Source organism: Rugamonas aquatica (genome assembly GCF_009380215.1).
GTDB classification, from domain to species: Bacteria; Pseudomonadota; Gammaproteobacteria; order Burkholderiales; family Burkholderiaceae_D; genus Rugamonas; species Rugamonas aquatica_B.
In genome coordinates this window covers 113596-169435 of sequence record NZ_WHUG01000007.1, presented here as the reverse complement: position 1 = coordinate 169435, position 55840 = coordinate 113596, and the positions used below count along the sequence as shown (strand labels likewise).

At 62.5% G+C, this 55840-nt stretch carries 54 protein-coding genes and 1 tRNA gene; 34 read left to right on the top strand and 21 right to left on the bottom strand.

Going from position 1 to position 55840, the window contains the following annotated elements; translation table 11 throughout:
* Nucleotides 1-232: 232 nt before the first annotated feature.
* From GEV02_RS18585 to GEV02_RS33820, 5 genes are all read left to right on the top strand, one after another.
* Nucleotides 233-529 carry an RHS domain-containing protein gene (locus tag GEV02_RS18585; RefSeq protein WP_174999170.1) on the top strand — a complete coding sequence of 99 codons (297 nt, stop codon included), beginning with the start codon at nucleotides 233-235 and terminating at the stop codon, nucleotides 527-529.
* A 346-nt stretch (nucleotides 530-875) separates the two neighbouring features.
* Nucleotides 876-1304, top strand: a complete 429-nt coding sequence (locus GEV02_RS33130) for a hypothetical protein (protein ID WP_152839376.1) — start codon at nucleotides 876-878, stop codon at nucleotides 1302-1304.
* Between the two features lie 47 nt (nucleotides 1305-1351).
* Entirely contained in the window at nucleotides 1352-1846 is a 495-nt protein-coding gene (locus GEV02_RS18570) for a DUF4329 domain-containing protein (RefSeq protein ID WP_408014858.1), read from the top strand.
* Nucleotides 1843-2097, top strand: a complete 255-nt coding sequence (locus GEV02_RS18565; RefSeq protein ID WP_152839374.1) for a hypothetical protein — start codon at nucleotides 1843-1845, stop codon at nucleotides 2095-2097. The genes GEV02_RS18570 and GEV02_RS18565 overlap by 4 nt, the downstream gene beginning before the upstream one ends.
* 29 nt (nucleotides 2098-2126) lie before the next feature.
* Entirely contained in the window at nucleotides 2127-2207 is an 81-nt protein-coding gene (locus GEV02_RS33820) for a hypothetical protein (RefSeq protein WP_408014857.1), read from the top strand.
* A gap of 86 nt (nucleotides 2208-2293) precedes the next feature.
* Here GEV02_RS33820 and GEV02_RS18555 read toward each other — a convergent pair whose 3' ends face one another.
* Nucleotides 2294-3598, bottom strand: coding sequence for a M20/M25/M40 family metallo-hydrolase (locus GEV02_RS18555; protein WP_152839373.1), 1305 nt, complete (start codon nucleotides 3596-3598; stop codon nucleotides 2294-2296).
* A 19-nt stretch (nucleotides 3599-3617) separates the two neighbouring features.
* Nucleotides 3618-4040 carry a PACE efflux transporter gene (locus GEV02_RS18550; RefSeq protein ID WP_152839372.1) on the bottom strand — a complete coding sequence of 141 codons (423 nt, stop codon included), beginning with the start codon at nucleotides 4038-4040 and terminating at the stop codon, nucleotides 3618-3620.
* A gap of 93 nt (nucleotides 4041-4133) precedes the next feature.
* Between GEV02_RS18550 and GEV02_RS18545 the strand changes: the two genes are divergently transcribed.
* From GEV02_RS18545 to GEV02_RS18535, 3 genes are all read left to right on the top strand, one after another.
* On the top strand, nucleotides 4134-5045 hold the full coding sequence (locus GEV02_RS18545; RefSeq protein ID WP_008451557.1) for a LysR family transcriptional regulator: 912 nt from the start codon (nucleotides 4134-4136) through the stop codon (nucleotides 5043-5045).
* 77 nt (nucleotides 5046-5122) lie between these two features.
* Nucleotides 5123-5779: a thiol:disulfide interchange protein DsbA/DsbL gene (locus tag GEV02_RS18540; RefSeq protein ID WP_152839371.1), complete on the top strand. Its 657-nt coding sequence runs from the start codon at nucleotides 5123-5125 to the stop codon at nucleotides 5777-5779.
* 31 nt (nucleotides 5780-5810) lie between these two features.
* Nucleotides 5811-6107: a TfoX/Sxy family protein gene (locus GEV02_RS18535; RefSeq protein WP_235922830.1), complete on the top strand. Its 297-nt coding sequence runs from the start codon at nucleotides 5811-5813 to the stop codon at nucleotides 6105-6107.
* A gap of 16 nt (nucleotides 6108-6123) precedes the next feature.
* Here the strand turns inward: GEV02_RS18535 and GEV02_RS18530 are convergent, their stop codons facing one another.
* Together GEV02_RS18530 and GEV02_RS18525 are read right to left on the bottom strand one after the other, a co-directional pair.
* Nucleotides 6124-6306: a hypothetical protein gene (locus tag GEV02_RS18530; RefSeq protein WP_152839369.1), complete on the bottom strand. Its 183-nt coding sequence runs from the start codon at nucleotides 6304-6306 to the stop codon at nucleotides 6124-6126.
* 55 nt (nucleotides 6307-6361) lie between these two features.
* A complete protein-coding gene (locus tag GEV02_RS18525) occupies nucleotides 6362-7072 on the bottom strand; it encodes a TetR/AcrR family transcriptional regulator (RefSeq protein ID WP_152839368.1) in 711 nt (236 codons plus the stop codon).
* 131 nt (nucleotides 7073-7203) lie between these two features.
* Between GEV02_RS18525 and GEV02_RS18520 the strand changes: the two genes are divergently transcribed.
* From GEV02_RS18520 to GEV02_RS18510, 3 genes are all read left to right on the top strand, one after another.
* Complete coding sequence (locus GEV02_RS18520; protein WP_152839367.1) at nucleotides 7204-8352, top strand: HlyD family secretion protein; 1149 nt, start codon at nucleotides 7204-7206, stop codon at nucleotides 8350-8352.
* Between the two features lie 11 nt (nucleotides 8353-8363).
* Nucleotides 8364-9986: a DHA2 family efflux MFS transporter permease subunit gene (locus GEV02_RS18515; protein ID WP_152839366.1), complete on the top strand. Its 1623-nt coding sequence runs from the start codon at nucleotides 8364-8366 to the stop codon at nucleotides 9984-9986.
* A gap of 119 nt (nucleotides 9987-10105) precedes the next feature.
* Nucleotides 10106-11590, top strand: a complete 1485-nt coding sequence (locus tag GEV02_RS18510) for an efflux transporter outer membrane subunit (RefSeq protein WP_152839365.1) — start codon at nucleotides 10106-10108, stop codon at nucleotides 11588-11590.
* A gap of 11 nt (nucleotides 11591-11601) precedes the next feature.
* Here the strand turns inward: GEV02_RS18510 and GEV02_RS18505 are convergent, their stop codons facing one another.
* Nucleotides 11602-12531, bottom strand: coding sequence for a LysR family transcriptional regulator (locus GEV02_RS18505; RefSeq protein ID WP_152839364.1), 930 nt, complete (start codon nucleotides 12529-12531; stop codon nucleotides 11602-11604).
* A 101-nt stretch (nucleotides 12532-12632) separates the two neighbouring features.
* Between GEV02_RS18505 and GEV02_RS18500 the strand changes: the two genes are divergently transcribed.
* From GEV02_RS18500 to GEV02_RS18475, 6 genes are all read left to right on the top strand, one after another.
* Entirely contained in the window at nucleotides 12633-13244 is a 612-nt protein-coding gene (locus tag GEV02_RS18500) for a short chain dehydrogenase (protein ID WP_152839363.1), read from the top strand.
* Nucleotides 13241-13840, top strand: coding sequence for a short chain dehydrogenase (locus GEV02_RS18495; protein ID WP_152839362.1), 600 nt, complete (start codon nucleotides 13241-13243; stop codon nucleotides 13838-13840). The genes GEV02_RS18500 and GEV02_RS18495 overlap by 4 nt, the downstream gene beginning before the upstream one ends.
* A gap of 64 nt (nucleotides 13841-13904) precedes the next feature.
* Complete coding sequence (locus GEV02_RS18490) at nucleotides 13905-15605, top strand: dipeptidyl-peptidase 3 family protein (RefSeq protein ID WP_152839361.1); 1701 nt, start codon at nucleotides 13905-13907, stop codon at nucleotides 15603-15605.
* 205 nt (nucleotides 15606-15810) lie between these two features.
* Entirely contained in the window at nucleotides 15811-16500 is a 690-nt protein-coding gene (locus GEV02_RS18485) for a hypothetical protein (RefSeq protein WP_174999168.1), read from the top strand.
* A 99-nt stretch (nucleotides 16501-16599) separates the two neighbouring features.
* Nucleotides 16600-17313, top strand: coding sequence for a BON domain-containing protein (locus GEV02_RS18480; RefSeq protein ID WP_152839359.1), 714 nt, complete (start codon nucleotides 16600-16602; stop codon nucleotides 17311-17313).
* Between the two features lie 133 nt (nucleotides 17314-17446).
* Nucleotides 17447-18751, top strand: coding sequence for an MFS transporter (locus tag GEV02_RS18475; RefSeq protein WP_152839358.1), 1305 nt, complete (start codon nucleotides 17447-17449; stop codon nucleotides 18749-18751).
* A 10-nt stretch (nucleotides 18752-18761) separates the two neighbouring features.
* Here GEV02_RS18475 and GEV02_RS18470 read toward each other — a convergent pair whose 3' ends face one another.
* Entirely contained in the window at nucleotides 18762-19154 is a 393-nt protein-coding gene (locus GEV02_RS18470) for an MAPEG family protein (RefSeq protein ID WP_152839357.1), read from the bottom strand.
* 348 nt (nucleotides 19155-19502) lie between these two features.
* On the opposite strand from GEV02_RS18470, the gene GEV02_RS18465 reads away from it, so the two are divergent.
* The gene (locus GEV02_RS18465; protein WP_152839356.1) at nucleotides 19503-20615 is read left to right on the top strand and encodes a trypsin-like serine protease; all 1113 of its coding nucleotides are present in this window, start codon (nucleotides 19503-19505) and stop codon (nucleotides 20613-20615) included.
* A 75-nt stretch (nucleotides 20616-20690) separates the two neighbouring features.
* Here GEV02_RS18465 and GEV02_RS18460 read toward each other — a convergent pair whose 3' ends face one another.
* Nucleotides 20691-22802 carry an alpha/beta hydrolase family protein gene (locus GEV02_RS18460; protein WP_152839355.1) on the bottom strand — a complete coding sequence of 704 codons (2112 nt, stop codon included), beginning with the start codon at nucleotides 22800-22802 and terminating at the stop codon, nucleotides 20691-20693.
* Between the two features lie 96 nt (nucleotides 22803-22898).
* On the opposite strand from GEV02_RS18460, the gene GEV02_RS18455 reads away from it, so the two are divergent.
* On the top strand, nucleotides 22899-23744 hold the full coding sequence (locus tag GEV02_RS18455; protein WP_152839354.1) for a PhzF family phenazine biosynthesis protein: 846 nt from the start codon (nucleotides 22899-22901) through the stop codon (nucleotides 23742-23744).
* Between the two features lie 5 nt (nucleotides 23745-23749).
* Here the strand turns inward: GEV02_RS18455 and GEV02_RS18450 are convergent, their stop codons facing one another.
* Together GEV02_RS18450 and GEV02_RS18445 are read right to left on the bottom strand one after the other, a co-directional pair.
* The gene (locus tag GEV02_RS18450; RefSeq protein ID WP_152839353.1) at nucleotides 23750-24517 is read right to left on the bottom strand and encodes a substrate-binding periplasmic protein; all 768 of its coding nucleotides are present in this window, start codon (nucleotides 24515-24517) and stop codon (nucleotides 23750-23752) included.
* On the bottom strand, nucleotides 24508-25272 hold the full coding sequence (locus tag GEV02_RS18445) for a substrate-binding periplasmic protein (RefSeq protein WP_152839352.1): 765 nt from the start codon (nucleotides 25270-25272) through the stop codon (nucleotides 24508-24510). The genes GEV02_RS18450 and GEV02_RS18445 overlap by 10 nt, the downstream gene beginning before the upstream one ends.
* A 235-nt stretch (nucleotides 25273-25507) precedes the next feature.
* Between GEV02_RS18445 and GEV02_RS18440 the strand changes: the two genes are divergently transcribed.
* The gene (locus GEV02_RS18440; protein ID WP_152839351.1) at nucleotides 25508-28201 is read left to right on the top strand and encodes a hypothetical protein; all 2694 of its coding nucleotides are present in this window, start codon (nucleotides 25508-25510) and stop codon (nucleotides 28199-28201) included.
* A gap of 15 nt (nucleotides 28202-28216) precedes the next feature.
* Nucleotides 28217-28807 carry a PEP-CTERM sorting domain-containing protein gene (locus GEV02_RS18435; RefSeq protein WP_152839350.1) on the top strand — a complete coding sequence of 197 codons (591 nt, stop codon included), beginning with the start codon at nucleotides 28217-28219 and terminating at the stop codon, nucleotides 28805-28807.
* Here GEV02_RS18435 and GEV02_RS18430 read toward each other — a convergent pair.
* The 4 genes from GEV02_RS18430 to GEV02_RS18415 are packed head-to-tail and all read right to left on the bottom strand — an operon-like array spanning nucleotide 28745 to nucleotide 31844.
* Nucleotides 28745-29299 (bottom strand): hypothetical protein, encoded by a 555-nt coding sequence (locus tag GEV02_RS18430; protein ID WP_152839349.1) that lies wholly within the window; start codon nucleotides 29297-29299, stop codon nucleotides 28745-28747. The genes GEV02_RS18435 and GEV02_RS18430 overlap by 63 nt on opposite strands.
* Nucleotide 29300: 1 nt before the next feature.
* Nucleotides 29301-30080: a substrate-binding periplasmic protein gene (locus GEV02_RS18425; RefSeq protein ID WP_152839348.1), complete on the bottom strand. Its 780-nt coding sequence runs from the start codon at nucleotides 30078-30080 to the stop codon at nucleotides 29301-29303.
* Nucleotides 30081-30132: 52 nt separating this feature from the next.
* Nucleotides 30133-30651, bottom strand: coding sequence for a GNAT family N-acetyltransferase (locus GEV02_RS18420; RefSeq protein ID WP_152839347.1), 519 nt, complete (start codon nucleotides 30649-30651; stop codon nucleotides 30133-30135).
* The gene (locus tag GEV02_RS18415; protein ID WP_152839346.1) at nucleotides 30648-31844 is read right to left on the bottom strand and encodes an MFS transporter; all 1197 of its coding nucleotides are present in this window, start codon (nucleotides 31842-31844) and stop codon (nucleotides 30648-30650) included. Before GEV02_RS18415 ends, GEV02_RS18420 begins: the two co-directional genes overlap by 4 nt.
* Nucleotides 31845-31914: 70 nt before the next feature.
* Between GEV02_RS18415 and GEV02_RS18410 the strand changes: the two genes are divergently transcribed.
* The 3 genes from GEV02_RS18410 to GEV02_RS18400 all read left to right on the top strand — a co-directional run bounded on the left by GEV02_RS18410 (nucleotide 31915) and on the right by GEV02_RS18400 (nucleotide 38115).
* The gene (locus GEV02_RS18410) at nucleotides 31915-33108 is read left to right on the top strand and encodes a citrate synthase family protein (protein ID WP_152839345.1); all 1194 of its coding nucleotides are present in this window, start codon (nucleotides 31915-31917) and stop codon (nucleotides 33106-33108) included.
* Nucleotides 33109-33370: 262 nt separating this feature from the next.
* On the top strand, nucleotides 33371-36493 hold the full coding sequence (locus GEV02_RS18405; protein ID WP_152839344.1) for a TonB-dependent receptor: 3123 nt from the start codon (nucleotides 33371-33373) through the stop codon (nucleotides 36491-36493).
* Nucleotides 36494-36597: 104 nt separating this feature from the next.
* Nucleotides 36598-38115 (top strand): tryptophan halogenase family protein, encoded by a 1518-nt coding sequence (locus GEV02_RS18400; protein ID WP_152839343.1) that lies wholly within the window; start codon nucleotides 36598-36600, stop codon nucleotides 38113-38115.
* A 40-nt stretch (nucleotides 38116-38155) separates the two neighbouring features.
* Here GEV02_RS18400 and GEV02_RS18395 read toward each other — a convergent pair whose 3' ends face one another.
* Nucleotides 38156-38431: a type II toxin-antitoxin system RelE/ParE family toxin gene (locus GEV02_RS18395; RefSeq protein WP_152839484.1), complete on the bottom strand. Its 276-nt coding sequence runs from the start codon at nucleotides 38429-38431 to the stop codon at nucleotides 38156-38158.
* Nucleotides 38406-38609, bottom strand: coding sequence for a type II toxin-antitoxin system RelB family antitoxin (gene relB, locus GEV02_RS18390; RefSeq protein ID WP_152839342.1), 204 nt, complete (start codon nucleotides 38607-38609; stop codon nucleotides 38406-38408). Before relB ends, GEV02_RS18395 begins: the two co-directional genes overlap by 26 nt.
* Before the next feature lie 179 nt (nucleotides 38610-38788).
* On the opposite strand from relB, the gene GEV02_RS18385 reads away from it, so the two are divergent.
* From GEV02_RS18385 to GEV02_RS18375, 3 genes are all read left to right on the top strand, one after another.
* Complete coding sequence (locus tag GEV02_RS18385; protein ID WP_152839341.1) at nucleotides 38789-39766, top strand: alpha/beta hydrolase; 978 nt, start codon at nucleotides 38789-38791, stop codon at nucleotides 39764-39766.
* Nucleotides 39763-41508: a CocE/NonD family hydrolase gene (locus tag GEV02_RS18380; protein WP_152839340.1), complete on the top strand. Its 1746-nt coding sequence runs from the start codon at nucleotides 39763-39765 to the stop codon at nucleotides 41506-41508. The genes GEV02_RS18385 and GEV02_RS18380 overlap by 4 nt, the downstream gene beginning before the upstream one ends.
* Before the next feature lie 170 nt (nucleotides 41509-41678).
* On the top strand, nucleotides 41679-42917 hold the full coding sequence (locus GEV02_RS18375; protein ID WP_152839339.1) for a DUF5615 family PIN-like protein: 1239 nt from the start codon (nucleotides 41679-41681) through the stop codon (nucleotides 42915-42917).
* 44 nt (nucleotides 42918-42961) lie between these two features.
* Here the strand turns inward: GEV02_RS18375 and GEV02_RS18370 are convergent, their stop codons facing one another.
* From GEV02_RS18370 to GEV02_RS18345, 6 genes are all read right to left on the bottom strand, one after another.
* Nucleotides 42962-43702, bottom strand: coding sequence for a PaeR7I family type II restriction endonuclease (locus tag GEV02_RS18370; protein ID WP_152839338.1), 741 nt, complete (start codon nucleotides 43700-43702; stop codon nucleotides 42962-42964).
* A 6-nt stretch (nucleotides 43703-43708) separates the two neighbouring features.
* Nucleotides 43709-45427 carry an Eco57I restriction-modification methylase domain-containing protein gene (locus tag GEV02_RS18365; protein ID WP_235922829.1) on the bottom strand — a complete coding sequence of 573 codons (1719 nt, stop codon included), beginning with the start codon at nucleotides 45425-45427 and terminating at the stop codon, nucleotides 43709-43711.
* Nucleotides 45428-45575: 148 nt separating this feature from the next.
* Nucleotides 45576-45651: transfer RNA gene (locus GEV02_RS18360), tRNA-Lys, on the bottom strand.
* 72 nt (nucleotides 45652-45723) lie between these two features.
* A complete protein-coding gene (locus GEV02_RS18355) occupies nucleotides 45724-47538 on the bottom strand; it encodes a GspE/PulE family protein (protein ID WP_152839337.1) in 1815 nt (604 codons plus the stop codon).
* Between the two features lie 63 nt (nucleotides 47539-47601).
* Nucleotides 47602-48396, bottom strand: a complete 795-nt coding sequence (locus tag GEV02_RS18350; protein ID WP_152839336.1) for a spermine/spermidine synthase domain-containing protein — start codon at nucleotides 48394-48396, stop codon at nucleotides 47602-47604.
* 118 nt (nucleotides 48397-48514) lie between these two features.
* Nucleotides 48515-49033, bottom strand: a complete 519-nt coding sequence (locus GEV02_RS18345) for a glycine zipper 2TM domain-containing protein (protein WP_152839335.1) — start codon at nucleotides 49031-49033, stop codon at nucleotides 48515-48517.
* Between the two features lie 436 nt (nucleotides 49034-49469).
* Between GEV02_RS18345 and GEV02_RS18340 the strand changes: the two genes are divergently transcribed.
* The 7 genes from GEV02_RS18340 (at nucleotide 49470) to GEV02_RS18310 (ending at nucleotide 55629) form a co-directional block, all read left to right on the top strand.
* The gene (locus tag GEV02_RS18340; RefSeq protein WP_008451499.1) at nucleotides 49470-49868 is read left to right on the top strand and encodes a barstar family protein; all 399 of its coding nucleotides are present in this window, start codon (nucleotides 49470-49472) and stop codon (nucleotides 49866-49868) included.
* 124 nt (nucleotides 49869-49992) lie between these two features.
* Nucleotides 49993-50604 carry a phosphoribosylglycinamide formyltransferase gene (gene purN, locus GEV02_RS18335; RefSeq protein WP_152839334.1) on the top strand — a complete coding sequence of 204 codons (612 nt, stop codon included), beginning with the start codon at nucleotides 49993-49995 and terminating at the stop codon, nucleotides 50602-50604.
* Between the two features lie 18 nt (nucleotides 50605-50622).
* Entirely contained in the window at nucleotides 50623-51927 is a 1305-nt protein-coding gene (locus tag GEV02_RS18330) for an RsmB/NOP family class I SAM-dependent RNA methyltransferase (protein ID WP_152839333.1), read from the top strand.
* A gap of 99 nt (nucleotides 51928-52026) precedes the next feature.
* On the top strand, nucleotides 52027-53406 hold the full coding sequence (locus GEV02_RS18325) for a mechanosensitive ion channel family protein (protein WP_152839332.1): 1380 nt from the start codon (nucleotides 52027-52029) through the stop codon (nucleotides 53404-53406).
* A gap of 111 nt (nucleotides 53407-53517) precedes the next feature.
* The gene (locus tag GEV02_RS18320; protein ID WP_152839331.1) at nucleotides 53518-54720 is read left to right on the top strand and encodes a DesA family fatty acid desaturase; all 1203 of its coding nucleotides are present in this window, start codon (nucleotides 53518-53520) and stop codon (nucleotides 54718-54720) included.
* A gap of 80 nt (nucleotides 54721-54800) precedes the next feature.
* Nucleotides 54801-55292, top strand: coding sequence for a hypothetical protein (locus GEV02_RS18315; RefSeq protein ID WP_235922828.1), 492 nt, complete (start codon nucleotides 54801-54803; stop codon nucleotides 55290-55292).
* Nucleotides 55293-55386: 94 nt separating this feature from the next.
* Nucleotides 55387-55629: a type II toxin-antitoxin system Phd/YefM family antitoxin gene (locus tag GEV02_RS18310; RefSeq protein ID WP_152839329.1), complete on the top strand. Its 243-nt coding sequence runs from the start codon at nucleotides 55387-55389 to the stop codon at nucleotides 55627-55629.
* Nucleotides 55630-55840: the final 211 nt, after the last annotated feature.

The window sequence follows — 55840 nt, the reverse complement described above, 5'->3', positions numbered from 1 at the left end:
GGAATCCATTGAGTAAGATCGACCCATCAGGTTTGGCCAGCGTTATCATTTTTTCTGGTGGTATAACAAGCAATCCTTTTGGCCATATCGCTTTGGCTACATCGGGCTCAGGCGTACAGTTTTGGGACGGTTCATCCGTACGGTAATAGCATGGATAAATACCTCGCTTCCCAAGTGGCAAAGCGGATGGTGCAAATCGTGCTGCTTAATACAACACCGGCTGAACGGCGCCGTGGTCGGCGACTACCGCAACAATGCATTCAATCAGCGCGCCTACAAAATTGCCGGGGGCGCGACAGCCAGTATCTATGGCCCGTCCGGTGAACTGCTGGCCGAGTCCGGTGCCAGTAATACCAGCTATGTCTGGGTCGGTGGTGAACTGCTCGGTATCGTGCGGGGCGGGATCTTCTATGCGAGCCATAATGATCATCTGGGGCGGCCAGAAGTGCTGACGAATGCCACGGGAGGCATAGTATGGCGCGCTGCCAATGCGGCGTTTGAACTTGGAGAGAAGTTGGACGGACTTTAAGGCTTTACGGGACAAACTCTGCCAATGCAAAAAATAATGTCGCTTTTATGTGGGCCTTCAATCGTTCGGGCGATAATGGCGCGTATATGTGTTGCCGAATGCTGAGTTCGCATCCTTGCCAACGTGGAGGAGTAGGCAATGCCTAAATAGTGGCGGGGTTTGCGCATGGCCTAGTTTAACAAGCAAAAGATTTCCGTTTTGGTAACTTATCCCGTAGGCTGAACGCTCGAAAATCGACTTCGGCTGACAGCAGACATATACTTGCTAACCTGACGGGACAATTGGAAACCTGCGACTCGCTCAGTAGCAGATTTACTGAAGAGTTGAAGCTAAAAAATAGAAGTAAATGAATACTGACAATGAACGCCGCTTTCGAAGTTCTCTAACCACCTTTGGCTCCGTGAGCTTGACAGTGCTCGCTGCGGTCATGCTTGTTCTTATCTTTGTCCGGCCTCATGCTCGAATGGAACCCGAAACTTCGATGGTAAGGGTGTCAAATGACACTGGCGTGCCAATAAATAATATTATTCTAAATAACGTACCATTTGGCTATTTGTCGAATAATCAAATAAGCGAATATAAGCCTCTAACTAACGCTTATCCATACGCGCGCTTGCGATTGGAGGTAGTTAACAAAACGTTCGAGTGGATGCCAGATGACCATTATGGAGAAAAACCATTAGAAAAAGGAAATTATACATATTCAATTCGGAGGGTGGAAACTCCGGTTGGTCCCCAGTTTGAAGCACATATTCGCGATGACTTCGAGCACTAAAGTTATACAACTACTACCGGGATTATGATCCGCAGACGGGGCGGTATATCCAAAGCGATCCGATTGGGATCAATGGCGGAATCAATACCTACGGCTACGCGCTAGGTAATCCACTGGCATACTTTGACTGGTTGGGATTGGCGCCTGGTTATAAATATAAGACCATGGATGCCGCAAGTATCCAGACAGTTCGCGATATCAATGAGAGGTCCATCGCTCTGGACAGGGAATTTATTGGGTGCATTTATTGCAATGCTGATCGTTTATTTTCATATACTGCACCGCAAATGGGCACTGATCGATCGGCGCCTCCAGAAGCTGGTGCCTGCCCTAAGGGGAAAGAGCAAGCAGCTTGGTATCACACGCGCGGTGCTTACCGTAAAAGTTTCCAAAACAACGTATTTTCCACCCCGGATCAATGGTGGAGTGATAATTACTTTGGTCCTGGCTACTTGGGGACGACAGATAGCAGAATCCTCAAATACCCCCCCAATGGCAGGGCATACTACGGGGTAGCAACTCAGATTGGAGTAACAAGATGATGAGAAGACGCTTTGCTAGCTGTACTTTTCTCGTAGTTGCATTTTTTTCTTTGGCGATAACTTCTGCCAGTGGCGCGCAATTCAAACAAGAACGGATATCGAAATCCGGGCATGTGCCGAACGATGGAGTTAAGCCAAAGGAAGGATTCGTTCCCAATGAAGCCACTGCCATTTCTATTGCCTCCGCCGTGCTTGGGCCGATTTATGGTCTAGACGAAATTGACAAACAAAAGCCATTTCAGCTGAACTAAAAAGTGGTGTTTGGGTTGTGCAAGGTTCGATGGAAAGCAGGACTGGTGTCGCTGAAGTGAGTATTGCGAAGCGCACGGGAACTATACTTCGGGTAGTGCACGGAAAGTAGTCAGCTTGAATCGCCCCGGAATTGAGGGCGGCTCCAACATTTGAGAATGTGGCCCTTTTTAAAATCCCGGGCGATTCAGTATAGCCTTAGCGCGTGAGGCGATAGATCAGGATCGCGGTGCGGATGGTCGCGCGTTCGATGGAGGCGATTTCCAGGTCTTCGTCAGGCGAGTGGGAGCCGCTGCCGGTGGCGCCCAGGCCGTCCAGGCTGTCGATCAGCGGGGCGACGAACTGCACGTCGCCGGCGCCGCGCTGGCCGGGCGGCAGGGAGGGGATCTCGCCCAGGCCTGCATCGGCGCTGGCTTGCGAGTAGGTCTTCAGCACTGCCAGGTTACCTGCCGTCGGCGACATCGGCGGATACGATTCGTGGAAGCTGATGCTGGCACTGGTGCCCGGCAGGTTCTGCGCGACGATGGCTTTCATCTTCGCGTGCGCGCGGTCGCGCTGCTCGTAGCTCAGGTAGCGCAGGTCGCCGTGGACCGTTGCGGTACGCGCGATCACGTTGCCCTTGCCTGCGGCCTGGCCTTTCGATCCGGTGGCGTCGACGCTGGCGTCGGTGCCGCCCAGGATCAATCCCGGGCTGAAGGTCAGGTCCGGCTCGATCACCTGCTGGCGGAAGGCGTCGACGATGCGCGCCGCTTCGTACACGGCGCCATAGCCTGCGCTCTCGGTGAAGATGCCGCTGGAGTGGCCTTGCTTGCCTTTCACTTCCAGATCCCACGACGACGAGGCGCGGCGGCCGATGGTGCCGGTGTCCTTGCCATGCTTGTCGCGCACCGTGGCTTCGAAGGCCAGCGCGATGTCGCTGCGTTTGGCGGCTGCGACCATGTCGGCGCGTGAGATAGCGACTGGGTCGCCGGCGTTCTCCTCATCGCCGCTGAAGATCACGGTGATGGTGGTGTTATCCAGCGCACCTACGCGCTGCAAGGCGCGCAGCGCTTCGACGATGATGACGTCGCCGCCCTTCATGTCATTGACGCCCTGGCCGCGCACGCGGGCGCCATCGCGCTTCCACAGCTGCACCGGGCTGTCTTTTTCAAACACGGTATCCAGATGGCCGATCAGCAGCAGGCGCTTGCCTTGCTTGCCCTCACGCGTGGCGAGCAGGTGGCCGGCGCGCTTGACGGCGGGCGGCATGTCGATCCAGCGGGTGGTGAAACCCAGCTGGTCGAACTGCTCGCGAAACAGCTTGCCGACTTCGCGCACGCCTTCGTGGTTCATGGTGCCGCTGTTGATGTTCACCGAGCGCTCCAGCAGCTGCAAGCCTTGTTCCGAATGGGCCTTGACCTCGTCGACGATCTTCTGCTCTACCGGCGACAGCGCTGCTGCGCCAGCGCCTGCGCTACTCATTGCCATCACCAGTGCTGCGAACGCGAACGGTTTCAATGCCATGTGGACTCCGTGTGATTCCTCAAGCTTGCGCCGATGCCGGCAATCCGAAGATGCGGTCGAAGGCGAGGCTGAACAGGAAGGTGTAAAACATAAAGAATAACACCAGGCCCAAGTCCAGCACAAAAGCGTCCCACAGCGAGATGTTGAGCCACCAGGCGAACAGCGGCACCAGGATCACCACCAGGCCTCCTTCGAAGCCCAAGGCGTGCGCGGCGCGACGCGCCCAGCTGCGGCCACGCTTGGCCTGACGTGCTTCCCACGCTTCGAACATGCCGTTGTAGGCGAAGTTCCATACCACCGCGACCAGCGACGAGGCGACGGCCGCCACGCTGGCATGGCCTGCGTCATGGCCCATCAGCAGCACCAGCACGCTGCTAGTGAGGCCCACGGCGATCAATTCAAATAACGATACGTAGACGACTTTGCGTTTTAATCCTTGCATGTTGTTTCCTCCTTAATACGATGTGACCATGGTAATAGCAATTTTCTGATTGAAAAATTCGACAGCTATCAGTTTTTCTGACAGTATGGAGCCATGGCCTTCTCCAGCGATAACATCGCCATCTTTCTCGCCGTGCTGGATCACGGTTCTTTTTCCGCAGCGGCGCGGGCGCTGGGGCGGGTGCCGTCGGCCGTCAGCATGGCGATCGCCAACCTGGAGGCGGAACTCGATCTACAACTGTTCGACCGCAGCTCACGCGAGGTGCGGCCCACCGAATCGGCGCGCGCGCTGGAGGCGGAGGCGCGGCAGATGGCCGGCCAGTTGCGCCGCCTGCAGGCGCACGCGCTGTCGCTGCATCAGGGCCTGGAGCGGCGCCTGACGCTGGCCATCGCGCCCGAGCTGCTGTCTGCGCCGTGGAGCGATCCGCTGGCGCGGCTGGCGGAGGAGTTCCCGTCGCTGGAGGTGGATGTGGTGTCGGCGCCGCAGAACGATGCGCTGCGCATGCTGCATGACGGCGCGGCGCAGCTGGCGCTGATCTACGAACGGCCGCAGATCGATCAGCGCGAGAGCTTCCAGGAGCTGGGCAGCGAGGTGCTGGTGGCGGTGATCTCGCCGCAGCATCCGCAGGCGCGTGAGCGCAACGGCCAGTTCCGGCTGGAGGATCTGGTCGACATGCGGCAGGTCGCCATCGTCAGCCGCGATGCGCGGATCGAGGACGAACGGGTGCTCATCTCGCGCAAGCTGTGGCGCACCGACACCCATCTGGCCACACTGAGCCTGGTGCGCGCCGGCGTCGGCTGGGCCTATCTGCCGCGCCGGCTGGCGGCGCCGCTGCTCGATTCCGGCGAGCTGCTGGGCATAGGCTTCGCGCACATGAGCAACCAGGTGCGCCTGTGGGTGGACGTGGTCTGGCTCAACGACAGGCCGCTGGGCCTGGGCGCGCAGCGCCTGATCGCGCTGATGAAGGACATCGCCGGCCTGGAGGCGCGGCCGGTCGAGACTTAGCACGGGCTTAATGTCTCCGCCGCAGCGCGTGGGAAGCTGGTATATTCGCTGTGCAGATTTTTTCATAAAGGATAACCATGCTTCGCCTGAAACTCGCTGTCGCTGCTGCCGCCTTGCTGGCCGGCGCCGCCTTCGCCTCGCCCACCGCGCCGAAAAACGGCGCCGAGTACACCACCCTGAAGACGCCGCAACCGGTGCAGGCCGACGGCAAGAAGGTCGAGGTGATCGAGTTCTTCATGTACCACTGCCCGGCGTGCTACGCACTGGAGCCGGCCATGCTGGCGTGGGTGAAGAAGCAGGGCGACAAGATCGTGTTCCGCCGCATCCACCTGCCGCTGACGGGCGACAACGATCCGGAAGCGCATATGTTCCTGACGCTGGAAGCGATGAAGCTGGAAGATTCGCTGCACGCCAAGCTGCTGACCACCTGGCACGTCGAGCGCCGCCGCCTGAAGAGCGATGCGGACAACCTCGATTGGGCCGTCAAGAATGGCGTCGACAAGGATAAATACCTGGCCGCGTACAACTCGTTCTCGGTCGTCACCAAGCTGAAAAGCGCCGGCCGCGTGGCGGGCACGTATGAAGTCAACAGCACGCCGACGCTGATCGTCAACGGCCGCTACCTGACCAATCCTTCGATGGTGGACGCCAGCAATCCTGGCATCCCGCGCCCGCAGCTGGATCAGGCGACCTTGCAGGTGCTGGACGCGCTGGTGGCGATGTCGCACAAATAAGATGGGAGCCAGCGCCGAGTTTGTGAGCTGGATGCGCGAGCAATTCGCGCCGCTCGGCGCGGCAGTGTCGGATTCGACGTTCTTCGGTGGCCGTGCTTTCAAATATCACGGCCAGCAGTTCGCGTGGGTGATCGGCAGCACGCTGTACCTGCGTGTCGGCGACGCCACCCGTGCCGAGTTCGAGGCCGAAGGCGCGGCGCCGTTTTCCTACGAAACCAAGAAGGGCACGGTGCTGGTCCGCAAATTCTATACGGCGCCCGAGTTCCTGCTGGACGATCCCGAACAGATGCTGGTCTGGGCGCGCAAGGCGATCGCCGCAGCGGAATAGCCGTCGGCCACGTTGCTCAGTTGACGGTGAAGAGAGTCGGGATTTCGATGCCGCCGGTACGCGCGGCTTCGGCGTAGGCTTGCATTTCCTGGATGACGGCGTCGAGTTGCTCTTGGCCCGGGTTGGCCTGGAAGTTCTTGATACGCTCGTTCATGAGCGTTACCTGCCTGCTCCAGTCCAGTCGATTCGTTTTGCTCATGTGTGCTCCGTGGGTAAAAATCCAGTATAGAGCAAATGACAAAAATGCACAGCTTCTAACGCAGCACGGCGCGGAAGAACAGGTCCAGCCCCAAGGTGGCGCGGGCGCGCAGCTCTTCGATCGAAGGCGGCTTATCGGACGGGAACAGCATGCGCACCATGGTGTCGCCCATGATGCAGGTAATCATGTGCACGGCCAGCGTCTCCAGCGGAATCTCCGGACGCAGCTGGGCGCGGATGTCGGGACGGGCGAAAAAGCGCATCAGTTCCTCGCGCGTGCGCAGCGGGCCGGCCTTGTAAAAGGTTTCGGCCAGCTCCGGCGTGGTGCGCGCTTCGGCCACCACCATGCGGTGCAGGCTGGCGAAGGAGGGCGCCGTCACCAGCTCCAGGAAGCGCAGCGCGAAATCTTCCATCACTTCCCGGAACGGCCGCGGGTCGGCTTCCATATCGATCATGCCGGCGAAGAAGTGCGCGCGGCCGGTGCTGATCACTGCATTCAGCAGCCCGGCCTTGCCGCCAAACTTGACGTAGATCGTGCGCACGGCCACATGGGCTTCGCGGGCGATCATCTCCAGACTGACCTTGCTATAACCCTTTTCCAGGAACAGCTGGGCTGCCGTGTGCAGCAGCGCCTGTTGACGGGCTTCCTTGTCTGCCGCGCGCGGGCGGCCGGCCGCCTTGCCGAAGCAGGGCGAATCAGGGGCATAGCTGGCGGCATCCCCGGGGCAATCCGGTTCTTCCAGTGCGGCGTTGGCGGTGATCTTCATGGGCTGACATGTTAATGGATGCCGACATCGTAGTCCAAAATAAAATGAAATGCAATCGTTTCATTTCTTGACTTTGCCGAAAATCGGGCCAATAATGCACTTCTCCCATTTCATTTTATTTGGAGCTGCACATGTCCACTCAGCACAACCAAGAACAGAAAGTGCTCAGCGCCGTTCCCGCTGCCCAGCCTGCGGCGCCCGCCGCCGCTGCCCCGGCCGGTCCGGCCAAGTCCAACCGCCGCGTCCTGGTGATCGCCGCCGTCATCGCGCTGGCCGCGCTGGCCGCCGGTGGCCGCATGTGGTATCGCAGCCATTATTTCGTCGAGACGGAAAACGCCTACGTGGCCGGCCACGTGCATCCGGTATCGGCCCGCATCGCCGGCGTCGTCACCAAGGTGTTCATCGACGATAACCAGATCGTCAAGGAAGGCGATGTCATCGCCGAACTGGATCCGTTCGACCAGCACGTCAAGGTAGAGCAGATCCAGGCGCAGATCGCCACCGCCGAGCAGCAAGTGGCGCAGTCGGATGCGCAGATCGCCCAGACCCAGGCCCAGGCCAGCGCCGCCGCCGCCCAGGTGGCGCAGTCGGAAGCGCAGCTGGTGCGCGCCAAGCAGGACGCCGAACGTTACGGCCAGCTGTATAACAGCCAGATGAAAGCCGTCTCGAAAGCGGAACTGGACGCCGCCGTCGCCGGCCGCGCCAGCGCAGTGGCCGATCTGGCCGCCCGCAAGGACAGCGCCGCCGCCGCCAAGGCCCAGATCAGCGCCGCCCATTCGGCGCGCGACGTGCTCAAGGCGCAGGTCAACGTGTTGCGCGTGCAATTGAAGGACGCCCAGCAGCAACTGGCTTACAACCGCATCCTGGCGCCAGTCGGCGGCCGGATCGGCAAGCGCACCATCGAGGTGGGCCAGCGCGTGACGGCCGGCCAGCAACTGACCGCCATCGTGCAGGAAAACGTCTGGCTGACCGCTAACTTCAAGGAAACCCAGCTGGCCGACCTGAAGCCGGGCCAAGAAGTCAAAGTCTCCATCGACGCGATCCCGGGCCGTGAACTGATCGGCAAAGTAGACAGCTTCGCGCCAGCATCCGGCGCCCAGTTCGCGCTGCTGCCGGCCGATAACGCCACCGGTAACTTCACCAAGATCGTCCAGCGCGTGCCGGTCAAGATCACCTTCAAGCCGGAAGACGTGAAGGCCCTGAGCGGCCGTCTGGTGCCGGGCATGTCGGCGATCGCCGAAGTGGCTGTGAACCAGTCCGAAGCTAAAGCCGCGCACTAAGGAGCCCCGTCATGGCTAGCACCACAATCGATACGCCGGCCGGCGGCGTGGGGACTCCTGCGCTCGCGCCCATCATGCCGAGCGAGAAGGTCTCCGGCCGCACCTGGATGGCGGTGGCCGCCGGCATGCTGGGCGCCTTCATGGCGGTGCTCGACATCCAGATCACCAACTCGTCGCTGAAGGACATCCTCGGCACGCTGTCCGCCACGCAGGAAGAGGGCTCGTGGATCGCCACCGCCTACCTGGTGGCCGAGATCATCGTCATTCCGATGACCGGGCTGTTGACCCGCGTGTTCGGCATGCGTGCCTACATGATGGGCACCACCGCGCTGTTCCTGTGCTTCTCCACGCTGTGCGGCTTCGCATGGAACCTGCCGAGCATGATCGTGTTCCGCATGCTGCAGGGCTTCACCGGCGGCGCGCTGATCCCGATGGCGATGACGCTGGTGATGGCCAAGCTGCCACCATCGAAGCGCGCCACCGGCATGGCCATCTTCGGCCTGACCGCCACGCTGGCGCCTTCGATGGGCCCAACCTTCGGCGGCTATCTGAGCGAGCTGTATGGCTGGCCTTCGATCTTCTACATCAACTGGGTACCGGGCTTGCTGCTGATCGGCGGCATCGCGCTGGGCCTGGACAAGGAGAAGGCTCAACCCAGCCTGCTGCTCAATGCCGACTGGCTGGGCATCGGCCTCATGGCCATGGGCCTGGGCAGCCTGACCATCTTCCTGGAAGAGGGCAACAGCAAGGACTGGTTCGATTCCTCGTTCATCATCACCTTCGCGGCGATGGCCATCGTTGGCCTGCTGGGCTGGGCGGTGACGGGGGCGATGCGCAAGCAGCCCTTCGTCAACCTGGCGCTGTACGGCCAGCGCAACTTCTTCGCGGCCACCGCGCTGTCGATGGCGATGGGTATGGGCTTGTATGGCTCGTCGTTCCTGCTGCCGCTGTACCTGGGCCAGATCGCCGGCTACTCGCCGATGCAGATCGGTGAAGTCATCATGTGGGCCGGTTTGCCGCAGCTGTTCATCATGCCGTTCGTGGCCAAGCTGTCGTCCAAGGTGGACAACCGCATCCTGTGCAGCTTCGGCCTGCTGCTGTTCGGCGGCTCCTGCCTGATGAACGCCTATATGGACGCCACCACCGGCTATGACCAACTGCTGCTGTCGCAAGTGGTGCGGGCGCTGGGCCAGCCGTTCGTGATGCTGACCTTGTCGAACTTCGCGATGAACGGCATCTCGCCGAAAGACATGCCTTCGGCTTCGAGCCTGATTAACATGACCCGTAACCTGGGCGGTTCGATCGGTATCGCGCTGCTGGCTACCGCGCTGACGTCGCGTGAGCATTTCCATTCGCAGCGCATCGGCGAATCCGTCACCGGCTTTGCGGCCGCTACGCAGGAACGTCTGGCGGCATTGACGCAGTCGTTCATGAGCAAGGGCTTCGACGCCACCAGCGCTTCGGACATGGCGCTCAAGGCGATCGACGGCATCGTGCGGCGCGAGGCATATGTGATGGCCTACAACGACGGCTTCTTCCTGGTCGCGGCGGTGCTGTTCGGCTGCATCGGCGTGCTGTGGTTCTCGGACAAAGTCAAAGCCCCTTCGGCTGGCGGTGGCGGCGGCGCGCATTAAGCGCAAACCGTCATTCCCGCGCAGGCGGGAATCCATAGAACGCCAGCTGGGATGCTGCGTATGGGTTCCCGCTTTCGCGGGAACGACGGAGTGAATAATTTAAACTGTGAGGTAACACCATGTTGAATTCAGCTTTGAAGCGCCTGACGCTCGCTGTTTCCGTAACGCTGGCCGTGACGGGTTGCGCCACCGTCGGCAGCGATTTCTCCGCACCGAAAAACGTCGCCGACGCTTCGTTCCGCCACCAGCCGCAAGCCGGCGCCAACGCGGCACATCTGCCGGCGCAATGGTGGACCGTGTTCAACGACGACACCCTGAACCGCCTGGAACAAACCGCGTTGCGCGACAACCCAAGCATCAAGGCCGCCGCACAGCGGCTGGTGGTGGCGCTGGAGCAGGCCGGCGTATCGCGCGCCAGCCAGCAGCCGTCGCTGAGCGTCAGCACCTCGGTGTCGAACTCGCGTACCTCGGCCGAGACCTCGCAAGGTCTGGCGCTGGGCGGCCGTTCGATCAAGGGTAACAACTACACGGTGGGCGCATCGCTGTCGTATGAAGTCGATCTGCTGGGCCGCGTGCGCCGCCTGGTCGAAGCTTCCGACGCGCAGGCGCTGGTGGCCGAAGCCGACCGCGATGGCGTGCTGCTGCTGTTGTCGTCGCAAGTGGCGACCACCTACTGGCAACTGCGCGGCCTGGACGCCGAGATGGCGATCCTGAACGGCGCGCTCGACACCCGCCGCGAAACCGAAGAACTGGTGACGGCGCGCTTCAACGCCGGCCTGTCGAATGAGCTGGACGTGTCGCGTGCCCGCATCGAGCGCGCCAACGCCCAGGCGGACCTGCATGAAGTGCAGCGTCAGCGCAATCTGCTGGAGCACAGCCTGGCGACGCTGACCGGCGCTTCGCCGTCGGCGCTGCTGACGGCGCCGAAGGCCAATGCCGCCGTGCTGCCGCAGCCGCCTGCGATTCCGGTCGGCCTGCCAGCCAGCTTGCTGGCGCAGCGTCCGGACCTGGCGGGCAGCGTCGCCAACCTGCGTTCGGCCAACGCGCAGATCGGCGTGGCTGAAGGTGCCTTCTATCCTTCGCTGACGTTGACCAGCAATTTCGGCTACGCGTCGGAAAGCCTGCGCGAACTGGGCAAGGGCGGTTCGCGCCAGTTCAGCGTCGGTCCTCTGGCGCTGTCGCTGCCGATCTTCGACGGTGGCCGCAACAAGGCCAACCTGGCTATCTCCAAGGCGCGTTATGAAGAGGCGATCGCCAACCACGAGAGCAAGCTGCTGACGGCGCTGCGCGAAGTGGAAGATGCGCTGTCCGACGTGCAGGAACGCCAGCTGCAAGGCGAGGCGCAGTCGGTCTCGCAAGTGGCGGCCGCACGCGGCTACCTGGTGGCGCGTGCGCGTTACGAGCGTGGTGTGTCGACTTATCTGGACGTGACCGATGCGCAGCGTAGTTCGCTGGCGGCCGACCGTGCTGCGGTGCAGATCAACACGCAGCGTCTGCTGGCTGCGGTGTCGGTGGCGCGTGCGTTGGGCGCGGGCTGGCAGCCGTCGGCGCAACTGGCGGCGGTGGCGCAGAATGGCGCGATCAAGCCGTTGGCGCAGCAGTAAATTAGTAGCTCTTACGCGGAAGAGGCCAGCGGCAGTGCTGCCGCTGGTCCGAAGCGTTCCACGATGAAGTCGATGAACGTGGTCAGCTTGGGCGTGGCCCTGCGGTCGCGCGAATAGACCAGGTTCATAGGCCGCGCCGGCGGCAGATAGTCGCACAGCACCGGCACCAGCCTTCCTGCGGCGATGTCCTGCGCCAGCAGCACCTCCGCCTGCATCACGATCCCGAAATCCTTGAGCGCGGCCACGCGCAGCGCCTGCCCGCTGTTGGTGCGGAAGCGGCTGGCCGGCAGCACGTGCTTGCCGCGTCCATGGTGCACCTCGTGCACCGATTGCAAACGCCAGCGCACACCCACCGCCCCCACCATGAAGTCCAGACACTCGTGATGCGCCAGGTCGTCCGGCGTTTTCGGCGTGCCGTGTTTTTTCAGATAAGCCGGTGAGGCGCAGATCGCCATCGCGTAGTTGAACAGCGGCCGCGCGATCATGGCGGAATCGTCCAGCGCGCCGATGCGCACGGCGGCGTCGTAGCCTTCCTCCACCATGTCGACCATGCGGTCGTTGAGGCTCAGGTCCACGCTCACTTCCGGATGCAGGCGCAGGTAGTCGCTGATCGCGGGCGTCAGCCATTCGCTGCCGAAGGAGACCGGCGCGGTGATGCGCAGCCGTCCGCGCGGCACGCTGCGCATCGCCTCGGCGCCGGTTTCGGCGGCGGCGATCTGCGCCAGGATGGCGCGGCATTGTTCGACGTACTGGGCGCCGATCTCCGTCAGGCTCTGGCGGCGGGTGGTGCGCGTCAGCAGGCGCGCGCCGAGCGTGGCTTCCAGGTGGGCGATGTGTTTGCCGATCATCACCGGCGACAGCTGGAAGGCGCTGGCGGCGGCCGTGAAGTTGCCGGCGTCGACGACGGCCACAAAGATCTCCATGCTGCGCAGCTTGTCCATTTGATTGCTAATCCTGAGTTAGTAATGATATTCATTTTAGCTCATTTATTCCTTTGGCGTTGTGGCCGATACTGGTGTTTTCACTCACTGAGGAGAACATCATGAAAGTAGTCGTCATTGGCGCAGCAGGCGCGGTCGGCAAGGCAGTGGTAGAGCAACTGGGGCAGCGGCATGAGATCGTCACCGTCGGCGCGACCAGCGGCCAGTATCAGGCCGACATCGCCGACATCGCGCAGGTGCGCGCCTTGTTCGCCCAGATCGGCCGCGTGGACGCGGTGGTTGTGGCAGCGGGCTCGCTGCATTTCGCACCGCTGGCTGGCTTTACGCCGGAGCAGTTCTACGTGGGCTTGAACAGCAAGTTGATGGGCCAGGTGAATGTGGCGCTGGTCGCGCAGGAATACCTGAACGACGGCGGCTCGATCACGCTCACCAGCGGCATCGTGGCCGATGAGCCGATCCGCAACGGCGTCAGCGCCACCATGGTCAATTCCGCAGTCGAAGGTTTCGCCCGTGCGGCGGCAATCGAACTGCCGCGCGGCTTGCGCATCAACGCCGTCAGCCCGACCGTATTGGAAGAATCGATGGGCAGCTATGGCCCGTTCTTCATCGGTTTCGAGCCGGTTCCGGCCCGCCGCGCAGCGCTGGCGTATGCACGCAGCGTCGATGGCGCACAGACCGGGCAGGTATATCGCGCCTGGGGCGGTTCGGTATGAAGGTGATCGTGATCGGCGGCACCGGCACCATCGGCGGCGCCGTGGTGGAGCAACTGGGGCAGCGGCATGAGGTCGTCGTTGTTGGTGCGCGCGGCGGGCAGCATCAGGTCGATATCGAAGACATCGCGCAGGTACGGGCGTTGTTTGCCAAGGTCGGCCGCGTCGATGCGGTGGTGGTGGCTGCGGGCGCGCTGCATGTGGGGCCGTTTGCCGAGCTGACGCCCGAGCATTTCCATGTCGGCTTGCGCGGCAAGTTGATGGGGCAGGTCAACGTGGCGCTGGTGGCGCAGGAGTTCCTCAACGACGGCGGCTCGATCACGCTGACCAGCGGGGTCGATACCGAACATCCGATACGTGGCGCGGTTGCAGCTTCGACGGCCAATGCGGCAGTGGAAGGCTTTGTGCGGGCGGCGGCGATTGAACTGCCGCGTGGCTTGCGCATCAATGCCGTCAGTCCGACGGTGCTGCAGGAGTCGGTGCATTTGTTCGGCGGCCTGTTCACCGGCTTCGAGCCGATCAAGGGCAGCCGCGCAGCGCTGTCGTACGCAAGCAGTGTCGATGGTGCGCAAACGGGGCGGGTCTACCGGGCCTGGTAGCGGCCATCGCCCGGGAGGGGAGTGGTGTACTACAATGCGGATCTCACTCCACCCTGAGGTTCGAATGAAAAAAATACTGCTCCCTCTGGCCCTGGCTGCCGCCTGTGCTTCCGTCTACGCCGCTCCGGCCAGCGTTACCGAATTGGACAAGATGACCAAGCGTTATGCTCCGGTCGCCTTGACGGCCGATACCAGCAAGCTCTCGGCCGGCGACAAGAAAGCCATCGCCAAGCTGATCGAAGCGGCCAAGATCGTCGACGTGCTGCAACTGCGCCAGCGCTGGTCCGGCAACGAAGCGCTGTGGGCCGCGCTGCAAAAGGACACCACACCGCTGGGCAAGGCGCGCCTGAACTACTTCTGGCTCAACAAAGGTCCATGGTCCATCCTGGACGATCATCAAAGCTTCCTGCCTGCCGAACTGGCCGGCATCGCGATCCCGGCCAAGAAGCCGGAAGCCGGCAACTTCTATCCTGAAGGCGCGGGCAAGCAGGCGCTGGAAAGCTGGATGAACACGCTGCCGGCCAAGGACAAGGAACAGGCGCAATGGTTCTTCACCACCATCCGTAAAAATGCGGCGGGCCAGTTCAGCGTCGTCAAATATTCGGACGAGTACAAGCCCGAGCTGACGAAAGCCGCTGCGCTGCTGAAGCAAGCCGCCGCCGATACGGACAACGCCTCGCTGAAGAAGTTCCTTGAGCTGCGCGCCGATGCTTTCCTGAGCAATGACTACCTGGCCTCCGACTTCGCCTGGATGGACCTGGATGCGCCGGTTGATATCACCATCGGCCCTTACGAGACCTACAACGACGAGCTGTTCGGCTACAAGGCCGCGTTCGAAGCCTACGTCAACATCCGCGACCAGAAGGAAACGCAGAAGCTGGACTTCTTCGCCAAGCACATGCAGGAGCTGGAAGACAATCTGCCGCTGGACGCCAAGTACCGCAACCCGAAAGTGGGCGCGCTGGCGCCGATGGTGGTGGTCAACCAGGTGTACGGTGCGGGCGACGGCAATATGGGCGTGCAGACCGCCGCCTACAATCTGCCGAACGACGAGCGCATCATCAGCCAGCGCGGCTCCAAGCGCGTGATGCTGAAGAATGTGCAGGAGGCCAAATTCAAATCCACGCTGACGCCGATCTCCAAGCTGGTGCTGAAGCCGGTGGACCAGAAGGATGTGGATTTCGATTCCTTCTTCACGCACATTCTTGCGCATGAAATCACGCACGGCCTGGGTCCGCACATCACCAAAAACAATGGCGCCGAATCGACGCCGCGCCAGGACTTGAAGGAAGCCTATTCGACCATCGAGGAAGCCAAGGCCGACATCACCGGCCTGTACGCGCTGGCCTACATGATGGACAAGGGCCAACTGGCCGGCACGCTGGGCCAGGGCGCTGCGGCTGAACGCAAGCTGTACACGACCTTCCTGGCCTCGGCCTTCCGCACGCTGCACTTCGGCCTGACCGATTCGCACGCGCGCGGCATGGCGATCCAGATGAACTACATCCTCGACAAGGGCGGCTTCATCTCGCACGGCGACGGCACTTTCGCGGTGGACTTCAAGAAGATCAAGCAGGCGGTGATCGATCTCGACCGCGAATTCCTGACCATCGAGGCAACCGGCGACTACGCCCGCGCCAAGGACATGATGGCCAAGTACGTGGTGATCCGTCCCGATGTGCAAAAAGCGTTGGACAAGATGAAGACGGTGCCGAACGATATCCGTCCTGAGTTCAAGACTGCCAACACGCTGCTGGGCAAGTAATTCACAGCTGGGGTCAAGTCTGACATTCGGACACGGTCTCTGCCGTAGCGACCGCTACGGCAGAGACCGTGTCCGAATGTCAGACTTGACCCCAGCGAGGTTTCAAAACCTCAATGATTCAACTTTTTCTACGTAGAAATAATCTGTTGTAGAACCTGCTTCACGGCAATAAATCTTGCCCGTCGCATGCTACAGTTTGGTCATCATGATCAAGCGCGCCTTATTCCTGCTGCTCCTGTCGTCCACCGGCCTGGCTTCCGCCGCCCAGCTGACCGATATGGAAACCCGCTGGCTCACCGCCGGTTCCGCCGTGCTGGGCTACGCCAAGCAGGAGCTCAAGCTGCCTATCGATATCACCGTCCAACCTCAGGCGCGCGCCAACGATGTGCCGCTGGCGCTGGGCTTCCAGGATGGCCGCTGCAAGCTGGTGCTGTCGATGCGCGGCAATCCCAAGGCTGAAGATATCCTCGCCGGCGTGCCCGCCGACCAGCAGCCGCTGATGATCGAAGCCATGGTCGCCCATGAAATCGGCCACTGCTGGCGTTATGCCCAGGGCGTGTGGCACGTGTTGCCGGCCGGCTTCGAGGAGCGCGTCCAACCATCGCCGGAGCAGGCCGAGGCGCAAGCCCAGGCGCTGCGCGAAACCCGCCGCGAGGAGGGTTTTGCCGACCTCGTCGCGCTGGCCTGGACCCAGCAGCGCCATCCGCAGCATTACGGTGCAGTGGCCGCCTGGATGCACCAGGTGCGCCAGCCTTCTCCTGCCGCGGTCGCCGGCTCGCACAGCACGCTGGCCTGGCTGCAACTGGCGCCCACCGGCGCCGTCTTCGACCGCAGCCAGCCGCTGTTCGAACAGGCCGCCGGCCTGTGGCGCCAGGGCCTGCTGCAGGACGACTGACCCTTCAAGCCAAATCCGCTACTTGGTACGTTCCCGCACAGAGCCGAGGCGCGGTCGGGCGTTTAATGTGTCCATCAACCACCACAAAAGGGACACATCATGAACAAGCTACTCCTCTTCGTCATGGCCACCGCCGCCAGCGCAAGTTTTGCCGCCACCACTCCGAACAATGACACGGTGGCCTACAAGGCCGCGACCAAGCAGGCCGAGATCGACTACAAGAGCGCCAAGGCAGCTTGCGATGGGCAATCGGGTACTTCCAAGGATGTCTGCGTCGAGCAGGCCAAGGTCGCCCGCGCCAGCAGCGAGGCCAATGCCACCTGGCAGTACAAGAACGATAAACGTTCGGTGCAGAAAGCCCAGACCGAAGTGGCGGACGCTAACTACAACCTGGCCAAGGCCAAGTGCGCACCGCTGACCGGCGCCGACAAGGATGGTTGCCTGAGCACCGCCAAGTCGACTCACGTGGCCGCCATCAACGACGCCAAGGCCGGCAAGCAGATGGCTGACGTGGCCCAGACCGGCATCGATTGCAGCACCATGAGCGGCACCGACAAGGCATCCTGCGAAACCAAGCAGAAGAGCGCAATGGCCAAGGACACCGTGGCTGACTCCGTCATCACCACCAAGGTCAAGACCGAACTACTGGCTGAGCCTGCACTGAAATCGCTGGACGTGCATGTGGAAACCACCAACGGCACCGTCATGCTGAGCGGCTTCGTGCCGTCGCAGGCCGAGGTGGACAAGGCTGTCGATGTGGCCCGCAACGTCAAGGGCGTGAACAAGGTGCAAAGCTCGTTGCGTATCAAGTAAGTCCCCCGGCGGCCTTCGGGCCGCAGGGACCGCCGGCCCGCGGTCCCTTTCTTTTTGCTTGCATTGATTATGATCGTAATCTAAAATCGTTGCAAGCGTGCGTGTCCCGCGCACCGTCGTCGTGAGGACTCGCATGTTTTCCCTACCCTTATCCAACTGGCTGCAACGTCGCGGCCTGCATTATTCGTGGGTGATCGTCACCATCACTTTCTTGACCGGTCTCAGCTCGTCCGCAGCGTTGGGGCTGCCGGGGGCGCTGTTACAGCCGCTGTCGCAGGAGTTCGGCTGGGACGTTGAACAGATCTCGTCGGCGCTGGCGGTGCGCTTCGTGCTGTTCGGTTTGATGGGGCCGTTTGCCGCCATCCTGATGGAGCGCTTCGGTCTGCGCAACGTGGTGGTGACGGCGCTGACGCTGGTGTCCGGCGGCCTGGCGCTGGCCACGCAGATGACGCAGTTCTGGCAGTTGGTGCTGTGCTGGGGCGTGCTGCTCGGCGTCGGTTCCGGCATGACGGCGCTGGTGCTCAGCGCCGTGGTGTCGACCCGCTGGTTCGACAGCCACCGGGGCCTGGTGGTGGGCGTGCTGACGGCGGCCTCGGCCACCGGCCAGCTGATCTTCCTGCCGATCGGCGCCTGGTTGATCGAGCACTTCGGTTGGCGCATGGCGGTACTGCCGGTGTTCATCGCCTGCGCTGTGGTGGCCGTGCTGGTGTGCCTGCTGATGCGCAACCGTCCCAATGAACTGGGCCTGACGCCGTATGGCGCCGCTCCCGGCACTGCGGTGGCGCCGATCGCGCCGGCCATGCGGATCACCTTCGCCACGCCGTTCCAGGTGCTGGCCGGTGTCGCCGGCAATCGCGTGTTCTGGATACTGTTCGGTACCTTCTTCATCTGCGGCCTCAGCACCAACGGCCTGATCCAGACCCACTTCATTTCGCTGTGCGGCGATTCCGGCCTGTCGGCGGTGCCGGCAGCCTCGGTGCTGGCGATGATGGGCGCGTTCGACCTGGTCGGCACCATTGCCTCCGGCTGGCTGTCGGACCGCTACGACAACCGCAAGCTGCTGTTCATGTACTACGGCTTGCGCGGCTTGTCGCTGTTCTGGCTGCCATATTCGGAATTCACGCTGTACGGCCTGTCGCTGTTCGCCATGTTCTACGGCCTGGACTGGATCGCCACCGTGCCGCCGACGGTGCGGCTGGCCGGCGCCACCTTCGGCAAGGAGAAGGCGGGCATGGTGTTCGGCTGGGTGTTTGCCGGCCACCAGCTGGGCGCGGCCGTGGCCGCGTACGGCGCCGGCCGCGTGCGTACCTTGATGCTGACCTACAACCCGGCGCTGTTCGCCGCCGGCGCCGCCTGCCTGCTGGCCGCCGTCGTCATCCTGATGATACGCAAGCCGGCGGTGGCCGTTGCGGCCGTCGCGCCGGCCAAGGCCGCGTGAGGGGAGGGCGTCAGCCCATCGCCAGCAGCGCGATGCTGACGCCGACGCCGGCCAGCCACACCAGCGTGCGCAGCGTGTCGACATTCGCCAGGTACAGCGCGATGTAGACCAGCCGCAAGCCGATAAAGCCCAGCGCCAGCGTGTCGATGCGGCCCTGGTCGCCGTGGGCCTGCTGCGCCAGCACGACTGCGGCGATGAACAGCGGCAGTATCTCGAATCCATTCATCTGCGCGGCGTTGGCGCGCGCCTGCCAGCCCGTCAGCCCGGCCGCCCACTCGCGCGGCTGCTTGTTGTCGTAGCGTCCGGCGCCGCGCGCCAGCTTGGCTGAGGCCAGCTTCGCCAGTCCTACCGTCGCGGTCGGCAGCATGCATGCCGCCAAAACACACCAGTTTGCAATCGTCATACGGTCCCCTTATTGGTTTGGATATTCAAGGATTGATATCAGGAAATCCTTGTTGGTACTCTACTATTGATTTGAGCGCAAAAATGTTAACCAGGGTAAATAGTTGTGAATTAAGTTTCAACTGCATCAAAGCGAACTCTGCAATTACTGTCACAATCTGTAACAAATATCAATAAAGTGGGTCAAAAATAAATATTTTTACAACAAGAATGATTCATAAAAAAACAATGATATATTGACTTTTAGACCACAGCCATCTGGGATGCACTTCGGTGATGAGGGCTGTTGGTTGCTATCAGGGCGATATATATCTTTCCACAAGAAACCTAAAAAGTAAGGATAGTTTTTATGATCTTCAATACCAAACAATTGAAACTGGCCGCCGTGACCGCAGCCCTGTTGGCCGCTGGCGTAGCTCAGGCATCGAATGGCCAGGTCGCTACCATGGCCCCGCTGGAGCCGCTGACCGGCAACACTTCGGCGGTGAGCAACTGGCGCTTCACCATCGGCCAGAGCTTCAACGGCGTGGCTGGCGCGCTGGACGGCGTGGCACGTCTGAGCTTCACCAATTCGGCCGGTAGCTGGGCTTGCTCGGGTTCGCTGCTGGCCGGTGGCCAATATGTGCTGACCGCTGCTCACTGCGCCGATGACTTCAGCACGATGAAGGTGCAATTCGGCTGGCAGGGCGGTACCGCCGCTGTGACCCGCAACGTTTCGGTCGGCAATGCCTTCGTCAACAAGGCCTGGACCGGCACGCTGGACACCGGCGCCGACATCGCGATCCTGAAACTGGACACCGCCGTCACCACCATCAAGGGCTACAACCTGAGCACGACCAACGACGTCGGCAAGGATTACCTGATGGCTGGCTACGGCACCACCCAGAAAGCCACGACCAATGCGGCGACCAATTGGAACGATGGTAACTACGGCCACTACGCTTACAACACCTTCGACGTCGACAGCAACACGTTCAATAAAGCGGTAGGCGACAAAGATCCAAGCTGGGGCTACAATCCTGCGGATTACGCGGCTGGCACCACCTACATGAGCGATTTCGACAGCGGCCAAGCCAACAACAACACCCTGGGCCGCATCGCCGATATCACCGGTAATAAGTGGAACAGTGGTAAGGGGCTGGGCGCGAATGAAGGTCTGATCGCCGGCGGCGATTCGGGCGGCGGCGACTTCGTCTGGAACGGCACCGAATGGCTGCTGTCGGGCGTGCACTCGTGGGGCTGGCAAGGTACTAGCGCTTGCAGCCTGATCGGCGGCCTGACCGGTTGCGATAATGCGTCGCAGAACGGTTCCAGCTACGGCGACCTGTCCGGCTCCACCGCGACTTTCTCGCACATCGGTTGGATCAACTCGGTGACGGCCGTACCAGAACCAGAAACCTACGCGATGATGATCGCCGGTCTGGCACTGGTTGGCGTAGCCCGCCGCCGCAAGCAGAAGTAATTCTTCCGGCATAAAAAACCCCCGTCGCCTTTTGGGCCACGGGGGTTTTTTCTTGGGCGGCTCAGTCGCCTGAGCTTACTTCAGATACTTGGCCAGCCAGCCGTGCACTTCGCTGTAGAAGTAGCGGCTGTTGTCGCCCTTTAAGATCCAGTGGTTCTCGTCCGGGAACACCAGCAGCTTGGCCGGCACGTTCAGGCGATGCTGGGTCGCGTAGTTCATCAGCGCGTTGTTGGCCGGCACGCGGTAGTCGAGCTCGCCCACCGAGATCAGGATGGGCGTGGTGAAGCCCGTGCCCTTGGCATGGTTCCCCGCCTGCATCACCGGGCTCTGCTCGCGCCACACGGCCTTGTCGCCCCACACCGGGCCGCCGCTGTTGACTTCGCGGCCGTGGATGCTGTCGCTGCTGCCCCACTGCATCACCAGATCCATCTCGCCCGCGTGCGACACGAAGGCCTTGTAGCGCGTGGTGGTCGCCTGCAGCCAGTTGGCCAGGTGGCCGCCGTAGCTGGCGCCGCCGGCCGCCAGGCGGCTGCCGTCGACATAGCCGTACTTCTTGATCGCTTCATCGACCGCCTCGTTGACCTCGTCGCCCGGGCCCTTGAGCGGATCGCCCTGGATGGCGCGCGCGAATTCCTCGCCGTAGCCGGTCGAACCCTTGTAGTCGGTCAGCAGCACTACATAGCCTGGCTGCGCCAGCAGGTGGTAGTTCCAGCGGATCACGAACTGGTCGCGCCACATATTGGCCGCGCCGCCGTGGATCACCGCGAACAGCGGATATTTTTTAGCCGGATCGAAATTGGCCGGCTTGACGATCATGTTGTGGATCATGCGGCCGTCGCTGGCCTTGAACCAGAAGTGTTCCGGCGCCTGCCAGTCGATGCCGGCCGCGCGCTCGGTGTTGAACGAGGTCAGGCGCTTAGGCGCGCCATTGCCGAAGGCGTACACCTCGGGCGGGTTGATGGACGATTCCCACACGCCCACCATGGCCTTGCCGCCGGCCGCCAGCGAACCGATGCTGCCGGTCGGCAGCGACGCCTCGTCGCGCAGGTCGCCGCCCGCGTAGTTGATCGAATGCAGCTGCTCCAGGCCGGCGTGCTCGTAGCTGAACACGATGCGGCCGCTGCCGCTTGGCAGCACGAAGCGCGAGATCGAGCGGTCCAGCGTGGCCGTCAACACTTTCGGCGTCGGATTGCTCAGCGGCCAGCCGAAGCTGGCGAGGCGCGTCACGTCGTAGACCTTGCCTTCTTCCTCGGCCTCGGTCAGCGTGAACAGCGTCTTGCCGTCGGCGCTGAATTTCAGGCCGTGGTAGCTGTGCTTGTCCTGGGTCAGCTGCTGCGGCTCGCCGCCGGCCGTTGCCACGCTGAAGATCTGCGTGTAGCCGGCCGCGCGCGCCGCCTCGTCGCGGTTGGTCGAGGCCGAGAACACCACCGCCTTGCCATCCTGCGACCAGATCGCGTCCAGTGACTGGCCCTCGTCGCCCTGGCCGCCGCCGAAGCCCGGCAGCGCCGCCAGCTTGCTGCCGGCCAGCAGGTCGCGCGGCCTGGCGCCGGCGTCGGCGTCCATCACGAACAGGCGCACTTTCTTATCGTCGAGCCACTTGTCGAAGAAGCGCGGCGGGAAGGTCTCGTAGGCGCGCGCCGTGTACTTGCGGTCCTTGCGTTCCTTGGCGCTTTTCTTGACGTCGTCCTCGCTGGCGTTGCCGGGGTAGATGTCGCTGACGAACAGCAGCTGCCTGCCGTCCGGGCTGAACTTGGGCTGGCGCGCGCCCAGCGTCAGCGTGGTCAGGCGCTGCGCCTCGCCGCCGGCCGCCACGTCGATGCGGTACAGCTGGGCCGCGTCGTCGCCGTCGCGCTTGGCGACGAACACCAGCTGCTTGCCGTCCGGCGACCAGTTGGCGCCGCTCTCGCCGCCCTTGCTGAAGGTCAGGCGGCGCGCCGGCGTATCGTCGGTCAGCGACTTGATCCACAGGTCCGACCATTGCTCCTTGCTGTCGTAGGCCGGATCGGTGACGGAGAACACCGCCCACTTGCCGTCCGGGCTGGGCAGCGGGGCGCCGACCCGTTTCATCAGCCACACATCTTCGTGCGTGATCGCGTGTCTTGCGGCCGGCGCATCGGCGGCAATGGCGCCGCCGGCCAGGCCGGCCGAAATCAATATGGCAAAAATGGAAAGTCGCGGTATAGTCATGACGGGGTCGCTCGAAAGTCGGTGAAGCGACGATAGTGACCAAATCTCCCATTGCTGTCAATCAAGTTTCCACCCTATCCCATGGAGTAGCGATCGATGCAGACTATTACCAAAATCCACAAAGTAGCGGCCTTCACCGCAGGCGGACAGGGCGGCAATCCGGCCGGCGTGATGATACGCGCGGCCTTGCCGGACGAGCCTGCCATGCAGCGCATCGCCGCCGAGATGGGCTATTCGGAAACCGTGTTTGCCGCACCGGCCGGCGACGGCTGGCGCGTGCGCTACTTTTCGCCCGACGGCGAAGTGCCGTTCTGCGGCCACGCCACCATCGCGCTCGGCGCGGTGCTGGCGCAGCAGCACGGCGACGGCATCTTCCCGCTGACCACCAACCACACCCGCGTCACCGTCGAAGCCCAGTCCAGCGGCAATGAGGGCAGCGCGGCGCTGCAATCGCCGGCCACCACCAGCGCGCCGGCCCCGGCCGGGCTGGTGGCGGCGGCGCTGGCGCTGTTCGGCTATCGCGAGGGCGACCTGGACCAGCGCATCCCGCCGGCGGTCGCCCACGGCGGCGCCGACCACCTGGTGCTGGCGCTGGCCAGCCGTGCCCAGCTGAGCGCGATGCGCTACCAACTGGCGGACGGCCGCAGCCTGATGCGCGAGCACGGCCTGGCGACGATCTCGCTGGTGCACGCGGAAACACCGCAGCGCTTCCACGCGCGCAATCCCTTCGCGTCCGGCGGCGTCTATGAAGACCCGGCCACCGGCGCGGCGGCGGCGGCGCTGGGCGGCTATCTGCGCGATCTCGGCTGGCCGCATGGCGGCGCCATCGACATCGTCCAGGGCGAGGACATGGGCGCGCCTTGCCATCTGCGGGTGCAGATTTCCGATGAGCCCGGCAGTTCGATCCGCGTCTCCGGCAACGCCCGCATGCTGGGCGACTAGGTCGGCTAATCCCACTTCTTCAGCAGGCGGGCCAGCTCGCCGGTTTTCTCCATCTGTTCCAGCGCGCGCCGCACGCGTGCGACCACGGCCGGATCGACATGCCGGCCCATCGCCATGTGCAGCTGCGCGGTGGACATCACCTGCGGCAGTATCCTGATCTTGCCGGTGGCGCCCGCGCGCGCGATGAAGGCTTGCAATCCCGGCGAGCGGTGCAGGAAAAAGCGCGCCCGCCCGGCCACCAGTTTTTGCACATTCATCGCCGGACTGGTGGCGCTGGCGTTGATCTGCAGGCCGCCCTGGGCGATCAGGAAATCGGTGGTGGCGTAGCCGCGGTTGGCCAGCACCATGCCGTCCTTGCCCAGCTTGCGCACATCGTCCCAGTTGTTGATGACCACGTCGTCATCGGCGCGCACCATCAGCATGTAATGGATGGGGAAGAGCGGCGGGTCGACGAACACGTAGTTGCGTTCGCGCTCCTCGGTGCGCTGGACTGCGCACAGCGCGTCGTGCTGCTGGATCGCCACCTCGTGATAGGCGCGGATCAGCGGCATCCATTGCTGGTCGCCGATGAAGACCAGGCCGGGATCGATGCGCTCGATGGTGCGGAAGATATCCACGCACAGGCCGATGATGCGGTCCGGCCCGGCCGGGATGAACTTCGGCTCCGTGCCTTCCTGCGCCGCCACCCGCAGCGTCACCGGCTGCGCGACGGCCGCCGGCGGCAGCAGCGCGGCCAGCAGCAGGAAGGCGGCGCCTGCGGGCCTCAGTCCCATTTTTTTTGCAGCCGGTTCAGTTCGCCGGTCTTGTCCAGTTGATCCAGTGCGCGATGCAGGCGCGCCGCCACCGCCGCATCCACGTGCCGGCCCAGCGCCATATAAAGCTTGCTGTTGTACATCACGGCCGGCAGTATCCTGACCTTGCCGTTCAGCGCATTGCGGTCGAGGAAGGCTTGCAGTCCGGTGGAGCGGTGCAGGAAAAAGCGCCCGCGCCCGGACACCAGCTTGTGTAGATTCATCAGCGGATTGGTGGCCGCCGCATCGACCTGCAGCCCGCCGAGTTGCGTCAGGATGGCGGTGGTCGCGTAGTTACGGCTCGACAGCACAACCCCCTGCGCGCCGAGCCGCCGCACGTCGTCCCAATCGCCGATAATGACGGGGTCGTCGGCGCGCACGATCAAACGGTACTCAATCGGAAACAGCGGCGGTTCGAGGAACAGGTATTGCCGGTCGCGCTCGGGCGTGTGCTGGACGCCGCACAGCACATCGAGGTGGCCGGCGCTGACTTCCGCATAGCTGCGGATCTGCGACAGCCACTGCTGGTCGCCGCTGAAGCGCAAGCCGGGATCGGCCTGTTCGACGGCGCGCAGGATGTCGACGCACAGGCCGACCACCTGCTGCCTGTCGGCGATGTACTTGGGCTCCGTGCCTTCCTGCGCGGCGATGCGCAGCACGATGGCCGATGCCGGCGCGAGTGCGCACATCAGCAGGCCGGCGGCCATCGTCCCTCGCAGTACCATCCTCGGCAGCATGTCTTCCCCTGCGCGAAAAATATTGTTGTTTAAATATTCACCCCGGCCAGCATTGGAAAGTATATCGCAGTCATCGCTGTCGGCGAACTTGACAGCGACACGCCCGGCGGCGGCGCGGCGCGCGCTAATCGCCTGATTCCAAAGGGAGAGCAGAGCACGGCACGATAAATGCGTCACACCGCCGCGTGTCCGCCTGGCGCGGACTGGTGTTTCCACGCATGGGAAAGGATATCGTATGCGAACTGCTCCCTCCTTGTTGCTGGCTGCGCTGCTGCTGGCGGTCAGCGTCCCCGGCAACGCCTTCTGTCCCAAGAATGGCTTTGTCTGTTTCATCACGTCCAAGTCGGCCGGCAGCCTGACTCACCAGGACATCACCCAGCGCGGCATCGAAGCGCTCGACAAGCGCTACTTCGGCGTGCCCAAGCTGACCGCGTCGATGCAGAAGGCGCTGGACCAGATCATCGAGGCGGACGCCAAGGTCGACGAGGACCAGACCAGCTCGGCCAAGCACTTCGACGGCGAGAACGCGGCCGGCGCCCAGCTGCGGCTGGCCACGCTCAAGCAGAACGTGCTGGACGCCTTGCGCAGCGATCCGATCAACACCACCGGCGCCCGCGACAACCTCGGCAGCGCGCTGCACACCATCCAGGATTTCTACTCGCACAGCAACTGGGTCGAGCAGGGCAACAGCGGCGCCCATCCCGGCGTCGGCCGTCCCGGCTCGCTGCCCTTCGCCGGCCCCGCCACGCCGACCTGCGACGGCTTCACCGACACCGGCCTGTTCTGCGCCAATTCGTCCAACCTGGTCGGCAGCCTGCTCACCAGCGGCTATTACGGCGGTGAGGACCGCGTCAAGCCGGGCTCCTTCAAGTGCAGCCACGGCGGCCCGCTCGACAAGAGCTCGCCGTCCAGCGACATCCTTGGCTACTTCCGCGAAGGCATTAACAAGGACACGCTGTACTGCGACATCTCGCCGCACAGCGGCTTCCACAACACGGCGGCGGCGGCGGCCATCGCCGGCACGCAGCAGTTCGTTGAAGACATCAAGGCCGAGATCACGCCGGCCCAGCTGAAGGCGCTGCTGGGCGCGGGCCCCACGCTGGCTTTTGCCATCGACACCACCGGCAGCATGGGCGGCATCATCGCCGGCGTGCGCGCCTCGGCCATCAGCATCGTCGACGCCCGCCTCGGCACCGACGAGGAACCGCTGCAATATGTGCTGGCGCCGTTCAACGATCCGTTCACCGGCCCCACCATCGCCACCAACGACGCCGGCCTGTTCAAGGGCGCCATCAGCGGCCTGGGCGCGTCGGGCGGCGGCGACTGTCCCGAGCTGGCCATGACCGGCATGTACAACGGCCTGTCGCTGGCCGATCCCGGCGGCGACCTGTTCATGTACACCGACGCCACCGCCAAGGATGCCGGCCTGGCGGGCGCCGTCATCAGCCTGGCCAAGAGCAAGGACATCAAGATCTATCCGGTGCTGTTCGGCAGTTGCTCGCCGTTGACGCCGGGCTTCCTGCAGGCGGCGGCCGAGACCGGCGGCCAGGTGTTCTTCCTGTTCGGCGGCGAGGCCAGCACCGTCACGCAACTGGCCGACCTGGTGGTGCGCAACAACGTGGTGCAAGTGCTGTCGCTGGTCGACACCTATTCCACCGCCAAGAGCTACACGGTGCCGGTCGACAGCAGCATGAGCCGCCTGACGGTCTCGGTCAGCGGCACCGTGCAGGGCGTGCAGCCGGTGGTCACGCTGACGCGGCCCGACGGCGTGGTCGTCACCGCCGCCAACGCGACCCGCTTCCTGAGCCTGTCGAGCGGCGTCATCATCTCCATCGACAGCCCGCCGCGCGGCGCCTGGACCTTGTCCATCAGCGGCTCGCCCGACCAGACCTACGTCAACGTCAACGGCGTGGCGGACCTGGCCTTCAACTCGTTCAGGCTGGCCCGCTTCGGCGCGCAGCCGCCGCACCAGGGCTTGCTGACGATAGATGGCGAACCCGGCCCCGGCCAGTCGCTGTATGCGATCGCCGCGCTGACCGGCATCGACAGCGCGCCGCAATTCCAGCTGCGCCGCAAGAACTTCGAGCTGCTGTCGCCGCTGCCGCTGGAGGCGGACCAGACCGACAGCGGCCGGTTCTTCGGCGCGCTGACCGTGCCCAATGAAGCCTTCGTCGCCTACGCCACCGGCACCGACAGTTCCGGCTTGCCGTATCAGCGACTGGTGAGCGTGATGGTGCAGCCGCAAACGGTGTCGGTGGTGCCGCCGTCGCGCCAGGATCTGCGCCCCGGCGTCACCACCACGCTGACCTACCAGGTGCGCAACGAAGGCCCGGCCGGCACCTTCAGCATCAGCGCCACCGATGACCAGCACTACATCGCCAGCATCTCGCCCAATGTGCTGACCCTGGCCAGCGGCGCCAGCGCCAACGTCACGGTCACGCTGACGCCGCCGGCCAGCGCGCGCATCGGCAGCTCCGACAGCATCACCGTCACGGCGCAGAGCACCAGCGTCGTTACGGTGCACAACAGCGCCTCGCTGACGGTGTTCGTCACCGGCGCGGTGCAGGTGCCGGGCCGGCCCGACTTCATCGCCGCCATCGTCGGCCAGGAGACCGTGGCGCCCGGCGTCATCGGCGTCGATGTGCGCTTCACCAACACCGGTGTCGGCACCGCGCACGACATGGCCTTGTCCTCGCTGGCGCTGCGCACGCTGGCCGGAACCGGCACCGTCACGCTGAACACCGCCTTGTCGCCGGCGCTGCCGTTCGTCACGCCCAATGTCGATGTCGGCAGCTTCTTCACCGTGCGCCTGACCTTCAACGTGCCTGCCACGGTGCAGCGTTTCAGCGTTGCCGAAAACGGCAGCGTGACCGACCTGAACGGCGTGATCTACGCCTACTCGCAGGCGCAATCCGTCATCCCGAAATAAACCGGAGGAACCGTCATGAAACTCAGATATCTCTGCGCGCTGGCCGCGCTGTTGTTGAAGCTGTTGTGGTGGGCGCCTGTCGCCAGCGCGACGCCGTTCGTGTTCACCTTCGCGGCGGTGCCGTCCGGTGCGGTCACCGGCAATCCCGGCGACACGGTGGGCTGGGGCTACCAGCTGGTCAACACCGACACGCTGAACTGGTTCGTGCCGACGCAGCTGAACGCATCCTCGTTCAGCATCGGCTCGCCGGACGCCAGCTACTTCGACTTTCCGGTGCTGGCGCCGGGCGCCACCGTGGCCGCCGCCTTCAACGCCGCCACGCATACCGGGCTGTATGGCTTGCAGATCTTCCCGTTCGCGCTGCCGGCCATGGGCGACAACGGCAGCTTCAGCATCTCCGGCGAATGGTGGAATGGCGATCCGCTGGCGGGCGGCACGTTCCTGCAGGTGTCGGATGTGCTGCTGGCGCCGCTGTCGGTAGCGGTGGCGGCGACCGGCGTGCCGGTGCCGGGCAGCTTGTGCTTGCTGGCGCTGGGGTTGTCTTTAATGTGGCTGGTCCAGCGCCGTCGCCAGAAAGGCGCGCAGTTCGGCGGCGCTCTGGAGTGAGGGCGCGGCGGGCTGCACATCCCGGTAGTAGCCCGGGCCGGTGCGGCCCAGCAGCTTGAAGGATTTGCCCGCGTAGCTGCTGGGCCGCACTTGCAGCAAGGCCAGTTGCGTCCAGCCGCCTTCCAGCGCCTGCATATGCACGAGGAACTGGCAGGCGTACTGGCGGCCTTCGGCGTTCCAGTAGTAATCGACATCGGGGGCAATCAGCACGTCGTGGCGGCGCCGGTCTGCGGGCAGCGCCAGCCACGCCGCCAGCGCCGGGTTCGACGGCGGCAATGCGAGGTCGTCGTCCGGCGGGAACAGTGGGGAGCCGAAGGGCAGGGCCATGCGGTAGCGCCGGTGTTCCTCGCGCTGCGCGGGGATGCGCTGCACCGCTTGCAGCAACGCCTGCTGCGCTTGCGGCGCGGTCATGCGGACTGTCAGCGTGTCCTGCTGCGAGTGCGCCGCCGTGGACAGCAGCAAGGCCAGCACGGCAGGCGCGACGGCATGCATGTCAATCCCACTTGCGCATCAGCCGTTCCAGCTCGCCGTTTTTTTCAAGCTGAAACAGCGCGCGCTCCAGCCGCTCGTTGATGAATCCGGCGAGTCGCTTGCTGGTGACGAAATACAGTTTGGCGCTGTACATTACTTGCGGCAGGATGCGTACCTTGTCGGCGGTGCCGGTGCGCTCCAGCAGCCGTTGCAGGCCGGGGCCGCGATGGAAGAACAGGCGTCCGCGTCCCGCGATCAGCTTTTGCAGATTCGATTGCGGGCTGGTGGAGTTGGCATCGACTTCAATGCCGCCCATCTCGGCCAGGATAGTGCCCGCCGCGAAGCCGCGATTGATCAGCACCACGTTGTCGGGCGCCAGGCGGCGCACGTCGTCCCACTGGGTGACGACCACCGGATCGTGGGCGCGCGCCAGGAAGTGGTACTCGATGGTGTATAGCGCCGGGCCGAGAAAGTGATATTTGAGTTCGCGTTCCGCCGTGCGTTGCATGGCGCACTGCACGTCCTGCTGGCCGGTTTCCATTTCCGAGTAGGCGCGTATCAGCGGCTTCCAGCGCTGGTCGCCGACGAATTGCAGCGTCGGTTCGATCTGCTCGACGGCGCGCAGGATGTCGACGCACAAGCCGACTACACGGTCCTTGCCGTCGGCGATGAACTTGGGTTCCGTTCCCTCTTGTGCCGAGGTGCGCAACACGATGGCATGAGCGGGCAGGCTGGCAGACAACAGCAAGGCGCAGCATGCCGCGCCGAGCAGCCGTGTCCACCCGCTGTGTAGTCCTGCCATCTCATCCCTTCCGTGCCGCGCTGTGCGCTGTTTGATGACAAGCTTACACCAGTCAGCGCAGGGTGCGGGTAAATTGATGGCCTCCATACAGCGTGCCCGCTACGCATTCCATACCGTCCTGATAGGGGCCTTGCACGAAAGCGCATTTGTTCAGGACACGGACGGATGCGAGGTTGTTGTCGGTGACGTAGGCCTGCAGCTGCTGCAAGCGCCACTGCTCTTGCGCCAGTGCGATCAGGTGCTGCAACGCGCGCGTGGCCAGGCCCTGGCCCGCCGCGTCGCGGGCGATGCGGTAGCCGGCTTCGGCGCTGGCCGTGTGGCGATTGATGTCCTTCAGATTGGCGCGTCCGACGACACGGCCACCGGTGTCGAGCAGCAGGCATGGATGCCAGGTGCCGTTGGCATAGCCGTCCAGGTAGTGCTCGATGTGGCGCTGCACGCCGTGCGGCGTGTAGAAGCTTTCGTCGCGCGGCGCGATGTACTGTTCGAACCAGGCGCGGTTCTCCAGTTCGAATTGCAGCAGCGGCGCCGCGTCCTGTGTTTGCAGCGTCTTGATGATGATGTCGTTCATACCGTCTCCAGAAAATCTTTTGAACAGGCGACCAGGCCAGCGCAGGCCAGCGTGGCCAGGCCCGCCGCCGTCAGCGCCGGCACGATGCCGCAGCGGGCGGCCAGCAAGCCCCATGCGGCGCTGCCTATGGTCTGGCCGGCGGCGATCGCCAGGATGTGCACCGACAGTGTCCTGGCGCGCACCGCATCGGGAAAGGCTTGCTGCGCCGCGCCGTTGAGGGTGGTGACGATGGCCGACCATGCGACGCCGCCGATCACCACCAGCACCAGGCGCAGCGGCTGCGAGGCTGCCAGGCCTATCGTCATCAGCATGCCGCCATGGATGCCCAGGCCGCCGGCCAGCACCACGCGCTTGACTGCGTGGCGGCGCGCGAGCGGCAACACGAAGGCCGCCAGTACCGCGCCTGCGCCCAGTGCGCCCATCAGCGCGCCGTAGGTGCCGGCATCGTGATGCAGCAGCGGCAGCAATGCGGCAAAGGCGGCCGAGACGAAGAATATCGCCATCGCATGCAACAGCAGCGAACGATAGCGGGCCGACGCCCAACTGATGCGCAGCGCGCTGCCCATGCTGTGGCGGTCGGCCATGCGTGGCGCTGGCGATGTGCGCGCTTGCCGGTAGATCCACAGCAGCGCGCTGAAGGACAAGGCGTTCAACAAGTACAGCGCTCCCGCACCGGTCAGCTGAAACAGCATACCGCCCAGCGCTGGCCCGGCCAGCGCCGCCAGGTTGTAGCTCATGTTATTCAAGGTGGCCGCCGCTTCGATCTCCTGCGGCGGCACCAGCGCCGACATCGACGCCTGCCACGCCGGCATCGTGAACGCCATGCCGGCGCCCATGACAAAGGTCAGCAGCAGCAAGGCGGACACCGGCTGCCGGCCACCGAAGGCCAGCAGCGCCATCGCGACGGCGGCCAGCGCCATCACGGCGTTGCTGCGAAAGAGCAGGGTGGGGCGATGCAGCGTATCGGCCAGCGCGCCGGCGGGCAGGGCGAACAGCAGCATCGGCGCCCAGGTCGCGGTCTGCACCAGCGCCGTCAACTGCGGCGAGTGCGACAGCGTGGCGATCTGCCAGGCCGCCGCGAAGGCTTGCATGCGGCTGCCCAGGTTGGACAGCATATTGGCCAGCCACAGTTGGCGAAAGCGCGCGTGGCTCAACGGCTGGAAGATTGAAACGGCGTGTGGTTTGGGCGGCATGGCTGAAGTCTAAAAGCGCGCTGCAGCGAGGGTCAATCTTGATTCCGGCAATCGACATTACAATAGGCGTATGAACCAAGACCTGTCCGCAACCGAGGCCGCGCGCATCCTCGGTGTCAGCCTCGCCACTTTGTACTCGTATGTCAGTCGCGGCCTGTTGACGCCCGGCGTTGCGCAGGCCGGGCGACGCAAGCGCTATCCTCGCGATGAAGTGCTGCGGCTCGCCGCGCGCAAGGCCGACGGCAAACGTGGCGGCCATCAAGTGGCCGCCGCGATGAACTGGGGCACGCCAGTGCTGGAGACGCGCATCTCGCGCATCGCCGACGGCCGCTTGCACTATCGCGGCCACGATGTGCTGACGCTGGCCGCCCGCGCCACGCTGGAGCAGGTGGCGTGTTTGCTGTGGGACGATGGCGGCACCGACTACTTCGCCGCCGACGCTGCCGCCAACGCCGACGTGTTGCGCGCAACGTTCGGCGTCAACGCGTCCCCCCTGTCGCCATTGGAAGCCGCGATGTGCGCGCTGCCCGTGCATGCGCGATCGCTGCCCGCGCAGCCGGACGATGCCCACGGCCGCTTCGTCACCGGCGCCGGCCTGATGCGCCTGCTGGCCGCAACGCTGCTAAACCGCGCGCCCTCCGCCGAACCGCTGCATGTGCAAATCGCGCAATCCTGGCACGCCAACGCAGCGCAGGCCGAATGGATACGCGCCGCGCTGGTCCTGCTGGCCGACCACGAATTAAACGCATCCACCTTCACCGTGCGCTGCGTCGCCTCAACCGGCGCGAGCCTGGCCGCTGCATTGAGCGCCGGCCTGGCCGCCTTGTCCGGCGCACAGCACGGCGGCGGCAGCACACTCGCGCGCACCATGCTGGAAACTGCTCTGACGTCGGACAACCCCGAACGCAGCATCGCCGCTTACTTCGATGGCCGCGACGCCAGCCTCGCAGGCTACTCGCATCCGCTCTACCCGCAAGGCGACCCACGCGCCGCCTATCTGCTGAACGCGATGTCGCCCTGGCCGCAAGCCCGCGCCGTGCTGGCGCTGGGTGAGCAGGCCTCCGCCCACCTCGGCATGCCACCCAACGCCGACCTGGCGCTGGCCGCCATGAGCATCGTTTGCAATTGGCCTCCAGCCGCCGGAGAAATCCTGTTCGCACTGGCGCGTTCGGCCGGCTGGATCGCCCACGCGGCCGAGCAGATCGCCGACGGCGGCCTGATACGGCCCCGCGCGCGCTACATCGGCAACTATCCGGCCACATAAAAATACCCCTTCATAGGGGACTGTAGCAAGCCCGCCTCACTTGTTTCCTAAACAATACTAAACATGATGCGAACTTTGAAAGTTTGTAGAGCCGCCATGGCTTCTTCTGTATAAATCTTTCTGGTTGGAATGCAGTGCCCAACGACATGCCGTCGGCATTTGGCTCGTTTAGGAAAATTTCAAGCAACCAGCCGATGGGAACGCTGCTTCCGCCACATAAAAAATACAGCCCGTCGTCGGGCACACGACCTGGAGACCATACATGACAATCAAACCACCTCTCGCTTCACGTCAGCGCCGCTGGCAAGCCACGCCTATCGCCACGGCCCTGGGCCTCGGACTGATGGCCCTGACCAGCGCCCACGCGCAAGTCGCGCCGGCCGAGAAGCCTGCTGCCAAATCAGCCGAGAAGAATGCCGACGCCAACCAAGTGGAGTCGGTGGTTGTTACCGGCTATCGCTACGCGATCGAGAAAAGCCTGGACCAGAAGCGCAACGCCAACGCCATCGTCGATGTCGTCACCGCCGAAGACATCGGCAAGTTCCCCGATAAAAACGTGGCCGACGCACTGCAGCGCGTGCCAGGCGTAATCATCGACCGCAGCGGCGGCGAGGGCAAGAACGTCAGCGTCCGCGGCCTGTCGTCGGAACTGACCCTGACCCAATTGAACGGCAACTACATCGCCACCGCCGAGTCCAACGGCGACCCGACCCGCTCGTTCAACTACATGCTGATGCCGGCCAATATGCTGTCCAGCGCCGAGCTGTTCAAGTCGCCTGAAGCGCGCATCGACGAAGGCGGCATCGGCGGCACCGTGATCCTGCACACGCGCCGTCCGCTGGAAGTCAAATCCGGCAGCGGCTTCGTCGCCGCCGAAGGCACCTGGGCCGACACCAGCAAGAAAACCGACGGCCAGTTCTCCGGTCAATATGCATGGCATGACGAGGGCAACCGTTTCGGCGTGCTGGTCGGTTACACGCAACAGAAACGCACCACGCGCACCATGGGCGCCAGCACCGAAAACTGGCAATGGTACGGCGACAACTACAAAACCCATCCAGCGACCGATGTCAACGGCAAGCCGTCCGACATGAACAGCTACTGGTGGGGCCAGTCCGGCTTCTACGACCAGGCCGGCAAGTACTACAGCAACTTCATGATGCCAACCTCGGTCAACTTCGATGTCAAGACCGAGGACCGCGAGCGAAAGGGCGGCCAGCTGACCATGCAATTGAAGCCGGTCCGCAACCTGACCCTGACCGGTAATTACTTCCGCTTCGACCTGTCGCAGAACTCGCAGACCAACACGCTGAAGATCCCGGAATGGAATCTGGCGCGCTACGACGGCGACGGCAACTGGCCGGGCGGCCGCATGCTCGACGGCCTGACCTTCGACCCTAGCGGCACCATCGTCACCGGCGCGAAGTACAGCGCGCATCCAGGCAAGACCTACTATTGCAGCGGCGCCCAGGCGGCAGCGGGCGGCATCAAGAACACCGGCGGCTTCGGTCCCGACGACTGCACCATTCCAACGCCGCAGATCACCGGCAGCTACAACCGCGAGAAGGCGTTGTCGCAAACCGCCGACATCGAAGCCGAATGGCACGGTGAATCGCTGGACGCCACCTTCAAGGGCGGCCGTACCTGGGCCGGCGGCGGCCCTGAGCTGCAATTCGGCATGCCGATCAAGCCGCGCCTGCAAAACGCCGACGGCAGCTGGACGCTGGGTAACTACGCCAGCGCCTGGAGCACCACCGGCACGCCGACGATGACGTTCTCGCCGGAGCTGATGGCCAATCTGCAAAAAGGCATAGGCGAGATCGACCTCGGTTCGACCTCGTCCTCGTGGACCCGCAACAGCACCCAGCAGAAGTACGCCCAGGCCGACTTCACCTGGCACAACGACGGCAAGTGGCTGGACTCGCTGCAATTCGGCGGCAAGTATCGTGACGGCGGCACCAGCCGCAGCACCGGCAACAACTACTGGGTGTGCAAGGGCGCCAATCCGGCCGACTACGACAAGCGCTATCAGGCCGGCTGCGATTCCACCGCCAACAAGTTCCAGCCGCAGTTCCTGTACAGCCAATCGCTGGACAACCTGGCCGGCGGCATCAAGGCCAGCGCGTTCCCGGCGATTAACTACCCGGCCTACATCGCCTACCTGAACCAGACCTACGGCGCGATGCAGACCCGTAACGAAGACAACTTCGTCTACAACGTCAACGAGAAGATTTCGTCGACCTACCTGCAGGCCAACATCAAGACCGACCGTCTGCGCGGCAATATCGGTCTGCGCGTGGTGCGCACCAAGCAGCATGCCGACTCGACCGACCGCGTCGACAACTACAACGACTACTTCTTCAACGGTCCTAACGGCGCGCCTGCGCCTTGCCAGGCGGGCGGCTTGCCTGCGGTCGGCGCACCTGCCGGCTCCGGCTGCACCAGCGGCTTCACCCGGCTGCCGGACAGCACCGCGCGCACCTCGTCGTTCGTGGTCAGCTCGCTTGACCGCAGCTACAACGACGTGCTGCCTAGCCTGAACCTGGCCTACGATCTGCGTCAGGATCTGCTGCTGCGCGTGGCGGCATCCAAGGTGGTCTCGCGTCCAAGCTACAGCGATATCGCTGCGCCGGGCGGCTTGCAGTACTACAGCCAGGAATACGTCAACGACCGCCGTCTGATCGGTGGCGGCGACAAGCAGGGCTGGTTCGGCGAAGGCAGCAACAAGCAGCTGGAACCGTACAAAGCCACCCAGCTCGACGTGGGCCTGGAGTGGTACTTCAAGCGCGGCTCGGTGCTCGGCGTCGATCTGTTCCGCAAGAACGTCAGCAACTTCGCTGTGCCGGTGGTGCGTGACGTGACCATGGACGTGGGCGGCAAGAGCGTGACCGTGCAGAACTACTCGACTTCCGCCGGTGGCCGTAACGGCGTATCGCAAGGTGTCGAAATGTATGCGCAGCACACGCTGGCTTCCGGCCTCGGCTTCCAGGTCAACTACACGTACAACAAGACCAACCAGGCCGCCATCACCCTCGGCGACGGCACGGAGATCGGCAAGTCGCAGCTGGTCGGCAGCGCGAAGAACCAGGCGAACATCACCGTGTTCTACGAAACCGAGAAGTACCTGGCACGTGCGTCGTACAACCGTCGCGGCGAAGTGGTGGGCGGCCTGGTCAACGGCTTGAACGTCTACCAGGATCCGTACAGCCAGGTCGACGTCAACGTGGCGTACAACATCACCAAGGAGCTGAGCCTGACCGCTTCGGTGTTGAACCTGACGAAGGAAGAGAGCAGCTCGCATCTGGGCAGCGACACCAACAACCGCTTCTACTCCAATGGTTACACCGGCCGCATCGCTTACTTCGGCCTGAACTACAAGTTCTGATTTCGTCCCCCTCTCGCGCCCGCCGGCGTGAGGGGCCTTCCCTTCCGGCCGTTGCCAGTTTTGGCGACTGCCGGTTTTTTTGCTTGAAGAACGGATCGCGAGACATGACAAACAACAGGATCAAGCGCGTGGTGGTGGTCGGTGGCGGCAGCGCCGGCTGGATGGCTGCGGCGGCACTGGCTACCTATCTCGGCAAGCAGACTTCGGTGCGGCTGATCGAGTCCGAGGAAATCGGCATCGTCGGCGTGGGGGAGGCCAGCGTGCCGCATATCCGCATGTTCAACGGACAGATGCTGGGCATCGACGAAACCGAGTTCGTCAAGCGCACGCAGGGCACGATCAAGCTCGGCATCCAGTTCCAGGACTGGTCGCGCATCGGCGATAGCTACATCCACGGTTTCGGCGTGATCGGCCGCTCGCTGGGGCCGCTGCCGTTCCACCAGTTCTGGCTGAAGCTGTTCCAGTCCGGACGGGCGGCGCCGATTGGTGAGTACTCGCTGCAAACGGTGATGGCACCGCAAGGCAAGTTCGTGCCTGGCGATAGGAACTCGCCGCCGAACTCGCCATTGGCCGACATCGCCTACGCCTATCATTTCGACGCCGGCCTGTACGCGCGCTTCCTGCGCGAGCTGTCGGAGCAGCGCGGCGTGCAGCGCATCGAAGGCAAGATCGTCGGCGTGAACCAGCGCGCTGACGATGGCTACGTCGAATCGGTGACGATGGAAAACGGCCAGGTCGTTGAAGGCGAGCTGTTCATCGATTGCTCGGGCTTCCGCGGGCTGCTGATCGAGCAGGCGCTGAAGACCGGCTACGTGGACTGGTCGCACTGGCTGCCGTGCGACCGGGCGATGGCGGTGCCGAGCGAACGCATCGATCCGATCACGCCGTACACGCGCGCCACCGCGCGCGAGGCGGGGTGGCAGTGGCGCATTCCGCTGCAGCACCGCACCGGCAACGGCTATGTGTATTCGAGCAAATACATCGGCGACGACGAGGCCGCCGCGACGCTGCTGGCCAATCTTGATGGCAAGCCGCTGGCCGATCCGCGTCCGCTGCGCTTCACGCCCGGCATGCGCAAGAAGTGCTGGAACAAGAACGTGGTGGCGCTGGGTCTGGCCAGCGGCTTTCTGGAGCCGCTGGAATCGACCAGCATCTACATGGTCCAGTCGGGCATCACGCGGCTGCTGGGGCTATTCCCCGGCAGCGATTTCAATCCCTTGCTGGCCGAGCGCTTCAATCGCGAATCCGCATTCGAGTACGAGCGGGTGCGGGATTTCCTGATCCTGCACTACCACGCGACCGAGCGCAACGATACGCCGTTCTGGGACTACTGCCGCACGATGTCCGTACCGGACAGCTTGAAGGAGGCGATGGATCTGTTCCGCAGCGACGGACGCTACTTCCGCAACGGCGAGGATTTCTTCGCGCTGCCGAGTTGGGTACAGGTGATGCTGGGCCAGCGCATCATGCCGCAAAGCTACCACCCGATTGTCGACGACATGCCGGAGGATAAGCTGGTGCAATACGTCGAAGACATGCGCGCAACGCTGGCCCACGCCGTCGCGGCGATGCCCACGCACGGGCAATGGCTGGACCGTTATTGGAAGGCTTCCCCTCTGTAGGTAGCGTGTGCTATCAACCCGGTTGAGTTTCTTATACTGCTCAAGGATACTGTTGGCGCGTATGCATGACGGAGAGAATTTCTATCGCAGTCGTGCCAACGCGATACACGATAACGTAATTTGAATGGGCGACCATTTCGCGCGTGTTTGCTACCCGTCCCGGACGGTATAGATAAGGGTGATGCGGAAGCTGTGATACGGCGCGGTCAATCTCGTTGTAGAGATCGGTTGCGGCCTGTTGGTTACGTTCTGCGATGTAGGCGAGAATCGTCGCCAGATCTGCTTGCGCTTCAGTTTTCCATCGGATCGGAAGCATTGGTGTCACGCTTCGTTTCGATAATCTTCCGGAGTGCAGCCATCACGTCCTCGTGGGCGGCGGCAGGGCGTTGGTCGTCAAGCGACCTTTGAACTTTCGCCCGAAACCAGAGGTCGTAGGCTTCAGCTTCTTCAGCCGTCGCGAACTCGGATGCAGTCGGAGATGGATTTTCATTCATGATTTGCCGATTATACGGCAGACGGATTGCATGATGCCGCGCCAGCCGGGTTCATTGAGCGACATCACAGAGGGCGTTGCGTGTTGGTTTACTCCCCATCGTCTTGGACGTATCTTGCGTTTCTGTTAAGCTTGGTAAGATTTTTTCAAACTAAAGTCTTGTCTGCTAATGGAAAATCTTTGAAATATATATTCTTGGCGCTCACGATATTTGTCTCTGCCAACGTGAGCGCAGGTGCTTGGCAACCTTTGCCCGGACATACGCAATTGGCGCTTTGGCCTGGAGCGATCCCCAACCCGCAATCCGCCGCTGGACCGGAGGACGACACAACGCTGCGCGAAGATGCGCCCGTTGCGGGCAAGCCGTGGCTACAGGTATCGAACGTCACGCATCCGACGATGACCATCTACTCGCCCAAGGGAAAGAACACCGGCGCCGCCGTGGTCGTCTTTCCTGGCGGCGGTTATCGGGTGCTGGCCATTGATCTTGAGGGCACGGAAGTGTGCGACTGGCTCACCGACATCGGCGTGACGTGCGTGCTCTTGAAGTATCGCGTTCCTGGCTCGGGACCGCATTGGGATCCGGTGCGCAACAAGCGCGTTATTCCGAAAGTACACACGGCGTTGCAGGACGCGCAGCGAGCGGTGAGTCTCCTTCGCCACCATGCGGCCGATTGGAAAATCGATCCGAACAAGATCGGCGTTCTTGGCTTTTCGGCAGGCGGCCACTTGGTCGCGGCAATCAGCACGTACACCAAGCGCATCTATTCGGCGGTAGATGAGGCCGACCGCGCAAGCTGTCGTCCTGACTTCGCGGTGGCGCTCTATCCCGGGCATATGTCGGTCAACTACAAGGACGATCTTTCCAGGATCAATCCTCGCATCGTCGTCACCAGGCAGACACCTCCAACCTTCCTGGTTCATGCGCAAGACGATCCGGTGGATCCGGTCGAGTTTTCCCTGCTGTATTACGCGGCGCTGAGGAAGGCGAATGTACCGGTCGAGATGCACTTGTTCGCCGGCGGCAAGCACGCGTTCGGACTGCGTCCAACCGGGCTCCCGATTACGAAGTGGCCGCAGCTGGTCGAGACGTGGCTGACGACGATCGGCGTTGTGGCAGACCACCCGGAAGAACTTCATACGAAAGGCAGCCAATGAGGAAGGTCCTGACCATCATCGCGCTCTTGTTGTCGGTGGCCCGCGTGGCCGATGCGCAGCCAGCCGCTGGCGACGACTACGATGTGCAAGACAAGGTAGTGCTCACCACCCGCGACGGCGCCACCGTGTCGGGGATGCTGGTACGCCGAAAAGATGCGGCGCCCACACTGCCGACGGTGCTACAGTTCACCATCTACGTTCGCCCCGAGCGGGACCTGGCGAGCCTGAAAGAAATAGCCGACCGCGGCTATGTCGCGATGATGGCCTACAGCCGTGGCAAGTACCTGAGTCCGGACCCCATTGCGCCATACGAGCACGACGCCAAGGATGCCTACGATGTCATCGACTGGATCAGCCGCCAGCCCTGGAGCAATGGCGCGGTCGGCATGTTCGGCGGCAGCTACAACGGCTTTACGCAATGGGCCGCGGCCAAGACTTTGCATCCGGCCCTCAAGACTATCGTGCCCTATGTGGCGAACCGCCCGGGAATGGGTTTGCCGATGGAGAACAATGTCTTCATCAATCCCAATTACCAGTGGGCCTTCTACGTCGGCAACAACAAGACCCTCGACAGCGCTGTCAACGATGACCGCGAGCGCTTCCGCAAGATGCAGTTCGCCTGGTGGAACAGCGGCGCTGCCTATCGCACCATCGACAAGATCGACGGCACGCCCAATCCCTTGCTTCAGCGCTGGATGCAGCACCCATCCTACGACGCTTACTGGCAGGCGATGGCGCCGTACAAGGAAGAGTTTGCCCAGATCCGGATACCGGTATTGTCGGTGGACGGTTATTACAACGATTCGCAGGTATCCGGCGTGAACTATCTGCGTGAGCACCTGCGTCATGTGCCGAACGCCGAGCAGTACCTGATCATCGGTCCTTACGGCCACTTCGGGGCGCAGCGCGGCGGCGAAAAGCTTATCAATGGCATGGAAGTGCCGGACGCTGCGCTGATTGATACCAAGGCCATCACCTATCAATGGCTGGACTACATCCTGAAAAGCGGCCCCAAGCCCGGCGTGTTGAAGGACAAGATCAACTACCAGGTCATGGGCACCGAACAGTGGCGCAGCGCGCCTTCGCTGGCGGCGATGAGCAATGAAACGCTCAAGCTCTACTTGAGCAATGTGCCGCTCGCCGGCGCAAACAAGCAGCGCGCGCATCTTCTGAGCGCCGTCCAGCCGGGCAAGGCGGCCATGCTCAAGCAGGTGGTCGATTTTCAGGACCGCAAGCAGTTCAACAATGACTACTACCCGGGTTCGATCGTGACCGACGAGATCGACACGAGCAACGGCTACATCTTTATCAGCGTACCGTTCGATGACGAGGTCTTGTACAACGGCGCCTTTGGTGGCGAGATTGTTGCGCGCATCAATAAGCGCGACTTCGACCTGGGCGTGACCATGTACGAACTGACGCCGGAGGGGAAATACTTCCACCTCTCTTACATCATCAATCGCGCCAGCTATGCGAAGGACCCAAGCCGCCGCATGCTGCTCACGCCTGGCCGGCTTGAGCGCATCCCGCTGGGCACGACCAAGTTGGTCAGCAAGCGCCTGAGCAAGGGAAGCCGGCTGGTGGTCTACCTGAACGTGAACAAGAATCCGTTCTCACAACTGAATTACGGCACAGGCAAGGATGTGAGCGATGAAACGATTGCCGATGCGAAGGAGAAGCTAAAGGTGGAATGGTCCAACCGCAGCTATATCACGGTGCCGATCTTGCGATTGGCGCAGTAATTTAGTGAGGAACTGGCTCTCGAAGCGGGTCCCGGTTATACGCCTTTTCGACACGAGCTGCGATTTGATTGATGAGGGCCGTGAAAAGCGGATCCTCTGGCGGGCTATTCTTGTTGGCGTCCAGCCAAATAGTGCAGAATGGATTCATCGCGAACATTTCTTGGACGAAGATGAAACTGCTCCTGCACCCAAGCTTGCCCAGCCACCTGCCGAAACTGTTCGCGGGAGGCTTCCATGTCGAAGTTACGCATTGGGACGACGTCGGCCCGCCGCAAGCGTCGCTCGCGGAAGTCCTAGCGTTTGCTGCTGCAGACGAGTTCATCGTCATCAGCGGCGATCTGGGGCTTGCCGAAATCCTTCTCGCGAAACCGGCCGGCTGTCCGAGCGTCCTGCAGGTTCGGGGCGTTGCCGACGTCGGCGCGATTATCCCCGAAATCCTGGGGGCTATTTCGCAAGCTTCCGGTGACCTGCGGGCAGGAGCACTCGTGACGCTGGATATCAAGTCCACCGGGAACACGCTCAGGATGCTGCCATTGAACAGGCCTGACGTGGCGGGGGAGGGCGGAGCCATACCGCGATTCGCCAAGGACGCCTTCCTACCGCCTGATGCATTGAGGAACTCCGAGTGGTCGGATCGGACCCTTCAGTACGCCAACCTTTGCATCGCGATGAACCGGGTTTCGGTCATGCGTCTTCAGGATGTGAAGATCCCCGACGGGGATGGGCGCGCCATGCTTGCCCTGATGCTCTTCTCGCAGGCGACCACTAGTTTCGAGGCGTCGTGCCGCTTGGCTGCTATTGGCATGGAAGGTGAGGCACGCTTCTTGGGGCGAAGCTGCGTGGAGGCAGCGATCTACGGATTCGCGTTGGCGGCCATTCCGGAAATCGACCTAGCAGGGAAGCTCAATGCGGCTTACAGGTACCACTATGAAAGCTGGTTGACTGCACTGAAGGAAGAAATTGGCTTGCAGGAGGACGATCCGCTGGGCAGGTATATCCGGGGAGCGGTCAGCGGTACCGCTGCCAGCGCGGAAGCGTCGGTCAATCTCCGGGCCCTCGCGAAAGCGGCAGGTATCGGTGACGTGTATGCTGTCCTGTACCGCTTCCTAAGCGCTGAAGGTGGGCATCCCACTTGGGACTCGCTAAGGAAGGTCGCTGCCCACGACGACGGTAGCGGGAATCTGATCGGGATCTCGATCCGGCCTAGATTTGAGCAGGTAGCCGACACGCTCTCGATAGCTGCGACGTGCCAAATTGTCGCGCTGAAGGGGTTCCAAAAGATGTTTCCCGACAGGGACATTGATGGCGTCGTGTCGATCTTCGAGGACATGCTCCGCGATTTCGCCGTCCAGCTATTGCTGGAAAGTAGAACGTCCGAAAGGCGTCCCGCCGGAGACAGCGGGGTTTAGGGGAAGGCTCCGATTGTGTCGGAAAGTCTTGCGCATCGGCTGTTTTATTCCAGTCTCGCAGCTTCTGCCGCAACGTGTCCGGCGAGTGCCGTGACGAACGCCTTCAGGCCAGTCATCTCCGACATCTCCCCATACTGGCCGGTCGCAACCCCGGTCCGTGCGGACGTGAGCAGGGCTGCGCTGGTGTAGAGCTGCTCTTGGACCAGCTTCTGGCAAAGCAGTTCGTAGCGCTTCAGGTAGGACGCGTCTTTAAACTCCTTCAGCACGGGGAAGTGCGGCGAGCGGTCTCTCACGGCGGCTCTCGACTTCGGTTCGTCCTCGACCAGCATCAGCCATCCTACGAACGGTCGAGGCTGCTTGCCGAAAGCTTCTTCGCGGTAGGCGGTCTGGAAGTCGTGCGCGGTGCCGATCGCCTCTTCCGTCCGGTTGTTGAAGTTATTGCCGAACGATGGACCGACCTGGCTCTTGAGTTCGATGGCCGCGATGAGCTGCCCCTTGTACGTGATCAAAAGATCCCACTGCTTCGTCGGACGGTAGTAGCCCGGCAGGGTGAGCACGGCCTTGGTCTCGTGGATGTCGGCATGGGTCAAGCCATTGGCGCGAACGATGTCCAGTACCAGCGCAAGAAAGCCATCCATGTTCTTGCCAGCGGTAACGCCACCCCGCTCGCCTTGGTCGGCCTTGCCCGACTCGATTTGCTTCTGCCTTGCGGCCTCCCTGTTCCCCCAAAACGCCATGACGGCTTCGCGGGCTTTCCGTTCGTAGTCTACGAGATCGAGTGCCATATTTTGCTAGTTGCTCCCTAAAGTGTTTCGTTCTTCCTGGCTCAGTCCGTAAAGCTCGAAGACTGCCCGGTTGCAGGCATCGAGATCGCGCGTCGTTGCGGCAGCGGCGAGCGCCTGGCGCAATGCCACCGGAACGCTGTCCCAGGTGGGTATCCTGATCCGTCGCAGGTACTGCGCCTGGAACCGCAGGAAACCACCGCGCATCTTCGTCGAGTAGGTCGCGATGAACAGGCGCGTCACTTCGGAGAGCAATACTGCCTGGAGTGCCCGCAGATCCCACGTGTCGGAGGTCGCGTAGTAGAGGTTGTGGTGCGGATAGAGCTCGCCCGCTTCGAAGACGATGTGTGCCTTACCCTTGATGTCAGGTATGAGCAGTTTTGGCTTGGCGGTCAGCGACGGCGTTATCCGGTCGATAGTGCGGTACCAGTTGGCTGGGTTCTTGGTGGCGACGTGCCTTTTCTCTATGACGCCCCGGCGTTCTTCCAGGTACCGGCGAAGTCGAGGGTACACGGCCAAATCGACGAGCCCTCCGGCATCGGCAAAAGGATTGATCACACCTTCGCCGCGCCACTTCACTTCGCCCGACATGATGTCGCGAGTCGTAACCAAGGGGACCTTCCTGTCGTCTTCGACGTCAAGCGAGTCAAAGTCACCGATGAACGCGTTGTCAGCGCCCGTCGCGACGCCGATGCCCACTTTGCATCCTGCCTCCTCAAGCGGCGGGAACAGGCCTTCCAGCCGGCGGACCAATGCGGTTTGATCCGATGAGCCAAGCAGCCATGGCTCCATTCCGTCCGTGACGCGGGCTAGCTCGCGGACGGTTGTGGTGTCGCTCGGAAGCGATTTGGAGTGGATCTCGGCTGCAAGCGCGCACAGCGAGGCGCTGTCGATCTTTGGACGGTGCGCGACTCGTGTCGGACCTGCCTTTTCGCGGCTGATCACCGTGATTGCCGGATAGGCAATGACATCCGAATGGAATGCTGGCGTGTCGCTCATATCCACGAATGTCCTGAGGTGGAAATGGTCGGACACCAACTTGCGTAACGGCGCTCCGTACCGGTTCTTCGTCCAGCGGTCGGCGCAAATAAAGCCCAGCACACCGCCCTTGGAAAGTAAGGTGAGCGATTTCTCGATGAACGGGATGTAGAGGTCCGCGCGGTCGTACATCGTCTGAAACCTGGCTCGGTATTCCGCGAGCAAGGCAGTAGGGATGAGCTCTTGGCGAACGTAGGGCGGATTGCCGACTACGAAGTTGAAGTCATCGTGCAGTGGGGTGAGCAGGAAGTCGCCCTGGATAAGCCAGCGATTTGCCAGTGCCTCTGCGGCAGCGCTGTGCAAGCCCTCTTGTTGAAGCAATGCGGTCACGGCTGCGTACGTGGAGTTGAATGTCTCCCGGTGGAGTTCCACCGCCCGAATGGCATTGCCGAGACTTCCCACGTCTTGGGCGTCGCCAGAAGAACGCCAGGAATTGATGAGGCGACGGATCGCAGCAATGAGGAAGTTCCCTCCACCGAAAGAGGGCTCAAGAATGCGGAGTTGATGCAGTGGCTTGTCTTCGGTGTAGCCGACCAAATCGAGGATGAACTCCACGACTTCGATCCGAGTGAATACGGCTCCGCGAACCTCGTGCCCACCCAGCTTGGCTAGTTCTTCCTTAGCGGCGAACATCGGGCAAGCAGCGATGGCTGGCGCGATGCGATCTCCGATTGTCGGCACTAATGTCATGGCAAGCTGCTTCTCTCAGTGGTTGATTCATGGCGCGTATTGTTACACATAAAAAATATTACCCCCTGTGGGGGATATTTTTCTTATGGACGCAAAAAAGGCCTACGCGCCGTAGCGGGTAAGCCTCAATTGGTACTACTGAATTCGGTGGTAGGCCGTGCGGGATTCGAACCTGCGACCAACGGATTAAAAGTCCGCTGCTCTACCAGCTGAGCTAACGACCCCCGAAAGAGGCCGTATTATATACAGCCCGCCGTAAAGTGCAAAGGGTTTTGTGAAAACAATTTATCCCCTTCTTATTTCATCCCCAGCGCCGCCGTTACCTTCAACACCTCGTCGGCGGTGGTGACGCCTTCCTGCACTTTCATCGCGCCGGCGATGCGCAGCGGCTTCATGCCGTCGGCCACGCTCTGGCGGCGCAATGCCTGGATGTCGGTTTCCTCGCGCACCATGTCGCTGAAGCCTTCCGTCACCGTCAGCAGCTCGTAGATGCCGGTGCGGCCGCGATAGCCGGTCTGCCTGCACTCGGGGCAGCCCACCGCGCGATAGATAACGGCCGGCTTGGGCAAGTCCCACGCGCCGCCTATGCTGTGCCAGATGTCGTCGGTCAGTTCGCCGTCGTCCTTCTTGCATTCGGTGCACAGCGTGCGCACCAGGCGCTGCGCCATGATGCCGATCAGCGTCGCCTCCAGCAGGTAGTAGGGCACGCCCAGTTCCAGCAGGCGCATCACGGCCGACGGCGCGTCGTTGGTGTGCAGGGTGGACAGCACCAGGTGGCCGGTCAGCGCGGCCTGGATCGCCATCTCGGCGGTGGCCAGGTCGCGGATCTCGCCGACCATGATGATGTCCGGATCTTGCCGCATCAGCGCGCGCACGCCGTCGGCGAAGGACAGCTCGATGCCTGGCTGCACCTGCATCTGGTTGAAGGCCGGCTCCACCATCTCGATCGGGTCTTCCACCGTGCAGACGTTGACCTCCGACGTCGCTAGCGCCTTGAGCGTGGTGTACAGCGTGGTGGTCTTGCCCGAGCCGGTCGGCCCCGTCACCAGGATGATGCCGTGCGGGCGCGCGGTCAGCTCGTCCCAGCGCTGCGCGTCGTCGGCAGGGAAGCCCAGTTCCGGCAATGTCTTCACCACCACGTCGGGATCGAAGATACGCATCACCAGCTTTTCGCCGAAGGCGGTCGGCAGCGTCGACAAACGCAGTTCGATCTCCTGGCCGCCGGCGGTGCGGGTCTTGATGCGGCCGTCCTGCGGGCGGCGCTTCTCGATCACGTCCATGCGGCCCAGCAGTTTGATGCGCGCGGTCATGGCGATCATCACCACCGCCGGCACCTGGTACACCTGGTGCAGCACGCCGTCGATGCGGAAGCGGATTGCCGCCATGTCGCGCTTGGGTTCCAGGTGGATGTCGGAGGCGCGCTGTTCGAAGGCGTATTGCCACAGCCAGTCGACGATGTTGATTACATGCTGGTCGTTGGCGTCGACCTGCTTGTTGGTCTTGCCCATCTCGACCAGCTGCTCGAAGTTGTTGCGCAGCGCGAGGTCGTTGGTGTTGTTCTTGTTGGCCTTCTTGATCGACTTGGCCAGGCTGAAGAATTGCGTGATGTACTGCGCGATGTCGAGCGGGTTAGCGATCACGCGGCGTATCGTGCGGCGCGAGATCTTGGCGATCTCCGCTTCCCACTCGACCGCGTAAGGGTCGGCGGTGGCCACCACCAGCGTGTCGCCGTTCAGTTCCAGCGGCAGGATGTTGAAGCGCGCCGCGTAGCTGGCCGACATCACGTCGGCCACGCGGGTGAAGTCTATCTTCAGCGGATCGATGCGGGTGAAGGCCAGGCCGGTGCGCGCCGCCAGCCATTCGCACAGCGCGTCCAAGGTCAGCAGCTTGTGCGGCGGCAGCGCCGACAGCAGCTTGCCATGCGCCACCGCGCACAGCGGGTGCATGGGGCCGACGGCGTTCTTCAGGATGCCCTGGCTTTGCGCGTACAGATCCTTGACTTCGGCCTTGCGTATCATGCCGTCGGCCAGCAGCCAGGTGTAGATCTGCTGCAGATCGAGCGGCGCCGGTTTGGCGGGCGGGGTGACGACAGGTGCGGAGGTTGCGGACATCGTGCCACTTTCAAAAGTCGGCAGCGGATCGGCCCGCCGCCGCATTCCCTCTGATTACTTCGCTTACTTCGCTGCGATGCCTTTGACCCAGGTCTTGGCTGGCAGCTTGGTGCTGGCGGTGATCTGCGCCGCGCGCTCGGCCAGCGCGGCGAGGTCGATGGCGCGCTGGCGCTTGAAGGCGATCGCCACCACGTTACCATCATGTACCTGCGGCAGGCAAATGACTTGCTCGAAGGCGAACTTGATGGCCTTGATGTTGCGCGCGTAGCTGGGGTGGTCGCCGAACAGGTTGACCGTCATGATGCCGTCGTCCGTCAGGCAGGCGTTGCAGGACTGGTAGAACTCGGCGCTGTCGAGCACCGGGCCGCGCGCGGTGGCGTCGTACAGATCCACTTGCAGCACGTCCAGCGTGCCGGCGTTGGCTTCGTCGTTGACGTAGTCGAGCGCGTCCATTTCCACCACGTTCAGGCGGGCGTCGTTGTCCGGCAGCTTGAACATCGAGGCGCAGATCGCGATCACCGACGGATTCAGCTCGACCGCCGTGACGGCGGCTTCGGGGAAGGTGACGTAGCAGTATTTGGTCAGCGTGGCCGTGCCCAGGCCCAGCTGGGCGATGCGGGCCGGCTGTTGCTGCCACAGCATCCAGGCCATCATCTGCTGCGCGTATTCCAGCTCAGGCCAGTTGGGCTTGCGGATGCGCATCGCGCCCTGCACCCATTCCGTGCCGAAGTGCAGATAGCGCACGCCGTCCTGTTCCGACAGCGTCACCGGCGCGTATTTCGGCTTGCGCACGGGAGTGGGCTTGGAGGCCGGGCGGGAGGATTCGACTTGTTCGATGGATTTTCGTTTGATCAGCATGGGGGCGGCGGCAACAGGAGGTGAACCGGCATTATCCCGCGATGCCTTGCAGCAAAGCAAGCCTGAAAACGACACTGCCGGTCATCGGACCGGCAGTGCTGGGGAGTGAGGCTGCGGATTAACGCTGCGCAGGCTCGACGACCACGCGCAGGCGCACGCGCTCGCCCGGATCGTAGGACATCACGCTGGTGTAGTTGCGGCCGCGATAGTCGTAGGTGACTTCATAGCCGGAGGTGCGCGATTCCCAGTGGTCGACGGTGCGGCACTGCTTGACTTGCTGTTCCTGCACGCCGCCGCTGGACGGGGTGTTGGCGTTGTCGATGCGGTCGCCGGCCACGGCGCCGGCGATGGCGCCAGCAGCGGTGGCGACCGAGCGGCCGGTGCCGCCGCCGACCTGATTACCGGCCAGACCGCCGATTAGGCCGCCGATGATGGCGCCGCCGACGCCGCGCGATGGCGCAGGCTGCTGCACCTGGACGTATTCGGTGCGGCATTCCTGGCGCGGACGGTTGATTTGTTCGACCTGCGGGGTGACGCGAACCACACGGCCGAAATCTTCAAAATCGGCAGCTTGGGCAGCGAAGGGCAGGGCGCCTACGCAAAGTACGGATGCGATCAGTTTGGCTTGCAAGTTCATTTGGTACCTCGTGTCAGTTTGGATGTCTTATCAGGGATTCTGATATTGCATGGTTTGTATGGTAGTCCTGCTACCCGTTAGGAACTAGTGCTAAACAGGTATCTATGGCAACAAATTGTAACAGGGGTCACGAAAGCGCGTCGCGCGGCCAAAAGGGGGAAATGTGCCCATTTGGCCCCTAAAACCCGCTCAAAATGTTCTGTTTTTAACAAATATTGCGTGAGCCATCACATTCGTGTTGATCTGGGAGGAACAACACGTTACCCTAATATGGGTATGGGATTCGAGAAACACATGAATCAGCCACGGTAAACGCAGACCAGTTTGCCGTGTTAAGTGGACAGGTGCTCAAATTATTTACTCTTTTATTCACAAAATAGGCACTCCCGACAGTAAAGTGGACACACCGTACATTCCAGGTCAGATTGAGGGAAACATGAGTTTGTTAATGACCGTGCCGCCCAACCTCGTGCAATCGATCCGCGCCTTCCGCGTGGTCGAGCTGCAAGAAGAAGCGGCCCGCCTCGGACATCACTTCCTGTACGCGCACTGCATCGCCGGCGCGACCAAGCAGCAAGTCCTGGGCATCATTGCCGAATCGTTCCAGTTCCCCAAGGGTATAGGCAAGAATTTCGATGGTTTGCGGACGACGTTGACCGAAACCATGGCCGGCGCCGGCACGCAGCAAGGTTTCCTGGTGGTGCTGGAACAGTTGCCCAATACTCAAAAATTTGACAAGGAAGCACGGGAAACCCTGCTGGACGTGTTCCGCGACGCTGCCGACTACTGGGCCGACAAGAAAGTCCCGTTCCGGGTATTTTACTCCTTCGAGTAAGCCGGAATCCCCTCCCGCGCCAGCGTAGGAGCGGGTCTTCCACGCCCCGAGGCGCCCTGCTGCATTGCAACAAATCTTGTTCAGTTGTAGTCCCGGCTGCATGAACAAGGTACAATGTCGGCCTATGAAAAACATCGTCATCCTGATTTCCGGTCGCGGCAGCAACATGGAAGCGGTCGTCCGCGCGGCGCAAGCCGAGCGCTGGCCCGCCCGTATTGCCGCCGTCATCAGCAACCGCGCCGACGCCTCCGGGCTGGTTTTCGCTGCTGAGCATGGAATCCCGACGGCTATTGTTGCCAACAAAGACTATGCCAGCCGCGCCGAATTCGACGCCGCCCTGCAAACCGTGATCGACGGCTTCCAGCCCGATCTGGTGGTGCTGGCAGGTTTCATGCGGATTTTGACGGAGCAGTTTGTCGCGCATTACGCCGGCCGCATGCTCAACATCCATCCGTCGCTGCTGCCGCTGTTCCCCGGTCTGGCGACCCACGCGCAGGCGCTGGCCGCCGGCGTGGCCGAGCATGGGGCGACGGTGCATTTCGTGACGGCCGAACTCGATCACGGGCCGATGGTGGCGCAAGCCGCCGTGCCCGTGTTGCCCGACGATACGGTTGAAACCCTGTCCGCCCGCGTGCTGCAGCAGGAGCATGTGATGTATCCGCAGGCGATACGCTGGTTTGTCGAAGACAGGTTGACGATAGCGCAGGGCGCGGTCCACGTGGACCATACAAAGTAAAACTAACCAAGGAATTCCATGAGATTGCCACCAGCGATACTCGCCAACGCCGAAGAAGTGTTGCGCGAGATTTTGCGCTTTGCCGCGCCGGCCGACACCACCCTGTCGCGCTATTTCAAAGACCACCACCGCCTGGGCGGCCGCGAACGCGGCGCCATCGCCGAGTGCGTCTACAACGTGCTGCGCAATAAATCGTTTTATACCGATTTCTCCGAAGCGGGCGGCGGCGCCACCATGCGTCGTCTGACCTTGTTGGGCATGGCGGACGCGGTCGGCGTCGAATCGCTGGGCGGCCTGACCGAGGATGAAGTGTCCTGGGTCGAGCGCATCCTGCAAATCGACCGCAAGGTGATGCACAAGTCCAGCCGTTCGAACATGCCGAAGTGGTTGTTCGACAAGCTGGTCGAGCAGATGGGCGAAGAGGAAACGCTGGCGCTGGCCGACGGCATGAACTCGCCGGCGCCGCTGGACCTGCGCGTCAACGCCATGAAGGCGACCCGCGACGATGTCGCCGCCAAGCTGCTGGAAGCACCGATTCGCAGCACGCCGACGCCGTTCGCGCCGCTGGGCCTGCGCGTGCTGCAAAAGCCTGCGCTGCAAAACCTGCCGCTGTTCAAGGACGGCCATATCGAAGTGCAGGACGAGGGCAGCCAGATTCTGTCGGCCATCGTCGGCGCCAAGCGTGGCGAGATGGTGGTGGACTTCTGCGCCGGCGCCGGCGGCAAGACGCTGGCACTGGGCGCGACCATGCGCAACACCGGCCGTCTGTACGCTTTCGACGTGTCCGAGAAGCGCCTGGCCAAGCTGAAGCCGCGCCTGGCGCGCAGCGGCCTGTCCAATGTGCATCCGGTGCAGATCGCGCATGAGCGCGACGCCAAGATCAAGCGTCTGGCCGGCAAGATCGACCGCGTGCTGGTCGATGCGCCGTGCTCGGGCCTGGGCACCCTGCGCCGCAATCCCGACGTCAAATGGCGCCAGCAGCCTAGCGCTATCGGCGAACTGCAAGTCAAGCAGGCCGCCATTCTGGCCGGCGCCGCGCGCCTGTTGAAGGGCGGCGGTCGCCTGGTCTACGCAACGTGCAGTTTCCTGGACGACGAGAACGACTTTATCGCCAAGCAGTTCCTCGATACGCATCCTGACTTCGAGCTGGTGCCGATGAGCAAAGTGCTGGCCGAGCAGCGCATCGAGCTGGAGATGGGCGACTATCTGAAGCTGCTGCCGCACAAGCACCAGACCGACGGCTTCTTCGCCGCCGTGTTCGAGCGCAAGCCTATGGCCAAGAAAGTCATCGTCAAGGATGAGGACGAAGCGGTCGAGGAGTAATCTTCTTCGCTACGCAGCGCAAAGGCCGGGCAGGTGTGTACACTGCCCGGCCTTTTTTACGTTAATCTACGCATCTCAGTCATTCGGCACTTCCACACGATGAATCAACAACCCTTGCTCAACCTGATCGACGACCTCACCGGCGACTTGAACGACCCCAGCCTGCTGTGGCAGCTTGGCGCCATCATCGTTTCCGTGCTGCTGGGCTTTGGGCTGACGCGGTTGCTGAAGAGGCGCTTCGGCCGCCCGGACGATACGCATCGCGGCATGCTGCGCTTCGGCGTCGAAAGCTTCGGCCGCGTGATGGCGCCGCTGGCCGTGGTCGGCCTGCTGGCGCTGGCGCGCGTAGTGCTGGCCAAATACCACTTCCACGTCAACATGCTCAGGCTGGCGCTGCCGATCTTCGGTTCGCTGGCGGTGATACGTTTCACCTTCTACCTGCTGCGCCGCGTGTTTGCGCGTCACGGCGAGGTCAGCGCCACCATGCTGGCCTTCGAGAAGGTGTTCCAGTTGCTGGTGTGGCTGGCGTTCGTGCTGTACATCACCGGCGTGTGGGTCGATGTGTTCGACTACCTGGATGGCACCATCCTGCCGATTGGCAAATACAAGGTGTCGATCGCCGACATCCTGCAGGCGACCGTGTCGGTGGTGGTGTTGCTGATGCTGGCCTTGTGGGCTGGCGCCGCGCTGGAAGAGCAACTGATGAAAGTGCAGGGCATGCACTCCAACCTGCGGGTGGTGGTGGCGCGTACTGCGCGCGCCGTGCTGATCCTGGTTGCTGTGTTGATGAGCTTGTCGCTGGTGGGCATCGACCTCACCGTGTTGTCGGTGTTCGGCGGCGCGCTGGGCGTTGGCCTGGGTCTGGGTTTGCAGAAGATCGCCAGCAACTACGTGTCCGGCTTCGTGATTCTGCTGGACCGCAGCCTGACCATCGGCGACATGATTACCGTCGATAAGTACAGCGGCCGCGTCACGCAGATCAACACGCGCTACACCGTGCTGCAGGGACTGGATGGCGTCGAGTCCATCGTGCCGAACGAGATGCTGGTGTCGGGCGCGGTGCAGAATTCCTCGCTGTCGAGCAGCATGCTGTGGATCTCGACCAAGGTCTCGGTGGCTTACGATACCGATGTCGATACAGTGCTCAAGCTGCTGGAAGATGCCGCGCTGACCGTCGACCGCGTGCTGAAGGAAGACAAGCTGCCATCGGCGCAGCTGTTGAGCTTTGGCGCGGACGGGCTGGATCTGCAGGTGGGATTCTGGATCAACGATCCGCAGAACGGCCGCGGCGGCGTGACCTCGGACGTCAACCGCGCGATCTGGCGCGCGCTGAAGGAGAACAATATTTCCGTGCCATTCCCGCAGAGGGAAATGCGTATTCTCGGCCCTGTGCCCGAGCAATTTCCAACCCCGGAAAGCACGACCGTGCCGAAGAAATCATCGGTGACTACGGGAAATCCTTCCGCTAATCACGTTTAAATCAGCGTACAATAACGTCCAAAAGTAAGACTGACGGACTTCCTGCGCCTGCTAAAAACGCAATCTTGGCGGAACGACCGCACAGCGAGACACGCCCACTTTGGAGTAGTAATGATTTTTAGTTTATATGATGTACTGGATTTTTTGTCTAACGGCGTCACCCGACTCACCGCATGGCAAGTCTTCTTCTATACGCTGATCGTAACGCACATCACCATCGCCAGCGTCACCATCTACCTGCACCGTCACCAGGCGCACCGGGCGCTGGAGCTGCACGCGATCCCTAGCCATTTCTTCCGCTTCTGGCTGTGGCTGACCACCGGCCAGGTGACCAAGGAATGGGCTGCGATCCACCGCAAGCACCACGCCAAGTGCGATACCGAGGAAGATCCGCACAGCCCTGTCACCCGCGGCATCAAGAAAGTGTTCTGGGAAGGCGCCGAGCTGTATCGCGCTGAATCGAAGAATCTGGAAACCATGGAAAAGTATGGCCATGGCACGCCGACCGACTGGATCGAACGCAATCTGTACACCCGCTTCAGCTGGCAGGGCGTGGCTGCGCTGCTGGTGATTAACTTCGTGCTGTTCGGCGTGATCGGCATCAGCGTGTGGGCAGTGCAGATGATGTGGATCCCGGTGACGGCGGCCGGCATCATCAACGGCATCGGCCACTACTGGGGCTACCGCAACTACGATTGCGCCGACGCTGCCACCAACATCATCCCGTTCGGCATCCTGATCGGCGGCGAAGAACTGCACAACAACCACCACACCTTCGCCACCTCGGCCAAGCTGTCGTCGAAATGGTATGAGTTCGACATCGGCTGGGGCTACATCCGCGCGCTGGAAATGGTGGGCCTGGCCAAGGTCAAGAAACGCGCGCCTGAGCCGAAGTTCGCCAAGGGCAAAGTGGAAGCCGACTTCGATACGCTGCAATCGGTCATCGCCAACCGCTACGACGTGATGGCCAAGTACGCCAAATCGGTCAAGCACGCCTGGAAAGAAGAGCTGGAACACCTGAAAGACAAGGCCCAGCTGGAAGCACGCTTCCTGAAATCGTCGCGCAAGCTCTTGCAGCGCGAGCCGGGCAAGCTGGAAGCGCCGCAGCAGCAACAGCTGGTGGAACTGTTCCAGCACAGCAAAGCGCTGGAAACCATGCACACCATGCGTGTGGAACTGGGCGTGATCTGGGAGCGTTCGCACTTCACCCGCGACCAGCTGCTGCACAAGCTGCAAGACTGGTGCAACCGCGCGGAAGCGTCGGGCATCAAGTCGCTGCAAGACTTCTCGCTCCGCCTGCGCAGCTACGCATAAGAAAGTATTGATACAATAAAACGGCTCCGAATTCGGAGCCGTTTTTCATTTCAGGGAGCATCATGCAACTGCGAGCTTATTTGACTGCCTTGACCCTGGCGCTGCCGCTATGCGCCGCCCACGCCGGCGACTGGACCGTGCGCTTCGACGGCGCGGGGCCGCTGAAGATCGGCATGCGTTTCGACACCGTCAACAAAGTGTTGGGCGAGCATATGGAGCGCATGCCGAAAGCCTTGCGCGGCACGCCCAATTGCTTCCAGCTGGAGCCTGCGCGCCAGCCTGGGTTGCTGCTGATGTTTGTCGGCGATGTCTTGAAGCGGGTCGATGTGATGGAAGAGGGCATTCAATCCGAGCGCGGCATCGGTCTGGGCGACCCGGTGGAAAAGATCCGCCAGGTCTACGGTGAAGCGGCGACCTCCGCGCCACAAGCCTATGACGATAGCGAGCAGACCCTGACCGTCAAGGCCGGCGGCGGCCAATACGCGATCCGCTTCGACACCAGCAAAGGCAAGGTCGGCGCAATCTACGCCGGCGCCTGGAAGGAAGTGCAGTACATCGAAGGCTGTTTATAGGGATGTTGATTCCGCTCTAATAACCCGTTGACCTGATTTGCGTCATGTCGCCTCGGGGCTTAGACTGAAAAGATGGTCTGGCAAGGAGCGGTAAATGGACGAGATTGACATCAGTCATGCACAGGCAAATTTGTTTTTGCTGATCGACAAAGCTGTTCGTGGAGAACCATTTCTGATTACACGGTTCGGCACGGCATTGGTTAAGGTCGAGGCTGTTTCTAGTGCGATTGCTGAGCCGCTTCCACGCCTGGGGTTCCTGGCTGGGCAGTTCACGATTCCCGAGGACTTCAGTGCATCCGATTTTCAGATCGAGAAGCTCTTTTATGGTGGAAAGTGAAGCTTCTTCTGGATACGCATATCCTGCTCTGGGCGATAGCTTCCCCGGATAGATTGTCAGTATCCACTGCGGCGTTGTTGACTTCGGTCGAGAATGATTTGGTTTTTAGTGTTGCCAGTCTGTGGGAGGTGGCAATCAAGAGTGCCGGAAAGAGTGGGGCGGGCATGATCGATGTTCGGCTTTTGCGGGATGGCTTGTTGAAACATCGGTA

Bases quoted from the DNA above. Each gene is read 5' to 3' on its own strand.
- GEV02_RS18500 (WP_152839363.1), top strand. From the start codon at position 12,633: ATGAAAGTAGTCGTCATTGGCGCAGCAGGCGCGGTCGGCAAGGCAGTG.
- GEV02_RS18450 (WP_152839353.1), bottom strand. From the start codon at position 24,517: ATGGGACTGAGGCCCGCAGGCGCCGCCTTCCTGCTGCTGGCCGCGCTG.
- GEV02_RS18410 (WP_152839345.1), top strand. From the start codon at position 31,915: ATGAACCAAGACCTGTCCGCAACCGAGGCCGCGCGCATCCTCGGTGTC.
- GEV02_RS33130 (WP_152839376.1), top strand. From the start codon at position 876: ATGAATACTGACAATGAACGCCGCTTTCGAAGTTCTCTAACCACCTTT.
- GEV02_RS18510 (WP_152839365.1), top strand. From the start codon at position 10,106: ATGTTGAATTCAGCTTTGAAGCGCCTGACGCTCGCTGTTTCCGTAACG.
- GEV02_RS18415 (WP_152839346.1), bottom strand. From the start codon at position 31,844: ATGCCGCCCAAACCACACGCCGTTTCAATCTTCCAGCCGTTGAGCCAC.
- GEV02_RS18545 (WP_008451557.1), top strand. From the start codon at position 4,134: ATGGCCTTCTCCAGCGATAACATCGCCATCTTTCTCGCCGTGCTGGAT.
- GEV02_RS18430 (WP_152839349.1), bottom strand. From the start codon at position 29,299: ATGCATGCCGTCGCGCCTGCCGTGCTGGCCTTGCTGCTGTCCACGGCG.
- GEV02_RS18370 (WP_152839338.1), bottom strand. From the start codon at position 43,702: ATGGCACTCGATCTCGTAGACTACGAACGGAAAGCCCGCGAAGCCGTC.
- GEV02_RS18465 (WP_152839356.1), top strand. From the start codon at position 19,503: ATGATCTTCAATACCAAACAATTGAAACTGGCCGCCGTGACCGCAGCC.
- GEV02_RS18490 (WP_152839361.1), top strand. From the start codon at position 13,905: ATGAAAAAAATACTGCTCCCTCTGGCCCTGGCTGCCGCCTGTGCTTCC.
- GEV02_RS18325 (WP_152839332.1), top strand. From the start codon at position 52,027: ATGAATCAACAACCCTTGCTCAACCTGATCGACGACCTCACCGGCGAC.
- GEV02_RS18340 (WP_008451499.1), top strand. From the start codon at position 49,470: ATGAGTTTGTTAATGACCGTGCCGCCCAACCTCGTGCAATCGATCCGC.
- GEV02_RS18515 (WP_152839366.1), top strand. From the start codon at position 8,364: ATGGCTAGCACCACAATCGATACGCCGGCCGGCGGCGTGGGGACTCCT.
- GEV02_RS18475 (WP_152839358.1), top strand. From the start codon at position 17,447: ATGTTTTCCCTACCCTTATCCAACTGGCTGCAACGTCGCGGCCTGCAT.
- relB (WP_152839342.1), bottom strand. From the start codon at position 38,609: ATGAATGAAAATCCATCTCCGACTGCATCCGAGTTCGCGACGGCTGAA.
- GEV02_RS18495 (WP_152839362.1), top strand. From the start codon at position 13,241: ATGAAGGTGATCGTGATCGGCGGCACCGGCACCATCGGCGGCGCCGTG.
- GEV02_RS18455 (WP_152839354.1), top strand. From the start codon at position 22,899: ATGCAGACTATTACCAAAATCCACAAAGTAGCGGCCTTCACCGCAGGC.
- GEV02_RS18565 (WP_152839374.1), top strand. From the start codon at position 1,843: ATGATGAGAAGACGCTTTGCTAGCTGTACTTTTCTCGTAGTTGCATTT.
- GEV02_RS18480 (WP_152839359.1), top strand. From the start codon at position 16,600: ATGAACAAGCTACTCCTCTTCGTCATGGCCACCGCCGCCAGCGCAAGT.
- GEV02_RS18505 (WP_152839364.1), bottom strand. From the start codon at position 12,531: ATGGACAAGCTGCGCAGCATGGAGATCTTTGTGGCCGTCGTCGACGCC.
- GEV02_RS18345 (WP_152839335.1), bottom strand. From the start codon at position 49,033: ATGAACTTGCAAGCCAAACTGATCGCATCCGTACTTTGCGTAGGCGCC.
- GEV02_RS18460 (WP_152839355.1), bottom strand. From the start codon at position 22,802: ATGACTATACCGCGACTTTCCATTTTTGCCATATTGATTTCGGCCGGC.
- GEV02_RS18470 (WP_152839357.1), bottom strand. From the start codon at position 19,154: ATGACGATTGCAAACTGGTGTGTTTTGGCGGCATGCATGCTGCCGACC.
- GEV02_RS18375 (WP_152839339.1), top strand. From the start codon at position 41,679: ATGAAACTGCTCCTGCACCCAAGCTTGCCCAGCCACCTGCCGAAACTG.
- GEV02_RS18530 (WP_152839369.1), bottom strand. From the start codon at position 6,306: ATGAGCAAAACGAATCGACTGGACTGGAGCAGGCAGGTAACGCTCATG.
- GEV02_RS18310 (WP_152839329.1), top strand. From the start codon at position 55,387: ATGGACGAGATTGACATCAGTCATGCACAGGCAAATTTGTTTTTGCTG.
- GEV02_RS18550 (WP_152839372.1), bottom strand. From the start codon at position 4,040: ATGCAAGGATTAAAACGCAAAGTCGTCTACGTATCGTTATTTGAATTG.
- GEV02_RS18330 (WP_152839333.1), top strand. From the start codon at position 50,623: ATGAGATTGCCACCAGCGATACTCGCCAACGCCGAAGAAGTGTTGCGC.
- GEV02_RS18520 (WP_152839367.1), top strand. From the start codon at position 7,204: ATGTCCACTCAGCACAACCAAGAACAGAAAGTGCTCAGCGCCGTTCCC.
- GEV02_RS18320 (WP_152839331.1), top strand. From the start codon at position 53,518: ATGATTTTTAGTTTATATGATGTACTGGATTTTTTGTCTAACGGCGTC.
- GEV02_RS18540 (WP_152839371.1), top strand. From the start codon at position 5,123: ATGCTTCGCCTGAAACTCGCTGTCGCTGCTGCCGCCTTGCTGGCCGGC.
- GEV02_RS18405 (WP_152839344.1), top strand. From the start codon at position 33,371: ATGACAATCAAACCACCTCTCGCTTCACGTCAGCGCCGCTGGCAAGCC.
- GEV02_RS18420 (WP_152839347.1), bottom strand. From the start codon at position 30,651: ATGAACGACATCATCATCAAGACGCTGCAAACACAGGACGCGGCGCCG.
- GEV02_RS18445 (WP_152839352.1), bottom strand. From the start codon at position 25,272: ATGCTGCCGAGGATGGTACTGCGAGGGACGATGGCCGCCGGCCTGCTG.
- GEV02_RS18555 (WP_152839373.1), bottom strand. From the start codon at position 3,598: ATGGCATTGAAACCGTTCGCGTTCGCAGCACTGGTGATGGCAATGAGT.
- GEV02_RS33820 (WP_408014857.1), top strand. From the start codon at position 2,127: ATGGAAAGCAGGACTGGTGTCGCTGAAGTGAGTATTGCGAAGCGCACG.
- GEV02_RS18440 (WP_152839351.1), top strand. From the start codon at position 25,508: ATGCGAACTGCTCCCTCCTTGTTGCTGGCTGCGCTGCTGCTGGCGGTC.
- GEV02_RS18380 (WP_152839340.1), top strand. From the start codon at position 39,763: ATGAGGAAGGTCCTGACCATCATCGCGCTCTTGTTGTCGGTGGCCCGC.
- GEV02_RS18485 (WP_174999168.1), top strand. From the start codon at position 15,811: ATGATCAAGCGCGCCTTATTCCTGCTGCTCCTGTCGTCCACCGGCCTG.
- GEV02_RS18525 (WP_152839368.1), bottom strand. From the start codon at position 7,072: ATGAAGATCACCGCCAACGCCGCACTGGAAGAACCGGATTGCCCCGGG.
- GEV02_RS18400 (WP_152839343.1), top strand. From the start codon at position 36,598: ATGACAAACAACAGGATCAAGCGCGTGGTGGTGGTCGGTGGCGGCAGC.
- GEV02_RS18425 (WP_152839348.1), bottom strand. From the start codon at position 30,080: ATGGCAGGACTACACAGCGGGTGGACACGGCTGCTCGGCGCGGCATGC.
- purN (WP_152839334.1), top strand. From the start codon at position 49,993: ATGAAAAACATCGTCATCCTGATTTCCGGTCGCGGCAGCAACATGGAA.
- GEV02_RS18435 (WP_152839350.1), top strand. From the start codon at position 28,217: ATGAAACTCAGATATCTCTGCGCGCTGGCCGCGCTGTTGTTGAAGCTG.
- GEV02_RS18395 (WP_152839484.1), bottom strand. From the start codon at position 38,431: ATGCTTCCGATCCGATGGAAAACTGAAGCGCAAGCAGATCTGGCGACG.
- GEV02_RS18350 (WP_152839336.1), bottom strand. From the start codon at position 48,396: ATGCTGATCAAACGAAAATCCATCGAACAAGTCGAATCCTCCCGCCCG.
- GEV02_RS18355 (WP_152839337.1), bottom strand. From the start codon at position 47,538: ATGTCCGCAACCTCCGCACCTGTCGTCACCCCGCCCGCCAAACCGGCG.
- GEV02_RS18535 (WP_235922830.1), top strand. From the start codon at position 5,811: ATGCGCGAGCAATTCGCGCCGCTCGGCGCGGCAGTGTCGGATTCGACG.
- GEV02_RS18365 (WP_235922829.1), bottom strand. From the start codon at position 45,427: ATGACATTAGTGCCGACAATCGGAGATCGCATCGCGCCAGCCATCGCT.